Here is a 49,041-nt window from a genome sequence, read left to right as displayed (position 1 = left end):
TGGCGTCCCCAGGCGGATTTGAACCGCCGTTGACGGCGTGAAAGGCCGCTGTCCTGGGCCGGCTAGACGATGGGGACGTGCTGCGTTGGTGTTAATTACCGAAACGGCTCGGTGTCGTCAAGCTTTTTTTCCTCATCCGCGCGCTTTTTCCTTGCCTTGCCCGCCTTTTCAAACTCTTCCCAGGTCTGCGGGTCGCGGCGCTGCCATGCGCCTTCATCAAACATCTGCCGCTCTATGGCGGCGGCCGCCTTCTGCAGGCCCGTGCCCGTCAGCGCGGAAACGGGGATGGCGTCCGGCCTGTCCAAGAGCAGGGGCACCCTGTCGTTCACAGGCACGGCGTCCCATTTGTTCAGCAGCGTGACGCGGGGAATGCGCTGAAGCCCCATTTCGGCAAGGATGCGTTCCACCGATTCCATCTGCTGGTCCCTCTCGGGGTGCGAGGCGTCCACCACATGGATGAGCAGATCGGCCGCTTCCAGCTCTTCCAGCGTGGCGCGGAAGGCCTCCATGAGTTCCCGGGGAAGAGAACGGATGAAGCCCACGGTATCGGCCAGCACAAGTTCCCTCTCACGGGGAAAGCGCAGGCGGCGGGTGGTGGGGTCCAGCGTGGCGAAAAGCTTGTTTTCCGCCAGTACGTCGGCTTTGGTGAGCGCGTTCAGCAGGGTGGACTTTCCGGCATTGGTATAGCCCACCAGCGCGGCCAGGGGCAGGCCCTGCCTTGCGCGGCGGGCCCTTGTGTGGAACCTCTGACGGCGCAGTTCCTCCAGATCCTTGCGGATGCGGGTGATGCGCTCGCGGATGCGGCGGCGCTCCAGCTCAAGCTTGGTTTCGCCGCGCCCCTTGTTGCCGAAAATACCGCCTGCCAGACGGTCCATGGAGCGGTGCTTGCCCGCAAGCCGGGGCAGAGAATACTGCAGCTGGGCCATTTCCACCTGAAGCTTGCCCGCCTTCGTCACCGCATGTCTGGCAAAAATATCGAGAATGAGCTGCGTCCTGTCCATGACGCGGCGCTCGGTCAGTTCCGAAAGACTGTTGAGCTGCGCCGGGCTGAGTTCCCCGTCGAAAATGACCACGGAAGCCTGCCCCTGCAGGGCAAGCACTTCCAGTTCGGCAAGCTTGCTGCGGCCCAGAATGTGACGGGGATGGATGGCGGCGACGCGCTGTATCATGCTGCCCGTCACCTTCACGCCCGCAGTACGGGCCAGTTCCGCAAGTTCGGCAAGGTGCCGCTCCTGCACGGCGCGCGGTTCCAGCGAAACGGAAACCAGCACGGCCCGCTCGCCCTCTTCCTCCTCGCCCGTGCTCACGGCGTCGTCGAGAACACGGCCGAATTCCTCTTCCAGCGTTTCGGCCTGACGGGTGAAGTCGATGTCCACCCTGTCCCACGAGAGCATGTCGCCCACGGCATAGCCGGAATCCTCCTGGCCCGGCGCAGGCGGCATGAGGTGCGCGTTCTGGAACATGCCGGGCATGCCCCATTCATCCACGGTGAGCACGCTCACGGAATCGAGGCGCAGAAAAAGAAGGTCCATGAGGTCTTCGTGGGAAAGACCGTCCGGACCCAGATGCGTATGCAGAAGGCGCAGGCCGCGCAGACGGCCCGCGCCCGTACGGACATGGGGAAGCTCGGGGATGAGAATGGAGGAGGCATCGCCCACGATGACCATGCTCACCCTGCCCTGCCTGTCCAGCGCAAGGCCTATCTGTCTGGACAACAGGCGGGAGAGCGCCGCCAGTTCCCGCGCCTGTTCAGGGCTGTAGCCGCCCTGAGGCGCATAACGGCGCTGCCCCAGCCTGTTGAGAGCCTTCAGCTCGCTGGGCTTGAGGCCGGCAGTATTGCCTTCCACCCGGGCGGCTATTGTACGCCTCCGGCCATCCAGGTGGCGATCATGTCGTCATAGTTGGAGGTGGTGCGGAAGGTGGCGGCGGCCATGCGGCGGCGGAAAGCGATGCTCACACCGCCCTTCTCGATTTCTTCCATGGCCTCGGCATAGTAGCTGGGATCGGAAAGCACGAGAATGCTGTTGAAGTTCTTGGAAGAAGCACGCAGCAGGCAGGGACCGCCGATGTCGATTTCCTCCACCATGGCGAGAGGATCAAGATGCTTTTCCAGCGCGGACTTGAAGTCGTAGAGGTTCACCACCACCAGATCGAAGGGCTTGATGTTGAATTCCTCAAGCGTCTTCATGTGTTCCGGCACGTCCTTGTTGGCGAGAATGCCGCCGTGTATGCGCGGGTTCAGGGTTTTCACACGGCCGTTCAGAATTTCCGGAAAGCCGGTGACTTCGCTCACGGCCGTCACGGGAAGGCCCTGTTCCTTCAGGAATTTCATGGTGCCGCCGGTGGAAACCAGCTCGACGCCCTTTTTGTGAAGAAAAGCGGCGAATTCCGCAAGCCCGTCCTTATGCGTCACGCTCAGAAGAGCGCGCTTGATGGGAAGAAAGTCCATCGTAACCCCCTTGATGATATGATTTCATACTGCCAAAGGAGCCGTCAAATGGCAAGCGTCCCGCAGGGGTAAAAATGGGAAAACATACTGGATTCCCAAGCTTTTTTCCTTTTTCCGCCCGTGGCTTCCGTATCTTGGAAGAGGCTTTCGGGCTTCTTCTCCCAGGCTCTTTCCGCGCTTTTGCCGCAAAGCCTTTCCCGCGGCAAAAAGGTCCGGCCGGGCTTTTTCCTTGACAAGGCCGCCCTGCGGACAGAAAACCACTCCGGGCCCTGCGGCCCTTCACCCTGAGGAGAACTGCCATGACGGAATCTTTCGCCGACCTTTTTCTGAAAGCCATGCACTATGAACACTGGCTCCGCTTCTATTTTCTGGAAGATGTGGAGGAGCCGGAACACAGGCCCATGCAGTCTTCCCCGGAACGGGAACTGACCGTGGAATCCATGGATGCCAGGCTTGCGCTTCCCGCCGAAGCGGCCGCCCGCTCCCGTGCGGAGGAACCCGAATTTGCCGGGATCCTCGACGCGCTGCAGGGAAACATCATTTCCATGGAACGCTCAAGGGATGTGATCTTCCACTGGCTGGGAGAGAAAACGGGCGTCATCCCGGGCAGCGCGGAATTTGAAGCGCGCATGAGCGCCCTTGCCGGAGACGCCGCCTTCCGCCGCCGTCTGGACTTCTTCCACGGCTGGGTGCAGGCCCTTGCCAACAACGAAATCGACCTCAGGGGCAACGCCCTGCCCCCGGGTGCGAAGGGCGACGAAACCGTTCCCTCCTTTGCGGAATGGGAAAAGGCCTTCCTCTTCTGGTTCGGCATGCAGAAGCCCTTCGACCTCGGCCCCATGGAAAAATAGGAAGCCTTCCGGGAAGCCCTCCCCGGCGCCGCCGAAAAAGCATAACGAAACACCGCCTTCCCCGTGTGGGGAAGACGGTGTTTTTCTGTCTGTGGAGGAGGAGAGTAAAGCTTACATGACGCCCTGTTCGATCATGCTGTCGGCCACCTTGCGGAAGCCCGCAATGTTGCCGCCCATCACATAGTTGCCGGGCTGGCCGAATTCTTCGGCGGTGTCATGGGCAGCCTTGAAGATGCCGGCCATGATGCCCTTGAGCTTGCTGTCCACTTCGTCGAAGGTCCAGGAGGTCATGCCCGCGTTCTGTTCCATTTCCAGCTGGCTGGTGGCCACGCCGCCGGCATTGGCGCACTTGGCGGGGCCGAAGCAGATGCCCGCCTTCTGGAATTCGGCGGTGGCTTCGAGGGTGGAAGGCATGTTCGCGCCTTCGCTCACCAGGATGCAGCCCTTGGAAAGGAGGTTCTTCGCGTCCGCGAGGGTGACTTCGTTCTGGGTGGCGCTGGGGAAGGCGAGGTCCGCGCCCACGTTCCACACGGGATGTTCACCGGCGGGGTAGTCGGAAGCGGGAATGTAGGTGGCGTCCTTGCACAGTTCCGCATAGCGGGTGAGGGAAGCGCGCTCGCGTTCCTTGACCTGCTGGAGCACTTCCAGATTGATGCCGGAAGGCTGGTAGATGGAACCTCTGGAGTCGGACACGGTCACGGGGGTGGCGCCGAGCTGATAGAGCTTCTTCACGGTGTAGATGGCCACGTTGCCGGAACCGGACACGGCGGCCGTCTTGCCTTCGATTTCCTTGCCGACGGCCTTGAGCATGTTGTCGGCGAAGTACACGTTGCCGAAGCCGGTGGCTTCGGTACGGGCCAGAGAACCGCCCCACTTGAGGCCCTTGCCGGTGAGCACGCCTTCAAAGCGGCTGGTCAGGCGCTTGTACTGGCCGAAGAGGTAGCCGATTTCGCGGCCGCCCACGCCGATGTCACCGGCGGGCACGTCGCTGAAGGCGCCCACATAGCGGACGAGTTCGGTCATGAAGGCCTGGCAGAAGCGCATGACTTCGGCTTCGGACTTGCCCTTGGGATCGAAGTCGGAACCGCCCTTGCCGCCGCCGATGGCGAGACCGGTGAGGCTGTTCTTGAAGATCTGCTCGAAGCCCAGGAACTTCAGAATGCTCTGGTTCACGCTGGGATGGAAGCGAAGCCCGCCCTTGTACGGTCCGATGGCGGAGTTGAACTGAACACGGTAGCCGTTGTTCACCTGAATGCGGCCCTTGTCGTCCGTCCAGGCGACGCGGAACTCGATGAGGCGTTCGGGCACGACGATGCGCTCAAGAATGGCGTTTTCCTCGTACTTGGATTCCTTTTCAAAAAGAGGCTCCATGGAAAGAAGCACTTCTTCCACGGCCTGGAGGAATTCCGGCTGATGAGGATACTTGGCGCGCACGCTTTCCACAACATTGCGTACATAACTGTTGCCCATGACTCGCTGCTCCTTGAAAAATGGAAGGGGACTGTCCCCCGGATACGCATTTCCACTCGCCGTGAGCCTGTAATACATTTTTGTCAAAAACAGGTGTTTCACGGCGTTGACGACTATCGACTATCCCTATTTCCTCCGGGAATCAACTCTTTTTATGACAAAAACGAAATTTTTCATCCTGTTTTATCCGTTGAAATCATTATATTTAACATTTTTGTAAAATTAAAAACATTTTTTCATCATGTTTTTCAGCATGTTACAAAATAACATTTTTGTACTCTTTTTTCCCTTCCCTGCGGCTTTTCCGGGGAAACAGGGAGGCCCGCGGCCCGGAAAGGCGGCGGGCAACGACTTTTTCTCCGCTGCGCTGAAGTGCTTCTGCCGGGAACCTGCGCAGAAAACGCGGCCGATGCGCCGCAAGGCCCGGGAAAAGGGCCTGCCGCACCGTGCTCCGGCAGGCGCCTCTTCTGCAGAAAGGGAGGCCGGAAGTCTCGGAACCTGTCACGGCGCATCCCGCAGGCTTTCTGCCCCGCAGATGGAGGCGGGCACGCATTTCCGGCCTTTTCCCGGTCCCCTCAGCGGAGGAAAGGCCGCCTTTTTCAGCCCCCGGGCAGGCGGAACCTTCCCTCCCGCCTGCAAAAGCGCAGAAAAAACGGCTCTGCCCCGGCGTGCGGCCTCCGCCTCAGAAAATGGGGCATAAAAAAAGCGCCCTTCTCCCTGACAAGGGAAAAGGGCGCGAAAAAAGGCGGAACAGGGCTCAGCGCGCGTTCTTCACGGCATAGAGCAGAAGATTTTCCAGAAGTTCACCGAAGGCGATGCCTTCGGCTGCGGCTTCCTTGGGCACGAGGCTCGCCCCGGTCATGCCGGGCAGGGTGTTCACTTCCAGTACGAACAGCTCGCCGTCCTCCCGCAGGCGGAAATCGGTGCGGCTGTAGCCGGAAAGGCCGAGGCAGCGATGGGCGGCAAGGGCCATTTCCTGCACTCTGGCCGTGACTGCCGGATCAAGAGGCGCGGGGCAGAGTTCCGCCGCGCCGTCGGGCGCGTACTTGTCGTGGAAGTCAAAGAACTCGCGGCGGGGAACAATGAGCACCGGGGGAAGGGCCTTTTCCTCTCCCGGGCGGCCCACCACGCCGCAGGTGACTTCCTGCCCGGGGATGAAGGTTTCGATGAGCACTTCATGCCGACGGGAAAAGAGGGAATCCAGCGCCTTTTCCAGCTCCTCTTCGCTGCCGACGCGGAAGAGGTCGATGCTGGAGCCGCCGGTATTGGACTTGACGAACAGCGGATACGGCAGGGAGCATTTCCAGCCTTCGGCGGGACGGAAGGGCAGAAATTCATAGTCGGGCGTGGGAATGCCCGCGCGGCGCATGAGCGCCTTGCCTGCGGCCTTGTTCAGCGCAAGGAAGGAGCCGGCGGGGCCGCTGCCCTGATAGGGGCAGTGCGCCGCATCGAGCAGGGCCTGCACCAGGCCGTCCTCTCCGGGCTGGCCGTGCAGGTTCAGAAAGGCCGCGTCGTGCCTGCCCGCTTCGCGGAGCAGGGCCTCAAAGCCGTCCGAAAGATCAAAGAGCGTCACCTCATGACCGCGCGCACGAAGCGCTTCGGCAATGGAGGCCGCCCCCTTAAGAGAAATCTCACGTTCCGTGGACCAGCCGCCGGCAACGAGAAGAATGCGCATCTTGTCCATTAAAGAGTTCCTACCCTGTCGAATATGGCCTGCTCCACGGCCTGTACATGAGCGTAATTGCGGGCGATGGTCTCCTCCTTGTCCGCGCTTATGCCGTAGCGGACCAGAAGATCATCGAATCTTTCCCTGATGGAAACCACCTCGGCGTGACGCACGCGCTTGTCGGCATAGGCCACGATGACGGGCAGGCGCATGGGATCGCGCACATCGTCCATGTCACCGCCGCTCCAGGGCCATTCCACATGGAAGAGCACCGCCTGCGCAAGCAGGGGATTGCCCGTTTCCTCCCGTACCCAGGCCGCGCCGAGCTGGGCGTGACTGCCGCCGTGCCGGATGGTGTAGTTCTTGGCGATATCGTGCAGCAGCGCCGCCGCCCGGGCAAGCGGCACCGAAAGCGGACGCCCCGCAGGAATGACGCCCCGTGCAACCGCGCGGGACGTTATTTCCACTGCCACACCGGCCACGGCGCGGCAGTGATCGCGGATATGCGGCGGCATTTCGTACTTGTCCCACAAAAGGGCGCACTGATGCTCATCGGGCACGTTCCAGGAAGGGTCGGCCGGAAATTCAAGTGAAGGCAACATGATGCAACCTCAGGAAAAAAAGGGTCAGACACGGCCGGTATGACCGAAGCCCCCGTCGCCGCGTTCCGTATCGGAAAGTTCCTCTGCCGCAAGAGGTTCCAGCCTGCACACGGGCTGAAAGACGAGCTGCGCCACGCGCTCCCCGCGCCGGATGGAAATTGCCGCGCCGGAAGTATTGAGCAGCCAGACGACGATTTCCCCCCGGTAGTCGGCATCCACCACGCCCACGCCCTGGGCCACGGCAAGGCCCCTGACGGCCCCCAGCCCGCTGCGGGAATAGATGAAGCCCGCCACCGAGGGCACGCCGGGTTCCACGCAGATGCCCGAAGGCACGGCCGCGCGGCCGCCCGCCTCCACCACAAGCTCTTCCTCCTCGAAACAGGCACGCAGGTCCATGCCTGCGGAACCGGGCGTGGCATAGGAAAGACCGCCGCCGTAAAGGGCTGCGGCGTCGCGGAGATAACGGACGAAAACTGTGGACATGCAAAACCTCTCCGGGAAAAATCAACGGCGGTTCCGGCCCCGCGGAGGGGGTCGTGCGCCGGAGGGAAGAGAGAATATCCCGAACGCGTTCCGGGGGCAAGCGCTCCCTCCCCGTCCCCTGCTGCGGGAAGAGGAAAAAACTCCCCCTTTTTTCCTCCTTTTTTTTCAGGAAAAAAAACGTTCGCAAAGCCGCGTTTTTCACGGCCTCCATGTTGTTCTGCAGCGCGCGAAAAAAACTCTCATATAGGCTTTACCCCGTCATATTCTTGACAGAATGCCGTAGTGACACTATCGTCCTTACTTCGTCGTACCCCTTTCATGACGGAACAGCTCCGGTAAAACGTCTTTGGTTGAACCTATATCCACAATCGGGAATTCCCTGAAAAACAAGGTCGTACAATGGCTCGTGTCACTTTTGTCGTTGATGGCGAATTCATGCGCAAACGCATCATTTCGCTCAAGGCTTTTTATTTCGACGGACAGGGCATACGCCGCCACTGTCTCTCCCACCTTGCCCCCGGTGAAACCGTGGGACGTATTCTTTTCTACGACGCTCTGCCCTTCACGGGCAAAGGCGAACATCCGCTGAGCGGCCCCATGGACTTCTCGCAGACGCCGCTCATTGCACGCAAGCAGCAGTTTCTGCAGTCGCTGCGCGTCACGCCCGAAATCACGCTGCGCCTCGGCCGTTCCGCCTGGCAGGCCGGCCAGTGGCAGCTCGACGCCAACCGCCTCGGCGAACTCATGGCCGGGGAAATCAGCGTGAACGACATTGAAGCCGGGGACATCTACCCCGACATCCGCCAGAAGGGCGTGGACATGCTCCTCGGGCTGGACATCGCCGCCATCGCCTACAAGAAGCAGACCGACCGCCTGGTCATCGTGGCCAACGACGCCGACTATGTGCCGGCCGTGAAGCTGGCCCGCGAGGAAGGCATCAAGGTCGTGCTCGATCCTCTGTGGACGCGCGCGGCGGAAGATCTGCGCGAACATGTGGACTATGTGTGCAACAAGCTGCCCCGGCCGCAGCATTCCAATTACCCGCACGGCATCCACATCTTCGACGACCCCAAGGAATACAACCCCTGTCCCGCTCAGGAAGAGCGTGCGGAAGAAGAATAAGCTGTCAGGCCTGCCCGTCCGGGCAGGCCTTTTTTGTTCCGGCTTCTGAAGAAGGAGGCGCACATGTGCGGTATTTTCGGCATCGTCGGTCATGAGGACGCGGCGAGGCTCACCTATTTCGGCCTGTATGCCCTTCAGCACCGCGGGCAGGAAAGCGCGGGCATAGTCTCGTGGAACGGAAAGGAAGGTGCCTGTCACCTGCATGCGGGCATGGGGCTTGTCCCCGACGTCTTCCATGAGGAGGATCTGCGTCACCTCTGCGGTGAAACCGCCATAGGGCATGTACGCTATTCCACCACGGGCAAGCCGCAGCCGCGCAACGCCCAGCCGCTGCTTGTGCGCGTGAGAAACGGCGTGCAGCTCGCCCTCGCGCACAACGGCAACCTGACCAACGCCGCCGCCCTGCGCCGGGAACTGGAAAACGACGGCTGCATCTTCCAGACCACCATCGACAGCGAAATCTTCGTGCATCTCATCGCACGGGCCCTTTCCTCCCACACGCTGGAAGAGGCCATCACCGTGGCCTGCAACAGGGTGGAGGGCGCCTACAGCCTGCTCATCCTGAGCGAAGGGCGCATCTACGCGCTGCGCGATCCGCACGGCTTCCATCCCCTGAGCATGGCAAGACTGGGCGACTCGTGGGTGTTCGCCTCGGAAAGCTGCGCCTTCGACCTGCTGGAGGCGGATTATGTGCGCGAAGTGGAACCCGGGGAAATGGTCGTGGCCGAACAGGGATACCCCACATGCCGGAGCGTGCGCTTCTGCAGCGAGGAAAAGCCCGTGCGTCAGTGCATCTTCGAGCTTGTGTACTTTGCCAGGCCCGATTCGCGCATTTTCGGAGAAGACGTGTACCAGTGCCGCAAGTGCATGGGGCGCAACCTCATCCGCGAATCCATGGCCGACGCCGAATGCGTGGTGCCCTTCCCGGATTCGGGCATTTACGCCGCCCTCGGAGTGGCGCAGGAAGCGGGCGTGCCCTATGAACATGCGCTCATCCGCAACCACTATGTGGGCCGCACCTTCATCCAGCCTTCCCAGAGCATGCGGCAGTTCACCGTGAGGGTGAAGATCAACCCCGTGCGCTCCATGATCGAGAACAGGAGCCTCTATGTGGTGGATGACTCCATCGTGCGCGGCACCACCATACGCACGCGCGTGGCCAAACTGCGCGAACTCGGGGCGCGGGCCGTGCATTTCCGCGTGAGCAGCCCGCCCGTCAAATACCCCTGCTTCTACGGCATCGACTTCCCCTCCCCCGCGGACCTCATCGCCACCAAATATGCTCCGGAACAGATCGCGGCCATGCTCGGCCTCGATTCCCTGCACTATCTCTCGCAGGAAGGACTGCTCGCCTCCGTATCCCAGCCGGACAGATACTGCACGGCCTGCTTCAGCGGCGAATATCCCACGCCCCTGCCTGAAGTACAGGACAAGATGTCGCTGGAATACCACCGCAAGGGCGACGTGCGCTTCGCCCGCTGAGGAACATGGAGATGGAACGCCCCGCACCTTCCAGCATTCCCGCCACTCCCGGCGTCTATCTGTACAAGGACGCCTCGGGCCGCATCATCTATGTGGGCAAGGCAGGCAACCTGCGCAGGCGGGTACTTTCCTACTTCCGCCCGGCAGATCAGCTCACGGCCAAGACCGCAGCCATGATAAGCCGCGCGGCGGACATTGAGTTTCTCAACACCACCTCGGAAAAGGAGGCGCTGCTGCTTGAGGCAAGCCTCATCAAGAAGCACCGCCCGCACTACAACATCTGCCTGCGCGACGACAAGCAGTACGTCATGTTCCGCCTGTCGGAAAAAGATCCCTTTCCCCGGCTGGAAATCGTGCGGCGCATGAAGAAGCGCGACGGCGCGCGCTACTTCGGCCCCTTTACCGCCGGGCTTGCCGCAAGGGAAACGTGGAAGACCATACACCGCATCTTTCCCCTGCGCCGCTGCTCCGACAGGGCCATGAAGAACCGCGAAACGCCCTGCCTCTACCACCACATCCACCTGTGTTCCGCGCCCTGCACCGGAGAAATCACGCCCGAAGCCTATGCGGACATGACGCGCCGGGTGACGCTTCTGCTTTCCGGCAAATCCCGCGAACTCATCGACCACCTGCGCGCCGCCATGGAAGAGGCTTCCGAAGCGCTGGAGTTTGAAAAGGCCGCCGCCCTGCGCGATCAGATACGCGCCATAGAAAAAACCGTGGAAAAGCAGGGCATCGTGCTGCAGACCGGCACGGATATGGACGTGCTCGGTCTGGTGAGCCTGCCCGACGGGCTGGCGCTCGGCGTCGTTTTCGTGCGCCACGGTCTTGTGCAGGACAGAAGCGCCTTCTTCTGGCCCGGACTCGGTCTGGAGGACGCCTCGGAACTGCTCGTCAGCTTTCTCGGACAGTTCTACCATGCCGAAGGCTCCATTCCCTCGCGCATCATCCTGCCCTACCTGCCCTGGGAGGCGGGCATGAGCGGTCAGGCCTTCACCGTGGATTCCCAAAGCGCGCTGGTGACGCCGCAGTCTTCGTCCAGCATGGCTTCTCCCTTCATGGAAGGCGGGGGCTACACGCCCTGCTTCTGCGGGGAGGACACCCTTGCCGCCTCCCCGCACGAAAAGGAGGCCCCCGGAAAGGATACTGAGGCCAGAGGCCCCTCGCTCATGGAAGAAGCCCTCGCCCTGCTCAAGGCGCAGGAACAATCCTCCCCCGCAGAAGAGGAGGCCGAAGGCCGCGAAACGCTGGAAGAGGCGCTTTCCGAACTTCGCGGAGGTCCGGTGCGCATCGCCGTGCCGAGAAACGAGGAGGAGCGGCGGCTCATGGACATGGCCCGCAGCAATGCCCGCGAATCGGCCAGAAACAGGAAAGAGGCCTCGCTTGCCGAAAAACTGGCCGCGGCCTTCCACGATGAAAGGCCCGTGGTGCGCGTGGAATGTGCCGACGTGTCCCATACCGGCGGCGAATCCACCAAGGTGGGCGCCGTGGTGTATGAAGACGGCCGCCCCCGCCGGGAAGACTACCGGGTATGGAATATTGAAGGCGCGGGAGGCGACGACTACGCAGCCCTCACCCTCTGGGCGAAACGCCGCCTTGAACACGGCGAACCCTGGCCCGACCTTCTGCTCATCGACGGCGGGCGCGGTCAGCTCGCCGCCGTGGACAAGGTGCTTCGTGAGGAACTCGCCACGGACGGCCGCCTTCCCTTCCTGCTTGCAGGCATTGCCAAGGCACGCGATGAAAAGGGCCATGCCGACCGCCGCGCGGGCAATGTGGCCGACCGCATCTTCGTGCCCGGGCGCAGCAATCCCCTGCCCCTGCGCGAAGGCTGCCCGGAACTGCTCTTTCTTCAGGTGGTGCGCGACGCGGCCCACGATTTTTCCATAGGCAGGCACCGTCAGGCCCGGGCCAGACATGCCTTCAGCGGAGAACTCCGGCAGCTGCCCGGCATAGGCCCGCACACGGCGCGCCTGCTCTGGGAACACTTCGATTCCGTGGCGGAAATGAAGGCCGCCGGTGTGGAAAAGCTCATGGAACTGCCCGGCATAGGGAAAAAGAAGGCCGAAGCCCTGCGCGAGGCCCTGCAGAAACTTTAGCCGCTGCCTTTCCGTGCCCCTGCTCCTCACGGAAGCGGGGGCCGCGTCTTTTCACGGCGGCCCCCTTTGTCCGGCCGCAGGGCAGACGCTCCGGAGCGGCCGGCCGGGCCGGAAAAAACGAAGGAAAAATCCCTTCTCCGGTTGACGCGCGGCGCAACTTCTGAAAAGGAACAGATCGGACGCCTTAGACGTCCCCCTTCTCGCCACGGAGCACGCCATGGGTTTTCTCCTCGCTCTTCTCTCTTCCGCCGCCTTCGGTCTGATTCCCCTGTTCAGTCTTCCGCTCATGCAGGACGGCATGAGCGCCGCATGCGTGCTGTTCTACCGCTTTCTTTTCGGTTCGCTCTCCCTCGGCGTCATCATCGTGCTCCGTCATGAACGGCTGGCCGCGCCCCCGCGCGAACTGGGCGCTCTTGCCGTGTTCAGCATCATGTACGCCCTGGCCGCCCTGCTCATGTTCCACGGCTTCCATTATCTGCCGAGCGGCGTGGCCGCCACGCTGCAGTTTCTTTATCCGCTCATGGTCATGCTCATCATGATCGTCTTCTTTCATGAGCGCTTTTCCCTCATCACCGCCGCTTCCGTGGCCTTCGCCATACTGGGGGTGTTTCTGCTGGGCGGAGGGGAAGGCGGACATGTCAGCTCAAAGGGCATAGCGCTGCTGCTTGTTTCGGCGCTGTGCAACGCCGTGTACATCTGCGGCCTGCATGTCGCCCGCATACGCAGCATTTCCGGCCTGAGCATCACCTTCTGGGTGCTGTTCTTCGGCATGGCGGCCTCGTTTCTCAACGCCGTGCTCACCGGCTCCTTCACGGGGCTTCACTCCATGCGGGATGCCGGACTTGCCGTGCTCCTTGCCGTCATCACCGCCGCCTTCTCCAACCTCACGCTGGTTCTGGCCATACGGCGCATAGGCTCCACCCTCTCCTCCATTCTGGGTGTGATGGAACCGCTCACCGCCGTCACCGTGGGCATACTCGTCTTTCACGAACCGGCCGACGCAGGCGTGTTTTCCGGCGTGGCCGTGATCTGCCTCGCGGTGCTTCTCGTGCTGGCCGGGCCGGTCATTCTGGAAAGGCTGCACAAAAAAAGCGCCGAACCCCGGAAAAAATCCGCCTGACAGGGCCTGAAAGGCACGGCCCTTCCGGAAGATTCTTTCTCCGCCGCTCTGCAAAAACGGACGCACGCGCTCCCTAGGGCATTCAAAAGGCCCTCCTCCCCGGCCGCCCGTTGAAAGAAAATAAAAAATATAATGTATATCAATAAATTATAAAAACATCACACAAAAACTTCCTTCCGGCATGTTCCCGGTCCTGAGGATTTTCTGTATTCTGTATTCTTTCCCGGCAGATACCGGCTCAGCCTGCGCTTCCGCGCCCGCCCATCCTCAAGCCTGAAGGAGCCTTTCATGCACAGTTCCCGGCGATACGTCCTTCTTGAAGAACGCATCAATCAGCAGGGTTTCGCCGCTCTGGGCGAACTTGCCGAACTGTGCGGCGTATCCGAACAGACCATACGGCGCGACCTCATGAAACTGAGCCGGGAAGGGCGCATCGTCCGCCTGCGCGGCGGGGGAGGAAACATCAGTCAGGATTCTCCTTTTGAGGTGCGCAGAAACAACAACGTGGAAGGCAAGAAGATCATCGGCTCACTTCTGGCCTCCCTCATTCCCAACCGCGCCACCATGTTCACCGGCGGCGGCACGACGCTGGAATGCGCGGCCCGGTACCTTGCCCACAAGGAAGGGCTCTTCGTGCTCACGGCCAACCTGCATGTGGCTCTCGCCCTGCAGCAGTGCAGGCATTCGACCATACTCGTGCCCCACGGCAGGCTGCAGAAGGGCACCCATGCCCTTCTCGGAGACACCATACGCGAGTGCATCGCCCGCTACAGAATGGATTTCTGCCTCATCAGCACCGCCGCCGTCAGCCCTTCGGGCACGTTCTTTGAATTTGACAGCGACATCGCCGCCACCATCGCCGCCATGCGGCAGAATGCCCGGCATACCATTCTTGCGGCGGATCACAGCAAATTCCTCAGAAACGGCGTCGTCCGGGTGGGAAACCTTTCCGACATCGACACGCTGGTCACCGATGTCCGCCCCCCGGCACAGATGTGCAGCCTGCTCGAACAGGCAAACGTGCGCCTGATCTGCCCGTGACAAGGCAGCGCGCAACCATGAGGGGCGGCTCTTTCCGTGCACTTTCCGCACCGGGACCTCTCTTTTTCAAAAAAAAGTCCGCTCTTCCCTTCCGCTTTTTTCTTCACCGGCCGCCTTTCTGCGGCCTTTTCTTTCGGAAAAGCGCCGTCGTCTTTCCCGGAAGGCATGAAAAACGACTCTCTCTTGCATGGGCGTAACCTGCAGCGGCCGCATGTTTCCGGAACGGGACATTGCGAAATAGTTTGAAACGTGACAATGCGGAAGCGTTTTTCTATATACTGAGCGTGTGGTCCACATGCGTGAAACAACCTTCTCCCTCAAAGGAAATACCATGACCAGAAAGCCCATCATCGTCGCCCTTGTCGCCGCCACCTTCGCCGCCAGCATCCCCGTCGCCGCCATGGCCAGCCCCGACTTCCACGGCAGATATGCCCGCGACTGCCGGCGCATGGCCCCCTGCGCAGCCATGCCGAACCTGACCGAAGCTCAGCGGGCCCAGCTGGACAAACTCCATGAGGAACACCGTGCCGCCGTGGCCCCCCTGCACGACAAGCTTGCCGAAAAGCGCATGACCCTGAACGCCCTTTCCCGCAACCCCAATACCTCTCCCGACGAGCTGCGCGCCCTCACGGCCGACATCACCAGTCTGCGTACCCAGATACGCACCGTGAACAACGATTTTGTCGCCAAGATGCAGAAGGAAGGCCTGCCCTGCCCCGGCTTCCGCTTCCACGACGGCTACGGCCCCCGTCATCATGACGGTTACGGACGCCATCACGGCTACGGCATCTGATACTTCGGGAGGCGTTCCGCTCCTGAGCGCCTCCCTTAAACAAGCCGCTCCTTCCCGAACGCCGCCTCCCCCTGCAAAGGCGTGAGGGAAGAGCGCAACGCATATACTCCTCCTCATGAAAAAGGCCTCCCGGCGGAGGCCTTTTTCTTTGCCCGTACTTCATGCCGGAAGCAGAGACGCCGGGCATGCGGACAGGTTCCTGCGTCAGATAAAAAACACAGCGGAAGGGCCTTGCGGAAACGCTTCTTCACGCAGGCCCGGAAAGAGCGGGATGACGCAGTGACGGATACCACATGTCCGCCCCGGCAAGGCCGGAACGGACAAGGCAGTCCCCTGTACGGGAAAAAACGGATACGGCGGAAAAGGCGGCCATTTCCGCATGGTTTCATCAGCCGCAGGAGGAAACGCCTTCCTTCAGGGCCTTCAGCCCGCCCAGAGCATAGCGGAGCATGGCATCCACCATGTGTTCCGGCCTGTCCATGAAGCCCGGCAGCAGCAGCGACTGTATCTTCTCAGGAAAAAGCACCAGCATCATGCAGGGCATGAGCAGCATGGCCGTCGCCTCTCCGGCCCGCCCGGAGTCGGGCGCAAGGCCCGTGATCTCGCAGACAAGGGAACGGATCACGTTCAGCTTGGGCAGCGCCGTATCCACCAGAGAGGCCGGAAGATCGGAAGAGGAGGAAGCCACCTCCCGCAGAAGTACGGGCAGGCCCCACAGTTCCGGGGCCTTCATGGCCGCGCGCACCACAAGTTCAAGATAGGCGCGGAGCTTTTCCTCCGGCGCGCCGCCCGACGCCATGACGGCGTTCAGCTCCTCCAGACTCACAAGCTGGCGATGGGCCTCCACCAGCACTTCCTCATACAGGCCTTCCTTGCCGCCGAAGTAGTAGTTGACGGCCGCGCCGTTCACCCCGGCCCTTTCGCATATCTCACGGAGGGTGGTCTTGAGGTAGCCTTTCTCAGCAAACACATGCCCGGCGGCCTCCAGCACCGTAGTCCGGGTGGAAAGACCGTCCCTGCGGGGCGCGCTGCGCTTTCTTCTGCTGGTATAGATTTCTTCCATCATGAAGCTGACGGTAGGAGAAAAAGATTCAAATGTCAAATTTAAATATAAAATTGAACTTTGTATTTGACTTTTCCCGGAATCGTTCCTACCTTGGGCACAAGGGAGACCCGGAGCGCATGCTTTTCCCTGTCCGATTCCGCGCCCGCCGGGCAGAAAACGGACATGGTGCAACATCTCCTGCGCGGGATGCGCGGTGCAAAGGCCCGCCTCACCGGCGCGGAAGGGGTGCCGACATGAAGAAAGTCCTCATCATTCTCGCCGTTCTCATTCTCGGTGCGGCAGGCTGGTATTATGAAAACGCCCATCGCGCAGACGAAGCGCAGGGCGATCTTGTTCTGTACGGCAACGTGGACATCCGGCAGGTTTCCCTGGCCTTCGAGCAGGGCGGCCGCATCACCGCGCTTTTTGCCGAGGAAGGCGACAGGGTGAAGGAAGGCGCGCTGCTTGCCGAAGTGGACGTGACCTCCCTTGTCCTTCAGGCGCAGAAACTGCGTGCGGACATTGCGGCGCAGGAGCAGAACGTGCTCAAGATGGAGCGCGGAAACCGGCCCGAGGAAATCGCCCGGGCGGAAGCGGCGCTCCGCACGGCCGAAGCCTCTCTGGAGCAGGCCAGGCGCAACGATGCCCGCATTGCCGCCCTGCGGCGTTCCAATTCCGTGAGCACGCAGGAGCGGGAAAACGCGCAGACGGCCCTGCGCGTGGCCCAGGGCCAGCGCGACGAGGCGCACCATGCCCTTGCCCTGCTGCGCGAAGGCTTCCGCGAGGAAGACATTGCCATGGCCAGAGAGCAGCTGAACGCCGCAAAGGCCTCCCTTGCGCTCATGGAGCACAACATTTCCCTGGGCAGGCTGCTTGCCCCCTCCGATGCGCAGGTCACCTCCCGCCTGCTGGAAAAGGGGGACATGGCCTCTTCCGCCACGCCCGTATTCCTGCTTTCCCTCACCACGCCCAAGTGGGTGCGCGCCTATGTGACGGAACCGCAGCTCGGCCGCGTGCGCTCCGGCATGAAGGCGGACATACGCACCGATTCCTTCCCGGAAACCGTGCCCGGCCATGTGGGCTACATCTCGCCCACGGCGGAATTCACGCCCAAGAGCGTGCAGACGGAGGATCTGCGCACCTCCCTTCTGTATGAGGTGCGCATCATTGCCGATGATGAAAAGGACATCCTGCGCCTCGGCATGCCCGTAACCGTGCTTCTGCACGAGGAAGGCGGTCATGGAAACTGACGCGCCCCGGCCCCCGGGTACCCCGGTTCTCCCCCAGGCCACGGGGGCATGTTCCGGCATCTTTCCTGAGCCGGAAGATGCCGTGGTGCGCGCCCGCGCCCTCTGCCGCGTGTTTCAGAGCAAAAAGCAGACCGTAACCGCCCTCCACGCGCTGGATGTGGACATTCCCGCCGGGCGCATGACGGCCCTCGTGGGGCCGGACGGCGCGGGAAAAACCACGTTTCTGCGCATGGCATGCGGGCTTCTCGCCCCCAGTGCCGGATCGCTCTTCGTTCTCGGCCTCGATGCCTCGCACGCGGCGCAGCAGATACAGAACCGCATAAGCTACATGCCCCAGCGCTTCGGCCTGTATGAGGATCTGAGCGTGATGGAGAACATGACGCTCTATGCCGACCTGCACGGCGTGCCGCAGGCTGTGCGGAAGAAGCGTTTTTCCCGCCTGCTGGACATGACCGACCTTGCCGCCTTCACCGCCCGCCCCGCGGGCAGACTTTCCGGCGGCATGAAGCAGAAGCTCGCCCTTGCCTGCACGCTGGTGCGTTCCCCGGACCTTTTGCTTCTCGACGAGCCTTCCGTGGGCGTGGACCCGCTTTCCCGCAGGGAACTGTGGGCCATCATCACCGGCATGGTGGAGGAAGAACACCTCTCCGTGGTCATAAGCACCGCCTACATGGACGAGGCGGAACGCTGCTCCCATGTCATCGTGCTTCATGAAGGGCGCATTCTGGCCCAGGGCTCGCCGGAAAGCCTGCGCAGTCTCACGGACGGGCTCTGCTACACCGCGCCCCTTTCCGAGGGCATGAAGGCGCGCACGCTTCAGGCCTGGCTTCTCGACCGGCCCGCCGCCGTGATGGACGCCGTGCCCGAAGGCAGCGTCGTGCGCTTCGTGCTCACCCCGGAATGCCGGGAAAAGGGGCCTGCGGCGCTCTGCTCATCCGGCGACTCCCCTCTGAGAAAGGATTCCTGCCGCCCCGTCGCTCCCCGTCTGGAAGACAGCTTCATGCTGCTTCTGCGGCACGAAAGCGCCGGGCAGGAAGAACGGCCCGCCCCTGCCGGAGACAATTCGCGCGAAAATACGCCGGAGCGCAGCGCCCCCTCTCCCGCCCCGGGAGAGGAAGCGGAAACCGTCATCGAAGTGCGCGACCTCGTCCGCAGGTTCGGCACCTTCACCGCCGTGGCCAGCACCTCCTTTTCCGTGCGCAGGGGCGAGGTGTTCGGCCTGCTCGGGCCCAACGGAGCGGGCAAGACCACCACGTTCCGCATGCTCTGCGGACTTCTGCCCGCCACCAGCGGACAGCTCTGCGTGGCCGGGGAAAACCTGCGCACCGCCGCGGCCCAGGCGCGCACCCGCGTGGGCTACGTTTCCCAGAAATTTTCCCTCTACGGCAATCTTTCCGTGCTGGAGAACCTGCACTTCTTCGGCGGCGTGTACGGCATAGGGCCCTTTGCCCTGCGCCGCCGCATCCGCGAGGTGCTGGAGGAGTTCGACCTTGCAGGCCATGAACACGACATGAGCGGAAACCTGCCCGGGGGCTTCAAGCAGCGGCTTTCCATGGCCGTGGGCATGCTGCACAGGCCGGAAATCCTCTTTCTCGACGAACCCACAAGCGGCATAGACCCGCTGGCCCGCCGCATGTTCTGGCGGCGCATCACCTCCCTTTCGGAAGAAGGCACCACCATCATCGTCACCACCCATTTCATGGAGGAGGCCGAATACTGCGACCGCATGCTCATTCAGGACGCGGGCCGCGTGCTCGCCCTGGGCACGCCCGGCGAGGTGCGGCATCAGGGGGGCGACGCCCCCACCATGGAAGAGGCCTTCATCCATATCGTGGAGAGTTCCCGCGCGGCACGGGACCATGACCGCACGAAGGAGGGCACGGCATGAAAGCGTTCCTCCGCCGCCTTGCGGCGCTCACCGTCAAGGAGCTGCGCCAGATATCGCGCGACCCGAGCAGCATCATGATAGGGCTGGTGCTGCCCATCATCCTCATTCTCATCTTCGGCTACGGCCTTTCCCTGGACGTGAACAACGTGCCCATCGCCGTGGTCATGGAGCATTCCACCCCCCTTTCCCGCGAGCTGCTCTCGGGCCTGAACGGCTCCCGCTACTTCTCCCCGCGCTACGTCGCCTCCATGCACGAGGCCGAGGAACTGCTCAACCGGCGCGAGGTGGACGCCATCATCCGCACGGCCGGCGACTTCGACAGCCGCTTCAAAAAGGGCCATGCGGAAATGCAGCTTATTCTGCACGGCGTGGATTCCACCACGGCAACACTCATAGGCCAGTACACGAGCGCCGCCGTTGCCCTGCGCGTTCAGTCCGCCCTTGAACGCGCGGGCATGAAAAACGCAGGATCGGGCACAGGTTCCGCCGTGGTGCAGGGGCGCATCTGGTTCAACGAGGCCGCAAACAGCACCTGGTATCTGGTGCCCGGGCTCATCGTCATCATCATGACTCTGGTGGGGGCCTTCCTCACCGCGCTCATCATGGCCCGGGAATGGGAACGCGGCACGCTGGAATCGCTCTTCGTCTCCCCTGTGGGCAGAGCGGAAATTCTGCTTTCCAAGATCATTCCCTATTTTCTTCTGGGCATGGCCGGGCTTCTGCTCTGCCTCGGGGCGGCGCGCTGGCTTTTCGAGGTGCCCATGCGGGGGAGCCTCCTGCTCTTCTTCCTCAGCTCCTCCCTCTACCTTGTGGTGGCGCTCGGCATGGGGCTGGCCATTTCCTCGGTGACGCGCAGCCAGTTCCTTTCCTGCCAGATCGCCATTGTGGTGAGCTTTCTGCCCGCCGTCATCCTTTCCGGCTTTCTCTTCGATCTCAGGAGCGTGCCCCTCGTGGCCCGCATCGTGGGCAACATCCTGCCCGCCACCCACTACATGGAACTTCTGAAAACGCTCTTTCTCGCCGGCGACAACATGGGCATCATCCTGCGCGACTGCGCGGCCCTCATCGGCTACGCCATCCTGTTCATGGGCGTGGCCATACGTTTCACCCGCAAAAAACTGGACTGAGCCATGGACATCATCCTCATGCTCCGAAGGCTCCGCAGTCTCTGCATCAAGGAGCTTCTCATCATCTTCAAGGACCCGGCCAACCGCCTGGTGCTCATCATTCCCGTCATCCTTCAATCCCTGATCTTCGGCTACGCGGCCACCTACGACCTCAACTTCATCCCCTATGTGCTCTGCGACCAGAGCAGAAGCGCCCTTTCCCGCGACCTTGCCGCCCGGCTGGACGGCACGGACAAATTCGTCCGGCAGGCCACCCTCTCAAGCTCCGCCGAGGCGGAGGCATGGATCTACGACGGCAAGGCCCTGCTCGCCGTGCAGATCGGTTCCGACTTCGCCGACCGCATCCTCTCCGGTCAGAACGCCGACATACAGGTGATTCTCGACGGCAGAAACTCCACCACGGCGGCCATGGCCCAGGGCTACATAGCCCAGATCGTCGAGGCCTGGAACGCAGGCCACGGCAACGCCTCGCCGGTGAACCTCGTCACCCGGGCATGGTTCAACCCCCAGCTTGAAACACGCTGGAACATCATGCCCGCCATGATCGGTTCCCTCAGCATCATACAGATCATGGTGCTGGCCGCCCTTTCCGTGGCCCGGGAACGGGAGCAGGGTACCTTCGACCAGATGCTGGTCACGCCGCTTTCCCCGTGGGAAATCCTCATCGGCAAGGCCATTCCTCCCATCGTGGTGGGGCTTGTCCAGTCCTCGTTCATTCTCATCGTCTGTCTGTTCTGGTTCGGGATACCCTTTGCCGGAAGCATTGCCGACCTCTATATCTCCCTCGGCGTGTTCACCCTGAGCTGCGCCGGCATAGGGCTGTGCATTTCCGCCATCTCCCTGAACATGCAGCAGGCGCTCGTGTACTGCTTCGTCTCGCTGCTGCCCATGGTGCTGCTCTCGGGCCTTGCCACCCCCGTGAGCGCCATGCCGGAGGCTCTGCAGATCGCCACCTGCGCCAATCCCCTGCGCTTCGCCCTGGTCTGCGTGCGGAGGGTGTACCTTGAAGGTTCGCCCCTTGCCGACATCGCGCAGAACTTCATCCCCATGCTGGCCGTGGCCGCCGTCACCCTGCCGCTTGCAGGCTGGCTGTTCAGAAACCGGCTGAGCTGAAAAACGGGCAGGCTCCGACACGAAAAACGCCGCTTCCTGCAGGGAGCGGCGTTTTTGTTTCGTGCCCTTCCTTCTGAAGGACGGACAAAGAGGGAAAAAACAGAACGTTACGCCTACTTCAGGCCCGCCATGTGATTGCAGGGGCCGTGTCCCCTGCCCGGAGCGAAACTGTGCCGGAGTGCGAGGTTCAGAAATTCCTGCGCCTTCGTCACGGCCACGCGGAGCGGCATGCCGAGGGCAAGCTGCGCGGCAATGCCTGCCGAAAGCGTGCAGCCCGTGCCGTGGCTGTTCTGCGTATCCACATGGGGCTGACGAAGGGCCACCGGTTCATGTCCCTTTTCCAGAAGCCAGTCGGTGACGAATACGGGACGGCTCTCACAATGCCCGCCCTTCATGAGCACGGCCTTTGCGCCCATGTCGAGAAGGCGCGTTCCGGCCTCGATGACATCGTCGTCGCTTTCTATCTTCATCCCGGAAAAGCGCTCCGCTTCCGGTCTGTTGGGCGTGAACAGCGCGGCCCGCGGCATGAGTCTCTCCTTCAGGGCCTCTATGCCGTTCTCCTCCATGAGCGTATGGCCGCTCGTGCTCACGCATACCGGGTCCACCACCAGAGGGAAGCTCTGCGTATCCAGGATGTCGGCCACGGCATGGATGATGCCCGCATTGAACATCATGCCCGTCTTGGCCGCGTGCACGGTAAAGCCTTCAAGCACGGTATTGAGCTGAAGCGCCACGAATCCGGGTTCGGGAGCGTGAATGCCTGTAACTCCCAGCCCGTTCTGCGCGGTGAGCGCCGTAATCACGCTCATGCCGAAGGTCCGCATCACGGTCATGGTCTTCAGATCGGCCTGTATGCCGGCGCCGCCCCCGGAATCGGAACCGGCGATGGTGAGAACATTGGGCATCTGCTGCATAAGGCGCTCCTTGTTGCATTTTTTCTTCTGCAATGCCCTCAAAAACCGCGCCACGTCAAGCTTCAGCCGCCATGCTGCGCCTAAAGTTCTTGATGGAACGCTTTTTTTTGGATAAAACAAAACCTAATTCTATTTTTTCCTGAAAGGAGTCCGTGGATGCACCGTTTCAAATTCTCCTCCCTTCTCCTTCTGGCGATGCTGCTCGTGCCCAGCCTCTGCTTCGCTGAAGGACAACATTTCCAGCTGCCCAAGGATCTTTCCATCATGTGGGTCGTGCCCTTTGTGTGCATGCTGCTTTCCATCGCCATCTGCCCGCTGGCCGTGCCCCATTTCTGGGAACACCACTTCGGCAAGGTGGCCGGGTTCTGGGGACTTGCCTTCCTCATCCCCTGCGCCCTCACCTTCGGCTTCGGCAACGCCTTCTTCCTGGCCGCCGAAAGCGTGCTGCTTGAGTATGTGCCCTTCATCCTGCTGCTGCTCGCCCTGTTCACCGTGGCCGGCGGCATCCGCCTCAAAGGCACGCTCGTGGGCACTCCCCTCGTGAATACCGCCATCCTGGCCGTGGGCACCATTCTGGCCAGCTGGATGGGTACCACCGGCGCCGCCATGCTCCTCATCCGTCCGCTGCTGCGCGCCAATGCTCACCGCAAGTACCGCGTGCATCAGGTGGTGTTCTTCATCTTCCTCGTGGCCAACATCGGCGGCTCCCTCACCCCCCTGGGTGATCCGCCCCTGTTCCTCGGCTTCCTCAAGGGCGTGAGCTTCTTCTGGACCACCGTGCATCTGTTCATGAAGACCCTGCTCATCTCCGTCATCCTGCTCAGCATCTACTTCGTGCTCGATACCGTGCTCTTCAAGAAGGAAGGCAGCCCTGTTCCCGCCGATGCCGTGGGTTCCAAGGAAAAGCTCGGCTTTGAAGGCTGCATCAACTTCGTGTTCCTCGCCTGCATCGTGGCCAACACCCTGCTCTCCGGCCAGTGGACCGGTCCCACCTTCCACATCTTCGGCGTTCCCATGGAACTGCAGAACGTGGTGCGCGACATCATGTACATCGTGATCGCCGTGGCTTCCTGGAAGATGACCGACATGGGCTGCCGTACCCGCAACAACTTCACCTGGGCTCCCATTGAAGAAGTGGCCAAGCTGTTCATCGGCATCTTCCTCAGCATGATTCCCGCCATCGCCATCCTCAAGGCCGGTTCCGACGGCGCTCTCGCCTCCGTGGTGAACCTGACCATCGACTCCGAAGGCCATCATGTGACCTCCATGTTCTTCTGGATGACCGGTCTGCTGTCCTCCTTCCTCGACAACGCTCCCACCTACCTCGTGTTCTTCAACACCGCAGGCGGCAACGCCGCCCAGCTCATGGCCGACGGCGAAGTGCTGGCCGCCATCTCCGCCGGTGCGGTGTTCATGGGCGCCAACACCTACATCGGCAACGCGCCGAACTTCATGGTGAAGGCCATCTCCGAAGAACAGGGCGTCAAGATGCCCAGCTTCTTCGGCTACATGGCCTGGTCCGTGGGTATCCTCTGCCCCCTGTTCGCCCTCATCACCTTCATCTTCTTCATGTAAGATTGTGGTGAATGCCTGACAAAGGGGCCGCGCCGGTATCCGGTGCGGCCCCTTTTTTTGGCTCAGAAGCGCCACTTCCGCACACGAAACGCCCGTATTCAGGCCGCGGCAACGCCCTGCCCCGCCTGCCGGGAGCGGCCGGTAACGTGCCCTGCCGTTGCACAGAAAAGCGTGCCTCCCCTTCTGCCGACGCACTCCCGCGGCACTTCCCGGCAGGCGTAAGGCACGCAAAAGCGCAGGCGGCCGCCCGGCAGCTTCCGCCCGAACATCTGCAAATACCCCGGCCCTTCAGGGAAATCCGCCCCTTCTGCAGAGCCCCATCCTGCAAGCGCCTTTGCCGAAAGCACAAAAAAAGCCCCCTCTCCTTGCGGAAAGGGGGCAAAAAACAACCCGGTCGGTCCTCAAGCTTACGCTTCAGGATCGAAATCTTCGGGGAAGTCGGCGTTGGTGTACACGTCCTGCACGTCGTCGAGTTCTTCCAGCGCGTCGGTGAGGCGCACCAGCTTCTTGGCGGTTTCCGCGTCCACGGGCACGAGCATGCGGGGCACCATGGCCAGCTGGGCTTCCATCATTTCCACGCCCTGGCCTTCCAGGGTTTCGCGCACGGTGTTGAAATCGGCCATGGCGGTGCGGACTTCCCAGGTAGCGTCGTTGTCCTGCACGTCGTCGGCGCCGGCTTCGAGCACCATGTTCATCACGGTCTCTTCGTCGGCATACTTTTCCTTGTCCAGCGTGATCACGCCCAGGTGATCGAACTGGAAGGCCACGGAGCCGCTTTCACCCATGGCGCCGCCGTACTTGGTGAACACATGGCGCACTTCGGCCACGGTACGGTTCTTGTTGTCGGTGGCGGTTTCCACAATGATGGCCACGCCGCCCGCGCCGTAGCCTTCGTACATGATTTCCGTGATGTCGCCGCCCGCATCCTGACCGGTACCCTTGCGGATGGCGGCCTCAATCTTATCCTTGGGCAGGTTCACGGCCTTGGCGGCCGCAATGGCGGAACGCAGACGGGCATTGCCGGCAGGGTCCCCGCCGCTCTTGGCGGCGATGATGATTTCCTTGGCGGCCTTGGTGAAGGCCTTGCCGCGCTTGGCGTCCTGAGCACCCTTGCGAAGTCTGATGTTTGCCCATTTATTGTGTCCCGACATGTATGCCTCCGAACAAAAAAGTGTTTACCCTTGAACAGGCCCCTTGAACCCCATGCCTACCTCAAAAATTTCCTTGCTTTCGGCGCGGGAGCTCTTGGGTTTGAATGTTTTTACCGTGGTAAAGCGCGCACGCAGCGCCTTTGCCAGTTCCTGAAAATCCGGCCCCATGAAAATCTTGGCGATAAATCCGCCGCCGGGCTTCAGATAGCGGTCGGCCACCTCCACGGCCTCAAGGCACAGTTCCAGAGAACGCGCCTGATCGGTGAACTTCGTTCCCGTGGTGCGGGGAGCCATGTCGCTGATGACCATGTCAAAAGGCCCCGTCTGCGCAAGCAGCGCCTCGAACTCCGGCGTACGCTCGAACACGTTCTCCTGAAGGAAGGTCACGTTCGGCGGAAAAACTGTGTCCGTGCTCTGCAGGTCGCAGGAAAGCACCAGCCCCTTTTCGCCCACCCGTTCCGCAGCATAGAGCGACCACGAGCCGGGAGCCGCGCCGAGATCCAGCACCTTCATGCCGGGCCTGAAAAGCCGGAAAGCCCTGTCCATTTCCTTGAGTTTGTACACGGAACGGGCAGGGTAATGTTCCTCTTTGGCCTTAAGAAAATAATAATCGCGATATACTTTCATGGCAGTCCGGGACTGTGTATCGTATTTCCTGGCAATAGCCAAGAGAACCGGGGCGGGAAATTTTTGGCGGGAAATCTTTTAGCACAAAACTTTTTGTTTTTCCAGTCCATATTCAGGGCTTTTCCCGGAAGGCACGCCTCATGCCCGCACGGGAGGGCAGGAAAAAAGCCCCCGCCCTGCCGCTTCATCCCTGCGGAACAACTCGAAAAATCCCGCAAGGTTCCCCCGCTCTTCCCCCTCGGGAGAAAGGCCCGCCGGCCCCGGAAGACAGGCCGCCCTTCCCTCTCCTGTGGAAAATTTACTTGACTTCTTATCAAGAATAATTATTATTTATTCGCACGCCGGGTTCCGGCCCGGCGCCCCTTGAAACACCCCTCTACCAGGAGACATACCATGCCTGCCAGATTTGAAGTATATCAGTGCAAACATTGCGGAAATATTGTGGAAGTCCTTCACGGCGGCGCTGCCCCGCTCATCTGCTGCGGCGAACCCATGAAGCTCATGCGCGAAGGTTCCACCGACGGCGCCAGCGAAAAGCACGTTCCCGTCATTGAAAAGACGGAAAACGGCTACAAGGTGAAGGTCGGCTCCGCCGCCCATCCCATGGCTGAAGACCATTACATCGAATGGATCGAACTGCTGGCCGACGGCGTTTCCTACTTCGCCTTCCTGAACCCCGGCGACGCTCCCGAAGCCGAATTCTGCGTGAAGGCCGACAAGGTCACCGCCCGCGAATTCTGCAACAAGCACGGCCTGTGGAAGGCCTCCTTCGAGGGATAATCATGAAGAAGTACGTCTGCAGCCTCTGCCGCTGGGAATACGATCCCGCCGTGGGCGACCCCGATTCCGGCATCGCGCCCGGCACCGCCTTCGAAGATATCCCCGAAGACTGGGTCTGCCCCGTCTGCGGTGCTTCCAAGGCCGATTTCGAAGCCGAGGAAGGCGAAGCGGAAAAGGCGGAAAGCGATATGGCCATGTGGCAGTGCCAGGTGGGCAACTGCGGCTATATCTACCGCCCCGACAAGGGCGACCGCAAGGGCAAGATTCCCGCAGGAACCTCCTTTGAGGATCTTCCCGACGACTGGCACTGCCCCGTTTGCGGCGCGAGCAAGAAAATGTTCAAGAAGCTCGCGTAGCGGGGGCACACGTTCATGATACACTGCAAGTCTTCCTCCTCCACCCGGCTGGAGGAACTTGCCGGAACCGGCGTGAAGTTCGAACGCATCCGCCGCATCACCGGCTACCTTGTGGGCACGACCGACCGCTTCAACAACGGCAAGCGCGCGGAAGAGCACGACAGAGTAAAACACTGCAATATGGAAACCTGGCGCTGAGCCGCAACCAAGGAGAATCTCCCATGAAAAAGTACACCTGCAATGTCTGCGGTTATGAATACGACCCCGCCGTCGGCGATCCCGATTCCGGCATCGCTCCCGGCACCGCCTTTGAAGACATCCCCGAAGACTGGGTCTGCCCCGTCTGCGGCGCTTCCAAGGCCGATTTTGAGGCCGAATAATTTCCGACACATCCGTGTGCGGGCAGCCTTCGAAAGAAGGCTTCCCGCTTTTTTGTTTTAGCCAAACCGAGGAAAAGATGAGACCTGTCGAACTGAAAAAGGACATTTACTGGGTCGGCGCCGTCGACTTCGACATCCGCAACTTCCACCACTACAGCCGCTCTCCCGAGGGCAGCACCTACAATGCCTATCTCGTGTGCGACGAGAAGAAGGTGCTCTTCGATACCGTGAACGCGCACGAGTTCGAAACGCTGGTGAAGCACATTTCCGAAATCACCGATCCGGAAAGCATCGACTACATCGTGTGCAACCACCTGGAACAGGACCATTCCGGCGCGCTTCCCCGCATCGTGAAGCTGTGCAAGCCGGAAAAGATCTTCTGCTCCCCCATGGGCTACAAGTCCATGACCAACATCTATAATACCGAAGGGTGGCCCATCGAAATCGTCAAGGACGGCGACCGCCTGAACATCGGCAAGCGCAACGTCACCTTCCTGGAAACCCGCATGCTGCACTGGCCCGACAGCATGGTGTCCTATCTTGAAGAAGACAAGGTGCTCTTCAGCAACGACGCCTTCGGCCAGAACATCGCAAGCTCCTTCCGTTTCGCGGATGAATGCGACCGTACCGTGCTTTATGATTCCATGAAGCGCTACTACTACAACATCGTGCTGCCCTTCTCTCCCCAGGTGCTCAAGACCCTGAAGCGCGTGGGCGATCTCGGCCTTGCCTTCGACATCATCGCTCCCGATCACGGCCTCATCTTCCGCACCCCCGAAGACGTGAAGTTCGTCATCGACTCCTACAAGGCCTTTGCCGAACAGAAGCCTCAGCTGCGCGCCGTCATCGCCTATGAAAGCATGTGGAATGGCACCACCAGGATGGCCGAAGCCGTGGCCGACGGCCTGGAAGCGGAAAACGTGCCCTATGTGCTCGTGAACCTCCAGAACAGCCACTGCAGCGACGTGATGACCGAACTTGCCGACAGCGGAGCCCTCATCCTCGGTTCCGCCACGCGCAACAACATGCCCATGGTCAACATGATGGCGTGCCTTGCCCATGTGAAGGGCCTGCGTCCCCAGAACCTCGTGGGCGCCACCTTCGGCACCTACGGCTGGTCCGGCGAAGCCCCCAAGATGATGGCCGACGCCCTTGCCGAAATGAAGGTTGAACTCGTAGGCGAACCGCTCAAGTGCTACTTCAATCCTCAGGAAGAAGACCTCGCCAGGTGCCGTGAACTCGGCGCCGCCGTGGCCCGCGCCCTGAAGGAAAAGTGCGGCGCCTGATCGCCTGAAGCCTGACGCGCGCCCGCCGGCTCCCTGCCGGCGGGTACGCGCTTCGGGCGGAACGTTTCGGAAGGCGAACCTTCCCGCCCGGAACCACGAAACAACATAGCTTCGGCCGACGCACAGGCCGCACATCTGGATGCGCCAGAAAGCACCAAGGAGCTCAGCATGGATCTCATCCTCCTTTCCCGCCTCCAGTTTGCCATGACCGTTTTCTTCCACTTCATCTTCGTTCCCCTCACGCTGGGGCTTTCCGTCCTGCTCGCCATCATGGAAACGCTCTATGTGCGCACGGGTGATGATGACTACAAGAGAATGGTCAAATTCCTGGGCAAACTCTTCCTCATCAACTTCGTTCTCGGCGTGGTGACCGGCATCACGCTCGAATTCCAGTTCGGCACCAACTGGTCGCGCTACTCCGCCTACGTGGGCGACATTTTCGGTTCGCTTCTGGCCATTGAAGCCACGGTGGCCTTCTTCCTCGAATCCACCTTCGTGGCCGTGTGGACCTTCGGCTGGGAAAAGGTGAACAAGAAGGTGCACTGCTTCGCCATATGGATGGTGGCCATTGCGGGCAACATCTCCGCGCTGTGGATCATCCTTGCCAACGGCTTCATGCAGCACCCCGTGGGCTATGTCATCCGCAACGGCCGCGCGGAACTCGACGACTTCTTCGCCGTCGTTTCCAACCCCTATGCCTGGGGTGAATATTTCCACACCGTTTCCTCGGCCTGGATGCTCGGCGGCTTCTTCGTGCTCGGCGTCGCCGCGTGGCATCTCGCCCGCAAGAACGAAGTGGCCCTCTTCACCAAGGCCGTGCGCATCGCTGCGCCCTTCACCCTCATCATGGCCCTTCTCGTGGGCGTGGCCGGTCACCAGCAGGGCATGAACGTGGCCCAGTATCAGCCTGCGAAGATGGCTGCCATGGAATCGCACTGGACCACGCAGACCAGAGCTCCCATGTATCTTCTGGCCTGGCCCGATCAGGAAAACAGCCGCAATCTTGTCGAAGCCCTGCCCATTCCCGGCCTCATGAGCTTCATCGCCTTCAACGACGTGAACGCCGAGGTCAAAGGCCTGAGCGATTTCGCCAAGGAAGACATTCCGCCCGTTCTGCCCACCTTCCTTTCCTTCCGCATCATGGTGGCCATGGGCTGCCTGTTCATCTTCGTGGCTGCCTGGGCCTGGTGGCGCCGCAAGGACATCGCTTCCGATACGCGCCTTGCCAAAATCCTGCCCTGGATGATTCCCCTGCCCTACATCACCATCATGTTCGGCTGGACCGTGGCGGAAGTGGGCCGTCAGCCCTGGATCGTCTACAACCTCATGCGTACCTCGGACGCGGTGTCTCCCGTACCCACCAGCTCGGTGCTGCTTTCCGTCATCGCCTTCCTGGTCATCTACACGCTGCTCGGCCTGATAGACATCTGGCTTCTGTACACCAACTCCCGCAAGGGCCCCGAACCCGCCAAGCCCGCTCAGGAGGCGTAACATGGAAACAATCTGGTTCTTCCTCTGGACGCTCCTCTGGGCCGTGTACTTTATTCTCGACGGCTTCGACCTCGGCATGGGCAGCCTCATGCCCTTCCTGGCCTCCAACGACCATGAACGCCGCGTCATCTACAATGCACAGGGTCCCTACTGGGACGGCAACGAAGTGTGGCTCATCACCGCGGGCGGCGTGACCTTCGCGGCATTCCCCAACGCCTACGCCGTCATGTTCAGCGCGCTGTATGCGCCCCTGCTCATCCTGCTGTTCTGTCTCATCTTCCGCGCCGTGGCCTTTGAATTCCGCGGCAAGGGCGATTCCTGCACCTGGATCTTCAGCTGGGACGTGTGCATGACTCTGGGGAGCTTCCTGCCCGCTCTGCTGCTCGGCGTGGCCTTCGCCAACCTCTTCATGGGCATTCCCATCGACGGAAACGGCGTGTACCACGGCAACATCCTCAAGCTCCTGAACCCCTACGGCCTTGCCGGCGGCGTGCTCTTCGTCATCATGTTCTGCTATCACGGCGCGCTCTGGCTGGAACTCAAGTCCGAAGGCAACCTTCAGGTCAAGGCATTCAAGGCCGCCAGAGTGCTCTGGCCCCTGCTGCTTTCCATGGTGCTCGTGTTCCTCGCGCTCACCGGGCACTATACCGAAAGCTTCGACCGTCTGGCTCAGCATCCCGCCGCCTATGTGGCCCTTGCCCTTGCCGTCATCGGTCTTGTGGCCAGCCGCCTCTGCCTGAACTCCAGCACCCTCATCGCCTGGATATGCAGCGCCCTGTTCATCCTGGGCCTCACCTTCTTCGGCGTGTTCGGCATGTACCCCGGCATCATTCTCTCCAGCATTGATCCGGCCTACAGCATCACCATCTACAACGCTTCCTCCAGCCCCCTTACCCTGAAGATCATGCTCACGGTCACGCTCTGCGCCGTGCCCGTGGTACTCCTCTACCAGGCCTGGGTGTACTGGACCTTCGCCCATAAGGTCACCAGGGAAACGCTGAAGGACGAACACTCCTACTAGGCTGAACCTTTAAACCGAAAGCCCGCCTTTTCTCACGAAAAGGCGGGCTTTTTTTATTGTCACGACAGAACGCCCAGCATTCTTTTTCTTCAGCAGGGCCTGCGGCGGAAAGTCTCTCCGGCCGATGCCGGAGACCGCGGCGTCATGCCCTGCGGCACCGGAAACATTCCCGCATCCGCCCTTTACGGAGCATCCGGCACGGGAAACGTTCCTGCCAGCCTGTCTTATGCCCTTCTCCGGCCCGGAAAGGCCGCAAAAGGCAAAAAAGCGAGCGTTCCCGGGAATAGTTGAAACGGCGGTCTGCGGGCCTGCAGAAGCCTCATTCCGTGCCCTGCCTTTCCGGCACTTCCAGCGCGCAGCGTTCCGCCGGAAACCAACCTCCGGCAGCTGGCCGCATGGGCTGCCTTCCACCTGCCGGATTCACGACAAAGCCGGAGCCGGCCGGCACCCGGATCCGGGCTTCTACGAACGGCGGCCCTGAAGCCTGCCGTGCTCAAACCAGTACAGGCAGGCCGCAACAAGGGCCGTGACCGCCAGCCCGCAGAACATGCCTTCATACCCGGCCACGGGCACCAGAAAACCGAAAAGATACGGGCCAAGACCGATGCCGAGATCGAAAAAGAGGAAAAAGGTGGTGGTGGCCTGAGCAAAGCGCGAACGGGTGACCAGCGTCAGCGACACGGCCTGCCCTGCGGACTGGAAGTTGCCGAAGCCCACGCCGAGGAGAAACGCGGCGAAAAGAAAGCTCGCGCTCGTTTCCGCCACGGCAAGCAGCGCCATGGCCAGAGCCATGAGCAGAAGCGCGGGATAGAAGACCACGTTTTCCCCGTAGTGGTCGAGAATATGCCCGCTGAAGGGTCTCGTCCCCAGCGCCGCCGCGGCATACACGAGGAAGAACACGCCGGCAGCCCAGGTAAGGCCCTTTTCCTCCGCAAACGCGGTAAGGAAGGCCTGCACGCAGCCGTATCCCAGGCAGGCCACCAGCGCCACCAGAGAAAAACGCACCACACGGGGATCAATGTAGCTGTACAGATCCGTGAGCGGACGGTGCTTCTTCAGCATGGAAGGCAGAGCCTGAAGCGCGCAGAAGACCGCAAGACACCCTGCGCCGGCGGCAAAGGCCGTCCACACCACGGTGACGTAATCCGCCCCGCTCATGAGCGTGATGCCCAGAAAAGGCCCTGCGGCCAGAGCAAGGGCCGTGCTCATGGTGAAGAGGCTGATGCCGAGTCCGTGGTACTGACGGGGCACCACATAGGCCACGATGGTACCCGTGGCCGTTCCCGTCACACCCACGGCAATCCCCGTGAAAAGACGCTGCAGAAAAAGAAGCGGAAGCGAACCGGCAAGGAAAAAGACGGCAACGCTGCCCGTATAGAGCACCAGCCCGGCCAGAAGGATGGGGCGACAGCCGAACAGGGAAAGCAGGCTCCCCGCGATGAAACGCCCGGCAAGGCAGCCTATGACCATGATGCCGCTGGAAAAGCCCGCCACGCTCAGACTCACGTCGTATGCATTGCGCACATACAGCGTGCCCGTGACGAAAATCATGTAATAGGCCGTCATGATGAGCAGATTGATCACGGCCACCACATTGAAATTGCGGTTGAATATGGCTTTTAAACCGTACCGGTCAAGCCCGCCCTTCTCTTCCGTCATCTCATACCTCCATTATATGCGAAAAGCGCCCGGGCAACGATGTTCCATGCGGCGTTGCGGGCGCAATGAAAAAGTTATGGAGATGTCTGTGCGCTGTCAAGAAAGCCCTCCCGAAAGATCGTCTCACCCACCATCAAGTGCCCTGTCACCATCAAAGGCAAGGCCCGCGCTCCCGTCGCTCCGTCGGCATCCGCCGCGTAAGGCATCAGCTTTCCCCTGCAAGATACCATGAACGCCAGCTCCCAAAGGATCCTCCTTGAGGGAAATGCTGAACAGGATACCCGCAACCTCTTCTCAAATCAGGAACTTCCCATCTGACCACAAGGGGGAATGTCATATCATTGCGCAATTCAGCAGGGAAACTTTGCCTTCAAAGGGAAATACCACTTTCCTTTTTCCTTATGCGGTTCCCTGCAGATAATATACTCTCCCTGAAAAATATCATCTTTAAAAAGAAAAATTCGTCCTCTCCCATGAGTAAAAGAATCATAAAGAGCCTTATTGCCATACTTCAGCATTTGTTCCGGTGTCCCCGTATTCTGCCCCATATAATAGATAATACCATCTTTTTCCTCATTCATATATTGACTTGTTGAGGACATAAAAAGAACGATATTACCATTTTTTGTCTGATTGATACCGCCTTTATAATCACTGGAAAAGGAAAAATACTTTTCCAGCTCCTTTCTCCCATATTTTTTGCCGACTTCCAGACCTTTCCATACAGAAGGCCTCTTTTTGTCAGCAGGCACGGAATCTGAGAACGATTTGCACAGCTTACCGACCTCATTTTCTATGGACGAATAAAGAGCTTCATTTTCATTTTTTGTTAAATATATTGCCATTTCATCATTGTTCACCTGACTGTAGTCGTATAAATTCATACTTCACAGAAGAATATCGTTTTCCGTAAGAAAGCATTTTGCATGAAGATTTTTCCTTTTAAACAGTTGTGTTGCAATCTCTTGGTGCAAAAAATCCTCACGATATATGATTCTTATCTCAACACCGCTTTCTCTTTTCTCCTTGAGAATATGATAAATACGCGTGTTCATTTTTATATAGGGAGAAACTATAATAATAACTTTCTTTGCCTCTTCAAACATTTTTTCAAGATACCAAGACATGGCTGCTGCGGTGACAAGCCGCGGGCCTTCATTCTTTACAGAGGAAAGAAAACGATGAAACAACGCCATGGAATCTCCTCCCACATACATATTTTCAAGAAATACTATCCGCATGGCGAAAGAATGGCAAACTGTTCCTGCATGTTCTGTTTACGGGGAACAGCAGCGTGTTCCCGCTGCGGAAAAGTACATACAAAACGGGGCCGATACCCGGAAAATGGTATCGGCCCCGTTGTATGGGCGGTGCGTGGGGGACATGCCCCTGCCGCTTTTAGTCGTTCATCGCATTGTTGATACCGGTTTCGATATCAGGGGCGATGATGGGGTTTTCTTCAAGGTCGCGCAGGTACTTGTTGGGGCGTTCCTTCTGGTCCGGCACCTCGATGTCCTGGTTGACGTATTCGCGGTAGCCGGTGCCTGCAGGAATGAGGCGGCCCACGATGACGTTTTCCTTCAGGCCGCGCAGGTAGTCGTGCTTGCCCTTGAGGGAAGCCTCGGTGAGCACCTTGGTGGTTTCCTGGAAGGAGGCGGCGGCCACCCACGACAGGGAGCTCAGAGAGGCCTGCGTGATGCCCAGAACCAGAGGTTCGGCCACGGCGGGCTGACGGCCTTCGGCAATGGCCTTGTCGTTTTCTTCCTTGAATTCCACCTTGTCCACCTGTTCGCCCACGAGGAAGGTGGTCTGACCCGGATCGAGGATGGTCACCTTCTTCAGCATCTGGCGCACGATGACTTCGATGTGCTTATCGTCGATACCCACGCCCTGGAAGCGGTACACTTCCTGGATTTCGTCCACGAGGTAACGGGCCAGGTACTTTTCACCGCGGGTATGCAGGATGTCGTGCAGCTCGGGATGCCCTTCGGTCACGGGTTCGCCGGCCTCCACATAGTCGCCTTCGGACGCGGTGATGTGCTTGCCTTTGGGAATGAGGTATTCCTTGGGTTCGCCCACTTCAGGACGCACGATGAGCTTTCTCTTGCCCTTGGATTCGCCCGCGTATTCCACAATGCCGGAGATTTCCGACACCACGGCCATTTCCTTGGGCTTGCGGGCTTCGAAGAGCTCGGCCACGCGGGGAAGACCACCCACGATATCCTTGGTCTTGGAGGTTTCGCGGGGCTTACGGGCGATGATGTCACCGGCCTGTACGGCCTCGCCGTCCTTCACCATGATAAGGGCGCCCACCGGCATGGTGTAGGTGGCCGGGATGGAACCCGTACCCTGCGCCGACGTGCGGGACTTGATGGTGCCGTCTTCCGCCGTGATGTCGATGGCAGGGCGGAAGCTCGTGGTACGGTATTCCATGATGGTGCGGGTGGACTGGCGGGTGGCCTCGTCCATCTTTTCCTGCACCGTCTTGCCTTCGATGATGTCCTTGAAGCGGATGAAGCCGTCCACTTCCGTGATGAAGGGTTCGTTGAAGGGGTCCCATTCGGCAAGCATCTTGCCCTTCACCACTTCCTCGCCGTCGTTGACGTAGAGGCGGGCGCCGTTGGGCAGGATGTACTTTTCCGCTTCGCGGCCCTGATCGTCCACGATGGTGAGCTGACCGCTCTTGCCGATGACCATGGCCACGCCGTCGCGGTTGATGACGGCCTTGACGCGGGTCAGGCTGATGCGGCCGGAGTTCTGCGCCTCAAAGCTGGACTTGGCCACCTGAGCCGAAGCCGTACCACCGATGTGGAAGGTACGCATGGTCAGCTGCGTGCCGGGTTCACCGATGGACTGGGCGGCGATGATGCCCACGGTCTCACCCACGTTGACAAGATGCCCGCGGGCAAGGTCGCGGCCGTAGCACAGGGCGCACACACCGCGTTCCGCCTGGCAGGTGAGCGCGGAACGGATGGTCACGGTGCCCACGCCGGCTTCGTCCAGCGCATTGGCCACCTTCTCGTCCACCAGCGTATTGGCGGGGAACAGCAGTTCCTTGGTGGTGGGATGCATGACGGGGTAGAGCAGCACACGGCCGATGATGCGGTCGCGCAGAGGAAGCTTGATTTCGTTCCCTTCGCGCAGAGCGGTCATCTCGATGCCGTCCACGGTGTTGCAGTCTTCCTGCGACACGATGACGTCCTGCACCACGTCCACGAGACGGCGGGTGAGGTAACCGGAGTTTGCCGTCTTCAGAGCGGTATCGGCCAGACCCTTGCGGGCGCCGTGCGTGGAGGTGAAGTACTGCAGCACGGTAAGGCCTTCACGGAAGCTCGCGGTAATAGGCGTTTCGATGATGGCGCCGGAAGGCTTGGCCATCAGGCCGCGCATGCCGCCGAGCTGTCTCATCTGGTCCGCGTTGCCTCGGGCACCGGAGTTGGACATCATGAAGATGGGGTTGAAGCTCGTGTCGTCGGCTTCGCGGCCCGTCTTCGGGTCAACCACATGATCCACGGAGATTTCCTTCATCATTTCCTTGGAAATGTTGGTGGAAGTCTGGGACCACACGTCGACCACCTTGTTGTACTTTTCCGTACGGGTGATGATACCGTTGCGGTACTGCTGTTCGATGTCGTCCACTTCCGCCTGCGAGGCGGAAATGATGGCCTTCTTGCGGGAAGGAATGGTCATGTCCTTCAGGCCGATGGAAATGCCCGCACGGGTGGAGAACTCGTAACCGATGTTCTTCAGCTGGTCGCAGAGAATGACGGTGTTCTTGATGCCGGCGGCCTTGTAGGCAATGCCCACGAGCTTGCCGATGGCCTTCTTGGTGAGCACCTTGTTCACTTCCTCGAAGGGCAGCACATGAGGCAGACGTTCCCACACCAGCACGCGGCCGCAGGTGGTGTCCACGGTCTTGCCGTCTTCCATGCGCACGCGGATGCGGGCATGCAGGTCGAGCTGCTTGGCGTCATAGGCGGCTTCCACTTCCCAGGGGCCGCAGAAGACCATGCCTTCGCCCTTGCAGAAGGAGCGGTCCACGGTCATGTAGTACAGGCCGAGAACCATATCCTGCGAAGGAATGATGACGGGGCTGCCGTTTGCAGGAGAAAGAATGTTGTTGGTGCTCATGAGCAGCACGCGGCATTCGATCTGCGCTTCCACGGAGAGGGGAATGTGCACGGCCATCTGGTCGCCGTCGAAGTCGGCGTTGTAGGCCGTACAGACGAGGGGATGCAGACGGATGGCCTTGCCTTCCACGAGCAGCGGTTCAAAGGCCTGGATGCCCAGACGGTGCAGCGTAGGCGCGCGGTTCAGCAGCACGGGGTATTCGCGCACCACTTCGGCCAGGATGTCCCACACCACGAGCTCCTCGCGTTCCACCATCTTCTTTGCGCTCTTGATGGTGGAGGCGTAGCCTCTCTTTTCCAGTTCGGAATAGATGAAGGGCTTGAACAGTTCGAGGGCCATCTTCTTGGGCAGGCCGCACTGATGAAGCTTCAGCGAGGGGCCCACGCAGATGACGGAACGGCCGGAATAGTCCACGCGCTTGCCGAGCAGGTTCTGACGGAAGCGGCCCTGCTTGCCCTTGATCATGTCGGAGAGGGACTTCAGCGGACGGCCGTTGGTGCCGGTGATGGCGCGGCCGCGGCGGCCGTTGTCAAACAGGGCATCCACCGCTTCCTGAAGCATGCGCTTTTCGTTGCGGATGATGATGTCCGGCGCGCCGAGCTCCTTCAGACGCTTCAGACGGTTGTTGCGGTTGATGACGCGGCGGTACAGGTCGTTCAGATCGGAGGTGGCGAAGCGGCCGCCGTCCAGCGGAACCAGAGGACGCAGGTCCGGCGGAATGACCGGAATGACTTCCAGGATCATCCATTCGGGCTTGTTGTTGGATTCCAGGAAGGCTTCCACGATCTTCAGGCGCTTGGTGAGCTTCTTCTTCTTGGTCTGGCTCTTGGTTTCCTGCGATTCCTCACGCAGTTTCACCTTGAGGGTGGGAAGGTCGAGCTCTTCCAGAAGGCCGCGGATGGCCTCGGCGCCCATGCCCACCTTGAGGGCTTCGTCGCCGAAACGTTCCATGATCTGAAGATACTGGTCTTCGGAAATGACCTGCATGCGGCTCAGGTTGGTGGAACCCGGATCCAGAACCACATAGGAGTCGAAATAGAGCACCTTCTCAAGGTCGGCCATGGTCATGTCGAGCAGGGTGCCGATCTTGGAGGGAAGCGTTTTCAAAAACCAGATATGGGCCACGGGGGCGGCAAGTTCGATATGGCCCATACGTTCACGGCGCACCTTGGAGGCAATGACTTCCACGCCGCACTTTTCGCAGACGATGCCGCGGTGCTTCATGCGCTTGTACTTGCCGCAGTTGCACTCGTAGTCCTTCACGGGGCCGAAGATCTTGGCGCAGAACAGGCCGTCGCGTTCGGGCTTGAAGGTACGGTAGTTGATGGTCTCAGGCTTCTTCACTTCGCCGTAAGACCATTCCCGTATGTTTTCCGGCGACGCAAGCGTGATCTGAATGGAGTTCAGATTGCGGATATTGGACACGCTGGAAGCGGCCGCCGTGTCGCGGACAGTAAACAGATCGTCCAGACTCATCTATATCTCCCTGGCAAGAGGGTTGGATTCATCTTTGCCTGAGCAAGAGGCAGGTGTGGAAAAGCTCCCCGCACCCGCCGGCATCGTTCCGGCCGGCCCTCCGTTTTCCCGGAGGGCCGGAGGGGAAAGCCCCCTCACGGTGCGGGAAGCTCCCCGCTCTATTCTTCAATGACAGGAGTGTTCACAAAGAAGCGGGGCTTGGCGGGCTTCTTCGTCTCTTCCTGTTCAAGGTTCACATTGAGGCCCAGGGACATGAGTTCCTTGACCAGAACATTGAAGGATTCGGGCAGACCGGCTTCAAGGAAGTTGTCTCCCTTGACGATCTTTTCATACATCTTCACGCGGCCGGCCACGTCGTCGGACTTCACGGTCAGGAATTCCTGCAGCAGGTACGACGCGCCGTAGCCTTCCAGAGCCCACACTTCCATTTCACCGAGACGCTGGCCGCCGAACTGGGCCTTGCCGCCGAGCGGCTGCTGCGTCACCAGGCTGTAGGGGCCGGTGGAACGGGCATGGATCTTTTCGTCGACGAGGTGATGCAGTTTCAGGTAGTACATCACGCCCGTGGTCACGCGGTTGGCGAAGGGCTCGCCGGTGCGGCCGTCGTAAAGCACGGTCTTGCCGTCGTTGGGCAGGCCCGCACGTTCCAGCCAGGACCAGATCTGGTCTTCTTCCGCACCGTCGAACACGGGGGTCTTGGTGATGATGCCCTTGCGCAGGCCGAGCACGGCCTTGCGCAGCGCTTCGTCATCCATGCTGTCCACCAGTTCGTCGATGGTCATGCCGTCGGCACGGGCCGCGGACAGATCGGCGGCGAAGATGTCCTTCACCTGCTTGCGCAGTTCTTCCATGGCGATGCCGTTGTCCACCATTTCCGCAAGCTGCCTGCCGAGTTCCTTGGCGGCCCAGCCCAGATGCGTTTCCATGATCTGACCGATGTTCATTCGGGAAGGCACGCCCAGGGGGTTCAGCACCACGTCCACGGGACGACCGTCCTTGAAGAAGGGCATGTCTTCCTCGGGCAGGATCATGGACACGACACCCTTGTTACCATGGCGGCCGGCCATCTTGTCGCCCACGGAAAGCTTACGCTTGATGGCTATGTGCACCTTGACCATCTTGATGACGCCGGGGGGCAGATCGTCCCCTTCCGTGGCCTTTTCGCGCTTGGAGTCATAGAGCTTCTTCACCACTTCCAGCTGAAGGTCGTAGGCTTCCAGCATGTGGGCGATCTGCTCGTTGATTTCCTTGTTGCGCAGGATGTCGGCCAGGCGCTTGATGGGCAACTCCTGCATCACTTCCCAGGTGAGTTCGCTCCCGGCCTCGGCCAGGACTTCACCCTTGCGCTTGCCGGCAATGGCAACGGCCAGAATCTGACCTTCCATGAGAGGACGCATGCGTTCGCGGGTACGCTCGGTGAGGGCGCGGACATGATCCGCTTCCTTGCGGTCGAGCTTCGCGATCTCATAGGCCTCGATTTCACGGGTGCGGTCGTCCTTCTCGCCGGAGCGGCGGTTGAACACCTTCACGTCGATGACGGTGCCTTCGATTCCCGGGGGAACCTTGAGGGAGGTGTTTTTCACGTCGCGGGCCTTGTCGCCGAATATGGCGCGCAGCAGCTTCTCTTCAGGAGTGAGCTGCGTTTCGCCCTTGGGAGTGATCTTGCCCACGAGAATGTCGTCGGGCTTCACGGAAGCGCCGATGCGGATGACGCCGCTGCCGTCCAGGTTGTGCAGCATGTCGTCGCCCACGTTGGGAATATCGCGGGTGATTTCTTCCGGTCCGAGCTTGGTGTCGCGGGCGGCCACTTCGAATTCCTCGATGTGGATGGACGTGTAGATGTCGTCCTTCACCGCGCGCTCGGAAATGAGCACGGCGTCTTCGTAGTTGTAACCGCACCAGGGCATGAAGGCCACGACCAGGTTCTTGCCGAGAGCCAGTTCGCCGTTTTCAATGCCGGGACCGTCGGCCAGAACGTCGTTCTTCTTCACTCTCTGGCCGGGGTAGCAGGTGGGCTTCTGGCCGAAGCAGGAGTTCTGGTTCGACTTGTGGTACTTCAGAAGGTCGTAGCTGCGCACGCCGCCGCGGTCTTCCATGTACAGATCGTCGTAGGCCACGATGACGCGCTCGGCGTCGGCATAGCGGACCACGCCGTCGCCTTCGGCCAGAAGGCAGGCGCCGGAGTCGCGGGCCACGTCGTATTCCATGCCCGTGCCCACCAGGGGACGTTCGGAACGCAGAAGCGGAACGGCCTGGCGCTGCATGTTGGAACCCATGAGGGCGCGGTTGGCGTCGTCATGTTCCAGGAAGGGAATGAGCGCGGCGGAAATGGACACCATCTGGCTGGGCGAAATGTCCTGCAGGGTGACTTCGTCGCGGCTCGCCATGAGCACGTCGCCGCCGGTGGAACGCACGGTCATGTTCTCTTCAATGAAGCGGCCGGTTTCATCCACGGGAGCGTTGGCCTGGGCGATGATCTGATCCTTTTCGCAGGAGGCGTCGAGATGCACGATTTCATCGGTCTTGCGGCCGTCGCGCACCACGCGGTACGGCGTTTCAATGAAGCCGTATTCGTTCACCTTGGCGTAGGTGGTCAGAGAAACGATAAGACCGATGTTCGGGCCTTCAGGCGTTTCAATGGGGCAGATGCGGCCGTAATGGGAGGTGTGCACGTCGCGCACTTCAAAGCCGGCGCGGTCACGGGTCAGACCGCCGGGGCCCAGAGCGGAAAGACGGCGCTTGTGCGTCACTTCCGACAGGGAGTTGGTCTGGTCCATGAACTGCGACAGCTGGGAGGTGCCGAAGAATTCCTTGAGCACGGCCGCCACGGGCTTGGGATTGATGAGGTCGTGCGGCATGAGGGAAGCGACTTCCTGAATGCTCATGCGTTCCTTGATGGCGCGTTCCATGCGCACAAGGCCGATGCGGTACTGGTTTTCCACCAGTTCGCCCACAAGACGCACGCGGCGGTTGCCCAGATGGTCGATGTCGTCGGGCGCACCGTTGCTGTCCTTCATGGTCACGAGCACCTTGATGGCCGTGATGATGTCCTCATCGGTGAGGGTCAGCACGTCCTTGTCGGTGTTGAGGCCGAGGCGCAGGTTGAGCTTGTAGCGGCCCACGGCGGACAGGTCGTAGTAGTCGGGATTGCGGAACAGGTTGTCGAAGTAGCTGGCCGCAATTTCGGGCGTGGGCGGAGAGCTCGGACGCAGACGACGGTAGATTTCCTCCTGGGCCTTCTCGGTGCTCGTGGTCTTGTCGAGCATGAGGGTGTCGCGGATGGAGGAAGAGGCGTCGGCCCCCTTGGTGTGCAGGATGGAAAGGCTGGTCACGCCCGCTTCCAGAATCTGCTCAAGCAGGGAAGGCGTCACTTCGTCGGCGGCTTCGGCGATGATTTCACCGGTGGAGGCGTTCACCACGTCTTCGCCGAGGAAAAGACCGTTCAGAGAATCGGGAGCAACTTCGATATATTCAATGCCCGCACCGGAGATCTTTCTCCAGTCGCGCTTGTTCAGCTTCTTCCCGGCCTTGACGACGATGTTGCCGTCGGCATCCAGAATGTCGTTGAAGGCGGTGCGGTCCTTGTCGTTGGCGAACAGCTCGGCATCGGCGCGCATGAGCAGGCGGGAACCTTCCAGACGATACTCTTCCTTCTTGTAGAAGGTGTCGAGAATCTGCGTCTTGGACATGCCCATGGCCTTGAAGAGAATGGTCGCGGGCATCTTGCGGCGGCGGTCGATGCGGACGTAGAGGATATCCTTGTGGTCGAAGTCGAAATCGAGCCAGGAACCGCGCATGGGAATGACGCGGCAGGAATAGAGCACCTTGCGGGAAGTGTGCGTCTTGCCGCCGTCGTGTTCAAAGATGATGCCGGGGGAGCGCTGGAGCTGATTGACGATGACGCGTTCCGTGCCGTTCACGATGAACGTGCCCTTTTCGGTCATCAGCGGAAGCGTGCCGAAATAAATATCCTGCTCCTTGCCGTCGCGGTAGGTGCGGGTGTTGGCTGCTTCGTCGACGTCATAAATATCGAGACGTACCTTGATACGCACGGGAGCTTCGTAGGTCAGGCCCTTGGAAATGCACTCGGCCTGGTCGTACTTTGGCTCGCTTATGTCATAACCCAGATATTCCAGGCTGGCGGTGCGATTAAAATCTTCGATGGGGAACACGGAACGGAAGACGCCTTCCAGCCCCACATGGGGATCGCGTTCCGATTCCTTGCGCCCTTCCTGCAGGAAGGCGCTGTACGAGTCCACCTGAAGATTCAAAAGGTGCGGAATGGGAATGGACACTTTGATTTTGCCGAATTGCTTCGTAAGCTGACCCATTACTTTACCTCAAGAATGGCAGTTGTCCGGCCCTGCGCCGGAAATGTGACGTAACGGAAGAAAGCCCTGACACAAACGAACAGACGCGGAAAAACAGACAACAAAATCCCCATCCCTGGCCCGGATGGGGCGTTGCCTGTCCTTTATGACATCTGGCTAGAGAGAACGTTCAATGTGTGATGCCTGCATATCCGTCCGTAGAGATTATCCTAATGAGTCAGTCAGACTAACCCCTTATCAGGCAAATAGCAAGTGTTTTCATGACACCTTTTCCATATTTCAGGATAACCTATTTTTTCAGAAAAAACAATTCCCCCCTTTGGTTGACAAAGAAAATTTTCCCGCTTTTTCAACTTTTTCCCTTCCGGAAGGCTGTAAAAAAAGATTAAGGCCACTGTCAGATCTCTCTGGAACGCGGCCCCCGGCATGTTGCTGCCGTGCCGCTTCCCCCCGGCACATCCCCCGCCGCCTTTTTTCCTGTCCCGGCACCGCATAACAGGCGTTCACCAAAGAAGAAGCTCCGCATGTTCCCCTCCTCCTGTATTGCGGAAGACGGTGCAGGCATCTTCCCGCGCCCATGTGCAGACCTTTCCTGCGGCGTACCTGTCCCCCTGTGCAGCGCTGCATTACCCGGGATGCACCAGAAAAAGGCATACCATGCTTTCCCTGCAGCATCGGCTCAGGTATCACGATGCACCTTTCCCGATCATGCACCGCGTGCTCCGGGGGAAGGATGCAAACGCGCCGCACCGGCCGAAGCCCCGGGCGAAGCGTTCCGATACCATCGGACTGCCGAGGAGCAGAAGGTTCGGCCCGTGCACACCCCCGGATGCCGATTTTCCCGGAAGGCCCTCCCGCACCGGAGGGCACAACCTGCCTCAGTCGCTCCACTCCCGGCCGCACGAAAGCGCCCTGCCCGAAAAAGTCTCCGAACCTGCCACACTTCCGTTAAAAAAGAGGGAGCGTTGCCCGATTGTCCCCCTGCGCCCAGACGCCGGAAGGTTCCGCCCTCAAAAATCGCCCTCTTTTCTGCCGACCCCCACCTTTCCCGACCATGCACCGCGTGCTCCGGGGGAAGGATGCAAACACTCCGCACCGGCCGAAGCCATCGGGCGAAGCGTTCCGATACCATCGGCCTGCCGAGGAGCGGGAGAATCCCCCGTGCACTCCCCGGATGCCGATTTTCCCGGAAGCTCCTCCAGCACCGAAGTTACAACCCGCCTCAGTCGCCCCACTCCCGGCCGCACGGAAGCGCCCTGCCCGAAAAAGTCTCCGAACCTGCCGCACTTCCGTTAAAAAAAGAGGGAGCGTTGCCCGATTATCCCCCGGACGCCGGAGCCTTTCCCCTGCTCAGGCAGGACGGTGTTTCGCTTCCTGTGTTCACGCCCTGCATCTTCTGCCGGGATCGGGTGCCGCAATGCCGGCTTCAGCAAAAACGCCAAAACCTCCGCACCGGCAAAGCACAGGCGGAAGCTTCGTGCCCCGGGAAGGCAGGGCTTTTCAGGCACAAAAAAAGGCCCCTCCGGGGAGGGGCCTCATATTCACCTGGCGGTGAAGGAAACTTACTTGATTTCGACGGTAGCGCCGGCTTCGGTGAGTTCCTTCTTGGCGGCTTCGGCGTCTTCCTTGGACACGCCTTCCTTCAGGGTGGAGGGAGCGCCGTCCACCTTTTCCTTGGCTTCCTTGAGGCCGAGGCCGGTCAGAGCGCGCACGACCTTGATGACGCCGATCTTGTTGGCGCCGACTTCCTTCAGGATAACGTCGAATTCGGTCTTTTCTTCTTCAGCGGGAGCAGCAGCGGCGGGAGCAGCGGCAACGGCCACGGCGGGAGCGGCAGCGGACACGCCGAACTTTTCTTCGAGTTCCTTGATGAATTCAGCCAGTTCGAGCACGGTCATGTTGGAGATGAACTCAACAACCTGTTCCTTGGTGATATCGGCCATGGTAATGACTCCTTAAAATTCTTTGACTTTTGATGGTTTGGGGCGAAATGGCAGTCGAAGGAACGCTTACGCGGCCTTCTTTTCTTCGATAGCCTTGAGGGCGTACAGAAGAGGACGAACCATATTGGCCATGAGAGACACGAAATTGGTGGGCACGGCGTTCATGGTCGCCAGGGCCTGAGCAAGCAGCTGTTCCTTGGAAGGCAGCTTGGCGAGTTCGGAGATCTGAGCGGGGCTCAGAGTCTTGCCGTCAAGGCTGGCCTGACGGATTTCCAGCTTGCTGTTGGTCTTGGCGTAGTCCGTGAGAGCCTTGGCCACACCGACGGGATCCTTGAATCCAAGGGCGATGGCACAGTTATCCTTCAGAGAAGAAGAGATGGAGCTGTGTTCGGTGTCTGCTAACGCGATGCGGGCAAGCGTGTTCTTGACGACGTGATATTCGCCGCCGGCGGCGCGCAGCGCCACACGGAGCCCGGTCAGCTCTTCCACCGACATACCCTTGAAGTCGGTCACAACCGCAAACGAAGCACGGGAAGCGACTTCCCTCACCTGCTCGATGATTACGGCTTTTTCAGACCTGTTCTTCACGTGATGCTCCTCACGATTGGGTGTTTGTCTTGTGGAATGCCGAGCCAAAGAATCTGTCTGAGCAGGATATTAAGGCTTGCGCCTCCTGCCGTCTTCGACCCGAAATTCCTTCCCTAGCCTAAAATATGAAAAAAGGCGGAAAGGCACCCCTCTGCGGGGTGCCCGTCACTAGCCTTCAATAAACTTCTTGCACTGGGCCATGTCGACCTTGAAGCCGGGGCCCATGGTGGTGGAAACCGTCATGGAGAGCATGTACTGACCCTTGGCGGCGGAAGGCTTCAGACGCTGAACGGCGTCGAGCAGAGCCTTGAGGTTGCCCATGATCTTTTCGGGACCGAAGGACACCTTGCCGAGGGGAGCGTGCAGCACGCCGGCCTTGTCCACCTTGAAGTCCACACGACCGGCCTTCAGTTCCTGAACGGCCTTGGCCACGTCGAAGGTGACGGTGCCGGTCTTGGCGTTGGGCATCAGGCCGCGGGGGCCGAGCACACGGCCGACCTGGCCGACCAGAGCCATGACGTCAGGAGCAGCCACGGCGGCGTCGAATTCCAGCCAGCCGCCCTTGATCTGGGCAACGAGGTCTTCAGCACCCACCACGTCGGCGCCGGCGGCACGGGCTTCAGCCTGCTTGTCGCCCTTGCAGAACACGGCCACGCGCACGGTCTTGCCGAGGCCATGGGGAAGGGAAACAGCACCGCGGACCATCTGGTCGGAGTACTTGGGGTCGACACCCAGACGGAGGGCGACGTCGACCGTTTCATCAAATTTGGCGAAGGAAGCGCCAAGGGACTTGGCAACCGCGTCCTCCACGGAAAAACGCTGGGTCAGATCAATGCCTTCCAGCGAATTGCGATATTTTTTTCCATGCGTAGGCATGATGGTATTCCTTTCTTTGCGCTTGTCGTCTCGAATCTCCTGCCGGCATCGGGTGCCGGCAGTACGGCCGAATCCAACGAAATAGGCGCGGCGCGATGAACGCGCCCACATATCACACGTACGGACGCCGTCTTGCCGCCTGGACGAATTACTTGACGTCCAGTCCCATGCTGCGCGCGGTGCCCATGATGTTGCGCACAGCGCCTTCGAGATCCTTGCAGTTCAGGTCGGGCATCTTCAGCTTGGCGATTTCCTCGACCTGAGCCATGGTGACGGAACCAACCTTGGTACGGTTGGGCTCGCCGGAACCCTTTTCCACCTTGGCGGCCTTCAGCAGCAGAACGGGGGCCGGAGGCGTCTTGGTGATGAAGGTGAAGGAGCGGTCGGCATACACCGTGATGATCACGGGGATGATCATGCCCTTCTGATCCTGAGTACGAGCATTGAATTCCTTGCAGAACCCCATGATGTTCACGCCGTGCTGGCCCAGAGCGGGACCGACGGGCGGGGAGGGGTTGGCAGCACCAGCAGGAATCTGCAGTTTGATCTTGGCAACTTCTTTCTTGGCCATTGTCGTTAATCCTTATTTTGCGGTCTCAGGCACAGGCCTGACTGCTGTCGATGAAATATTTCAGAGCGGACGTATCCGGTGAGGGCTCAGCCCTTGGTCACCTGGATGAAATCGAGCTCCACCGGCGTCTGGCGGCCGAAAATGGACACGGACACCTTGAGCTTGCCCTTGTCGTAGTTGACCTCTTCCACAACGCCATTGAAACCGCCGAACGGGCCGTCAATGACCCGGACCTCGTCGCCGCGATCGAAGTTGAACTTGGGACGGGGCTGTTCCTGGCGGGTTTCCATCAACGAAAGAATGCGCTCCGCTTCACCAGGACCCATAGGTGCAGGACGATTTTTCCCGCCCACAAAGCCGGTGACTTTGGGGATATTCTGAACCAGATGCCAGGAAAGATCGGTCATCGTCATGCGGACCATGACATAACCGGGGTAGAACTTTCTGGTCGTGGTGCGCTTCTGGCCGCCCTTGCCGAGTTCGATGACTCGCTCGGTGGGGACAACCACATCATGGATGCAGCCCTTGTCCTGGCCGGTGCGCATCAGTTCCCGGATCATCTGCTCTACTCTCTGTTCAAAACCGGAGTAGGTGTGCAGGATGTACCAGTGACCGGCATCCTGGCTGGAAGCAGGTTCAGAATGGACGGGGAAGTCGGTGATGCTTTCTTGCTCAGCCATTGTATGTACCCTTGCGGATGTGGAGAAAGTGTGAACGAGAATCCCCTCAGGCGAGGATCAGACGAACCACACTGGAAAGGATGAGATCCACCAATCCGAGAAGGATGGCCATGACGGCAACAAAGCCGAGCACCACCATGCTGGTGGTACGGGTTTCTTTCCAGTTGGGCCAGCTGACCTTGCGCAGCTCAACGCGAGACAGGAGAAGATAATCCCTGAATGCAGCAAAGCGCGCCGTCAGGCTACGATTTTCGCCAGCGGTCTGGCCAGACTTGCTGGAGGCGGCGGCGGGAGCCGTTTTGGCCTGCGAATTCGTTTCCGCGGCGTCACTCTGTTTTTTGCTCATGTTAGCCTCAAAACTGAAAAGACAAAAGAAATGGCAGGCCAGGAGGGATTCGAACCCCCAACATGCGGTTTTGGAGACCGCCGCTCTGCCGTTGGAGCTACTGGCCTGCGCTATGAAGCACTACTTCGCTTCGCGATGAGTCGTGTGTTTCTTGTCCCAGGGGCAATACTTCTTGACTTCAAGGCGACCGGTAGTGTTCTTCTTGTTCTTAACCGTGGCGTAGTTGCGGCGCTTGCATTCGGTGCAAGCGAGCAGGATGTTCACGCGCATGGTATTACTCCAAGATTTCGGTCACCACGCCGGAGCCGACGGTGTGGCCGCCTTCGCGGATAGCGAAGCGTTCACCGGGAGCCATGGCGATGGGGTTGATGAGTTCAACGGTGAAGGTGGCGTTGTCGCCGGGCATAACCATTTCCACGCCTTCAGCCAGCTTGATCACGCCGGTGATGTCGGTGGTGCGGAAATAGAACTGAGGACGGTAGCCGGAGAAGAAGGGAGTGTGGCGGCCGCCTTCGTCCTTGCTCAGAACGTACACTTCAGACTTGAACTTGGTGTGAGGAGTGATGGACTTGGGAGCAGCGAGCACCTGGCCGCGTTCCACGTCTTCACGCTTGATGCCGCGGAGCAGAGCACCGATGTTGTCACCGGCCTGGCCCTGATCGAGCAGCTTGCGGAACATTTCAACGCCGGTCACAGTGGTGGTCTGAGTGGGACGGATGCCCACGATTTCCACGGTGTCGCCGACCTTCACCACGCCGCGTTCCACACGACCGGTCACCACGGTGCCACGGCCGGAGATGGAGAACACGTCTTCGATGGGCATGAGGAAGGGCTTGTCGGTTTCGCGAACGGGATCAGGAATGTAGCTGTCGCAGGCGTCGAGCAGTTCGAGGATGCACTTGGCATCTTCAGCCTGCCAGTCGTCGCAGTTCAGAGCGTTCAGAGCGGAACCGCGGATCACGGGCACATCGTCGCCCGGGAAGCCGTTGGCGGTCAGAAGTTCGCGCATTTCCATTTCGACGAGGTCGAGCAGTTCGGGGTCGTCGACCTGGTCACACTTGTTCATGAACACGATGATGTAGGGCACGCCCACCTGACGAGCGAGCAGGATGTGCTCACGGGTCTGAGGCATGGGACCGTCGGTGGCGGCCACCACGATGATGGCGCCGTCCATCTGAGCAGCACCGGTGATCATGTTCTTGATGTAGTCGGCGTGGCCGGGGCAGTCAACGTGAGCGTAGTGACGCTTGTCGGTCTC

42 protein-coding genes, 2 tRNA genes and 1 pseudogene are annotated in these 49,041 nt (G+C 60.3%); 20 read left to right on the top strand and 25 right to left on the bottom strand.

Annotated elements, in window-relative coordinates; translation table 11 throughout:
• The 3 genes from Q0K07_RS06295 to Q0K07_RS06285 all read right to left on the bottom strand — a co-directional run bounded on the left by Q0K07_RS06295 (position 1) and on the right by Q0K07_RS06285 (position 2,449).
• Positions 1–77 (bottom strand) — tRNA-Glu (locus Q0K07_RS06295).
• A gap of 18 nt (positions 78–95) precedes the next feature.
• The gene (hflX, locus tag Q0K07_RS06290; protein WP_294557800.1) at positions 96–1,715 is read right to left on the bottom strand and encodes a GTPase HflX; all 1,620 of its coding nucleotides are present in this window, start codon (positions 1,713–1,715) and stop codon (positions 96–98) included.
• Between the two features lie 140 nt (positions 1,716–1,855).
• Positions 1,856–2,449 (bottom strand): IMP cyclohydrolase, encoded by a 594-nt coding sequence (locus Q0K07_RS06285; protein WP_294557793.1) that lies wholly within the window; start codon positions 2,447–2,449, stop codon positions 1,856–1,858.
• Between the two features lie 299 nt (positions 2,450–2,748).
• Here Q0K07_RS06285 and Q0K07_RS06280 point away from each other — a divergent pair, with 299 nt between their 5' ends.
• Complete coding sequence (locus tag Q0K07_RS06280) at positions 2,749–3,300, top strand: hypothetical protein (protein ID WP_294557791.1); 552 nt, start codon at positions 2,749–2,751, stop codon at positions 3,298–3,300.
• 111 nt (positions 3,301–3,411) lie between these two features.
• Here Q0K07_RS06280 and gdhA read toward each other — a convergent pair whose 3' ends face one another.
• From gdhA to dut, 4 genes are all read right to left on the bottom strand, one after another.
• The gene (gene gdhA / locus Q0K07_RS06275; protein ID WP_294557789.1) at positions 3,412–4,770 is read right to left on the bottom strand and encodes an NADP-specific glutamate dehydrogenase; all 1,359 of its coding nucleotides are present in this window, start codon (positions 4,768–4,770) and stop codon (positions 3,412–3,414) included.
• 757 nt (positions 4,771–5,527) lie between these two features.
• A complete protein-coding gene (locus Q0K07_RS06270) occupies positions 5,528–6,445 on the bottom strand; it encodes a D-alanine--D-alanine ligase (protein WP_294557798.1) in 918 nt (305 codons plus the stop codon).
• An 8-nt stretch (positions 6,446–6,453) separates the two neighbouring features.
• A complete protein-coding gene (locus Q0K07_RS06265; protein ID WP_294557787.1) occupies positions 6,454–7,038 on the bottom strand; it encodes an HD domain-containing protein in 585 nt (194 codons plus the stop codon).
• Positions 7,039–7,062: 24 nt separating this feature from the next.
• Entirely contained in the window at positions 7,063–7,521 is a 459-nt protein-coding gene (gene dut, locus Q0K07_RS06260) for a dUTP diphosphatase (protein ID WP_294557786.1), read from the bottom strand.
• A gap of 399 nt (positions 7,522–7,920) precedes the next feature.
• Here dut and Q0K07_RS06255 point away from each other — a divergent pair, with 399 nt between their 5' ends.
• The 6 genes from Q0K07_RS06255 to Q0K07_RS06230 all read left to right on the top strand — a co-directional run bounded on the left by Q0K07_RS06255 (position 7,921) and on the right by Q0K07_RS06230 (position 15,178).
• Positions 7,921–8,643, top strand: a complete 723-nt coding sequence (locus tag Q0K07_RS06255) for an NYN domain-containing protein (RefSeq protein WP_294557784.1) — start codon at positions 7,921–7,923, stop codon at positions 8,641–8,643.
• A 63-nt stretch (positions 8,644–8,706) separates the two neighbouring features.
• Positions 8,707–10,125 (top strand): amidophosphoribosyltransferase, encoded by a 1,419-nt coding sequence (purF, locus tag Q0K07_RS06250; RefSeq protein ID WP_294557782.1) that lies wholly within the window; start codon positions 8,707–8,709, stop codon positions 10,123–10,125.
• 11 nt (positions 10,126–10,136) lie between these two features.
• Positions 10,137–12,224 carry an excinuclease ABC subunit UvrC gene (gene uvrC / locus Q0K07_RS06245; RefSeq protein WP_294557780.1) on the top strand — a complete coding sequence of 696 codons (2,088 nt, stop codon included), beginning with the start codon at positions 10,137–10,139 and terminating at the stop codon, positions 12,222–12,224.
• A gap of 217 nt (positions 12,225–12,441) precedes the next feature.
• Positions 12,442–13,344 carry a DMT family transporter gene (locus Q0K07_RS06240; protein ID WP_294557779.1) on the top strand — a complete coding sequence of 301 codons (903 nt, stop codon included), beginning with the start codon at positions 12,442–12,444 and terminating at the stop codon, positions 13,342–13,344.
• A gap of 288 nt (positions 13,345–13,632) precedes the next feature.
• On the top strand, positions 13,633–14,385 hold the full coding sequence (locus Q0K07_RS06235) for a DeoR/GlpR family DNA-binding transcription regulator (protein ID WP_294557778.1): 753 nt from the start codon (positions 13,633–13,635) through the stop codon (positions 14,383–14,385).
• Between the two features lie 331 nt (positions 14,386–14,716).
• Positions 14,717–15,178: a periplasmic heavy metal sensor gene (locus Q0K07_RS06230; protein ID WP_294557777.1), complete on the top strand. Its 462-nt coding sequence runs from the start codon at positions 14,717–14,719 to the stop codon at positions 15,176–15,178.
• 388 nt (positions 15,179–15,566) lie between these two features.
• Here Q0K07_RS06230 and Q0K07_RS06225 read toward each other — a convergent pair whose 3' ends face one another.
• Positions 15,567–16,280: a TetR/AcrR family transcriptional regulator gene (locus Q0K07_RS06225; protein WP_294557776.1), complete on the bottom strand. Its 714-nt coding sequence runs from the start codon at positions 16,278–16,280 to the stop codon at positions 15,567–15,569.
• Positions 16,281–16,477: 197 nt separating this feature from the next.
• Here Q0K07_RS06225 and Q0K07_RS06220 point away from each other — a divergent pair, with 197 nt between their 5' ends.
• The 4 genes from Q0K07_RS06220 to Q0K07_RS06205 are packed head-to-tail and all read left to right on the top strand — an operon-like array spanning position 16,478 to position 21,601.
• Positions 16,478–17,473, top strand: a complete 996-nt coding sequence (locus Q0K07_RS06220; RefSeq protein WP_294557775.1) for an efflux RND transporter periplasmic adaptor subunit — start codon at positions 16,478–16,480, stop codon at positions 17,471–17,473.
• Complete coding sequence (locus Q0K07_RS06215) at positions 17,463–19,361, top strand: ATP-binding cassette domain-containing protein (RefSeq protein WP_294557774.1); 1,899 nt, start codon at positions 17,463–17,465, stop codon at positions 19,359–19,361. The genes Q0K07_RS06220 and Q0K07_RS06215 overlap by 11 nt, the downstream gene beginning before the upstream one ends.
• Positions 19,358–20,488 carry an ABC transporter permease gene (locus Q0K07_RS06210; protein ID WP_294557773.1) on the top strand — a complete coding sequence of 377 codons (1,131 nt, stop codon included), beginning with the start codon at positions 19,358–19,360 and terminating at the stop codon, positions 20,486–20,488. Before Q0K07_RS06215 ends, Q0K07_RS06210 begins: the two co-directional genes overlap by 4 nt.
• Before the next feature lie 3 nt (positions 20,489–20,491).
• Positions 20,492–21,601, top strand: coding sequence for an ABC transporter permease (locus Q0K07_RS06205; RefSeq protein WP_294557772.1), 1,110 nt, complete (start codon positions 20,492–20,494; stop codon positions 21,599–21,601).
• Between the two features lie 113 nt (positions 21,602–21,714).
• Here the strand turns inward: Q0K07_RS06205 and thiD are convergent, their stop codons facing one another.
• On the bottom strand, positions 21,715–22,515 hold the full coding sequence (gene thiD, locus Q0K07_RS06200) for a bifunctional hydroxymethylpyrimidine kinase/phosphomethylpyrimidine kinase (RefSeq protein ID WP_294557771.1): 801 nt from the start codon (positions 22,513–22,515) through the stop codon (positions 21,715–21,717).
• A 195-nt stretch (positions 22,516–22,710) separates the two neighbouring features.
• Between thiD and Q0K07_RS06195 the strand changes: the two genes are divergently transcribed.
• Positions 22,711–24,090: a sodium:proton antiporter gene (locus Q0K07_RS06195; protein ID WP_294557796.1), complete on the top strand. Its 1,380-nt coding sequence runs from the start codon at positions 22,711–22,713 to the stop codon at positions 24,088–24,090.
• A 407-nt stretch (positions 24,091–24,497) separates the two neighbouring features.
• Here the strand turns inward: Q0K07_RS06195 and Q0K07_RS06190 are convergent, their stop codons facing one another.
• Together Q0K07_RS06190 and Q0K07_RS06185 are read right to left on the bottom strand one after the other, a co-directional pair.
• Positions 24,498–25,241, bottom strand: a complete 744-nt coding sequence (locus tag Q0K07_RS06190; protein WP_294557770.1) for a YebC/PmpR family DNA-binding transcriptional regulator — start codon at positions 25,239–25,241, stop codon at positions 24,498–24,500.
• A gap of 24 nt (positions 25,242–25,265) precedes the next feature.
• Positions 25,266–25,868: an RlmE family RNA methyltransferase gene (locus Q0K07_RS06185; protein WP_294557769.1), complete on the bottom strand. Its 603-nt coding sequence runs from the start codon at positions 25,866–25,868 to the stop codon at positions 25,266–25,268.
• 393 nt (positions 25,869–26,261) lie between these two features.
• Here Q0K07_RS06185 and Q0K07_RS06180 point away from each other — a divergent pair, with 393 nt between their 5' ends.
• From Q0K07_RS06180 to cydB, 8 genes and pseudogenes are all read left to right on the top strand, one after another.
• Complete coding sequence (locus Q0K07_RS06180) at positions 26,262–26,648, top strand: desulfoferrodoxin (RefSeq protein WP_294557768.1); 387 nt, start codon at positions 26,262–26,264, stop codon at positions 26,646–26,648.
• Positions 26,649–26,650: 2 nt separating this feature from the next.
• Positions 26,651–26,800, top strand: a pseudogene (gene rd / locus Q0K07_RS06175) (rubredoxin); the annotation flags it as partial.
• A 36-nt stretch (positions 26,801–26,836) separates the two neighbouring features.
• Complete coding sequence (locus tag Q0K07_RS06170; protein WP_294557795.1) at positions 26,837–27,004, top strand: rubredoxin; 168 nt, start codon at positions 26,837–26,839, stop codon at positions 27,002–27,004.
• Between the two features lie 15 nt (positions 27,005–27,019).
• Positions 27,020–27,202 (top strand): anaerobic ribonucleoside-triphosphate reductase, encoded by a 183-nt coding sequence (nrdD, locus tag Q0K07_RS06165; RefSeq protein WP_294557767.1) that lies wholly within the window; start codon positions 27,020–27,022, stop codon positions 27,200–27,202.
• A 23-nt stretch (positions 27,203–27,225) separates the two neighbouring features.
• Entirely contained in the window at positions 27,226–27,384 is a 159-nt protein-coding gene (rd, locus tag Q0K07_RS06160; protein ID WP_077073774.1) for a rubredoxin, read from the top strand.
• A 77-nt stretch (positions 27,385–27,461) separates the two neighbouring features.
• The gene (locus Q0K07_RS06155; protein WP_294557766.1) at positions 27,462–28,670 is read left to right on the top strand and encodes an MBL fold metallo-hydrolase; all 1,209 of its coding nucleotides are present in this window, start codon (positions 27,462–27,464) and stop codon (positions 28,668–28,670) included.
• A 168-nt stretch (positions 28,671–28,838) separates the two neighbouring features.
• Positions 28,839–30,161 carry a cytochrome ubiquinol oxidase subunit I gene (locus Q0K07_RS06150; RefSeq protein WP_294557765.1) on the top strand — a complete coding sequence of 441 codons (1,323 nt, stop codon included), beginning with the start codon at positions 28,839–28,841 and terminating at the stop codon, positions 30,159–30,161.
• A 1-nt stretch (position 30,162) separates the two neighbouring features.
• Positions 30,163–31,182: a cytochrome d ubiquinol oxidase subunit II gene (cydB, locus tag Q0K07_RS06145; protein ID WP_294557764.1), complete on the top strand. Its 1,020-nt coding sequence runs from the start codon at positions 30,163–30,165 to the stop codon at positions 31,180–31,182.
• Positions 31,183–31,644: 462 nt separating this feature from the next.
• Here the strand turns inward: cydB and Q0K07_RS06140 are convergent, their stop codons facing one another.
• From Q0K07_RS06140 to tuf, 14 genes are all read right to left on the bottom strand, one after another.
• On the bottom strand, positions 31,645–32,841 hold the full coding sequence (locus Q0K07_RS06140; RefSeq protein ID WP_294557763.1) for an MFS transporter: 1,197 nt from the start codon (positions 32,839–32,841) through the stop codon (positions 31,645–31,647).
• A 350-nt stretch (positions 32,842–33,191) separates the two neighbouring features.
• On the bottom strand, positions 33,192–33,725 hold the full coding sequence (locus Q0K07_RS06135) for a hypothetical protein (protein WP_294557761.1): 534 nt from the start codon (positions 33,723–33,725) through the stop codon (positions 33,192–33,194).
• A gap of 3 nt (positions 33,726–33,728) precedes the next feature.
• Complete coding sequence (locus tag Q0K07_RS06130; protein WP_294557760.1) at positions 33,729–34,037, bottom strand: hypothetical protein; 309 nt, start codon at positions 34,035–34,037, stop codon at positions 33,729–33,731.
• A gap of 202 nt (positions 34,038–34,239) precedes the next feature.
• Positions 34,240–38,448: a DNA-directed RNA polymerase subunit beta' gene (gene rpoC, locus Q0K07_RS06125; RefSeq protein ID WP_294557759.1), complete on the bottom strand. Its 4,209-nt coding sequence runs from the start codon at positions 38,446–38,448 to the stop codon at positions 34,240–34,242.
• Positions 38,449–38,606: 158 nt separating this feature from the next.
• Positions 38,607–42,779 (bottom strand): DNA-directed RNA polymerase subunit beta, encoded by a 4,173-nt coding sequence (rpoB, locus tag Q0K07_RS06120; protein ID WP_294557758.1) that lies wholly within the window; start codon positions 42,777–42,779, stop codon positions 38,607–38,609.
• A gap of 1,562 nt (positions 42,780–44,341) precedes the next feature.
• Positions 44,342–44,722, bottom strand: coding sequence for a 50S ribosomal protein L7/L12 (rplL, locus tag Q0K07_RS06115; protein WP_077073785.1), 381 nt, complete (start codon positions 44,720–44,722; stop codon positions 44,342–44,344).
• A 66-nt stretch (positions 44,723–44,788) separates the two neighbouring features.
• Positions 44,789–45,310 carry a 50S ribosomal protein L10 gene (gene rplJ, locus Q0K07_RS06110; protein WP_294557757.1) on the bottom strand — a complete coding sequence of 174 codons (522 nt, stop codon included), beginning with the start codon at positions 45,308–45,310 and terminating at the stop codon, positions 44,789–44,791.
• Between the two features lie 168 nt (positions 45,311–45,478).
• Positions 45,479–46,186, bottom strand: a complete 708-nt coding sequence (gene rplA / locus Q0K07_RS06105; RefSeq protein ID WP_294557756.1) for a 50S ribosomal protein L1 — start codon at positions 46,184–46,186, stop codon at positions 45,479–45,481.
• A gap of 148 nt (positions 46,187–46,334) precedes the next feature.
• Positions 46,335–46,757, bottom strand: a complete 423-nt coding sequence (gene rplK, locus Q0K07_RS06100; protein WP_294557755.1) for a 50S ribosomal protein L11 — start codon at positions 46,755–46,757, stop codon at positions 46,335–46,337.
• An 86-nt stretch (positions 46,758–46,843) separates the two neighbouring features.
• The gene (gene nusG, locus Q0K07_RS06095; protein ID WP_294557754.1) at positions 46,844–47,437 is read right to left on the bottom strand and encodes a transcription termination/antitermination protein NusG; all 594 of its coding nucleotides are present in this window, start codon (positions 47,435–47,437) and stop codon (positions 46,844–46,846) included.
• A 46-nt stretch (positions 47,438–47,483) separates the two neighbouring features.
• Positions 47,484–47,783, bottom strand: a complete 300-nt coding sequence (gene secE / locus Q0K07_RS06090; RefSeq protein ID WP_294557753.1) for a preprotein translocase subunit SecE — start codon at positions 47,781–47,783, stop codon at positions 47,484–47,486.
• A gap of 31 nt (positions 47,784–47,814) precedes the next feature.
• Positions 47,815–47,890 (bottom strand) — tRNA-Trp (locus Q0K07_RS06085).
• 13 nt (positions 47,891–47,903) lie between these two features.
• Complete coding sequence (gene rpmG / locus Q0K07_RS06080) at positions 47,904–48,053, bottom strand: 50S ribosomal protein L33 (protein WP_077073790.1); 150 nt, start codon at positions 48,051–48,053, stop codon at positions 47,904–47,906.
• Between the two features lie 4 nt (positions 48,054–48,057).
• Positions 48,058–49,041 (bottom strand): elongation factor Tu (gene tuf, locus Q0K07_RS06075; protein ID WP_294557752.1); only part of this gene is annotated, 984 nt, incomplete at its 5' end.

Origin of the sequence: uncultured Mailhella sp. (assembly GCF_944324615.1) — a bacterium.
In the GTDB taxonomy this organism is placed as follows: Bacteria; Desulfobacterota; Desulfovibrionia; order Desulfovibrionales; family Desulfovibrionaceae; genus Mailhella.
Note: the sequence above shows the minus strand (reverse complement) of the source record. Positions and strands in the feature narration are given on the sequence as shown.

What these genes read in the sequence shown, in the direction of transcription:
- Q0K07_RS06135 (WP_294557761.1), bottom strand. Translation starts at nt 33,725, where the DNA reads ATGAATTTATACGACTACAGTCAGGTGAACAATGATGAAATGGCAATA.
- nusG (WP_294557754.1), bottom strand. Translation starts at nt 47,437, where the DNA reads ATGGCTGAGCAAGAAAGCATCACCGACTTCCCCGTCCATTCTGAACCT.
- Q0K07_RS06130 (WP_294557760.1), bottom strand. Translation starts at nt 34,037, where the DNA reads ATGGCGTTGTTTCATCGTTTTCTTTCCTCTGTAAAGAATGAAGGCCCG.
- Q0K07_RS06180 (WP_294557768.1), top strand. Translation starts at nt 26,262, where the DNA reads ATGCCTGCCAGATTTGAAGTATATCAGTGCAAACATTGCGGAAATATT.
- Q0K07_RS06195 (WP_294557796.1), top strand. Translation starts at nt 22,711, where the DNA reads ATGCTGCTCGTGCCCAGCCTCTGCTTCGCTGAAGGACAACATTTCCAG.
- Q0K07_RS06155 (WP_294557766.1), top strand. Translation starts at nt 27,462, where the DNA reads ATGAGACCTGTCGAACTGAAAAAGGACATTTACTGGGTCGGCGCCGTC.
- rd (WP_077073774.1), top strand. Translation starts at nt 27,226, where the DNA reads ATGAAAAAGTACACCTGCAATGTCTGCGGTTATGAATACGACCCCGCC.
- secE (WP_294557753.1), bottom strand. Translation starts at nt 47,783, where the DNA reads ATGAGCAAAAAACAGAGTGACGCCGCGGAAACGAATTCGCAGGCCAAA.
- Q0K07_RS06140 (WP_294557763.1), bottom strand. Translation starts at nt 32,841, where the DNA reads ATGACGGAAGAGAAGGGCGGGCTTGACCGGTACGGTTTAAAAGCCATA.
- rplK (WP_294557755.1), bottom strand. Translation starts at nt 46,757, where the DNA reads ATGGCCAAGAAAGAAGTTGCCAAGATCAAACTGCAGATTCCTGCTGGT.
- Q0K07_RS06220 (WP_294557775.1), top strand. Translation starts at nt 16,478, where the DNA reads ATGAAGAAAGTCCTCATCATTCTCGCCGTTCTCATTCTCGGTGCGGCA.
- rplL (WP_077073785.1), bottom strand. Translation starts at nt 44,722, where the DNA reads ATGGCCGATATCACCAAGGAACAGGTTGTTGAGTTCATCTCCAACATG.
- Q0K07_RS06270 (WP_294557798.1), bottom strand. Translation starts at nt 6,445, where the DNA reads ATGCGCATTCTTCTCGTTGCCGGCGGCTGGTCCACGGAACGTGAGATT.
- rpoB (WP_294557758.1), bottom strand. Translation starts at nt 42,779, where the DNA reads ATGGGTCAGCTTACGAAGCAATTCGGCAAAATCAAAGTGTCCATTCCC.
- rplA (WP_294557756.1), bottom strand. Translation starts at nt 46,186, where the DNA reads ATGCCTACGCATGGAAAAAAATATCGCAATTCGCTGGAAGGCATTGAT.
- rpoC (WP_294557759.1), bottom strand. Translation starts at nt 38,448, where the DNA reads ATGAGTCTGGACGATCTGTTTACTGTCCGCGACACGGCGGCCGCTTCC.
- dut (WP_294557786.1), bottom strand. Translation starts at nt 7,521, where the DNA reads ATGTCCACAGTTTTCGTCCGTTATCTCCGCGACGCCGCAGCCCTTTAC.
- cydB (WP_294557764.1), top strand. Translation starts at nt 30,163, where the DNA reads ATGGAAACAATCTGGTTCTTCCTCTGGACGCTCCTCTGGGCCGTGTAC.
- Q0K07_RS06240 (WP_294557779.1), top strand. Translation starts at nt 12,442, where the DNA reads ATGGGTTTTCTCCTCGCTCTTCTCTCTTCCGCCGCCTTCGGTCTGATT.
- Q0K07_RS06280 (WP_294557791.1), top strand. Translation starts at nt 2,749, where the DNA reads ATGACGGAATCTTTCGCCGACCTTTTTCTGAAAGCCATGCACTATGAA.
- Q0K07_RS06205 (WP_294557772.1), top strand. Translation starts at nt 20,492, where the DNA reads ATGGACATCATCCTCATGCTCCGAAGGCTCCGCAGTCTCTGCATCAAG.
- thiD (WP_294557771.1), bottom strand. Translation starts at nt 22,515, where the DNA reads ATGCAGCAGATGCCCAATGTTCTCACCATCGCCGGTTCCGATTCCGGG.
- Q0K07_RS06235 (WP_294557778.1), top strand. Translation starts at nt 13,633, where the DNA reads ATGCACAGTTCCCGGCGATACGTCCTTCTTGAAGAACGCATCAATCAG.
- purF (WP_294557782.1), top strand. Translation starts at nt 8,707, where the DNA reads ATGTGCGGTATTTTCGGCATCGTCGGTCATGAGGACGCGGCGAGGCTC.
- rpmG (WP_077073790.1), bottom strand. Translation starts at nt 48,053, where the DNA reads ATGCGCGTGAACATCCTGCTCGCTTGCACCGAATGCAAGCGCCGCAAC.
- Q0K07_RS06150 (WP_294557765.1), top strand. Translation starts at nt 28,839, where the DNA reads ATGGATCTCATCCTCCTTTCCCGCCTCCAGTTTGCCATGACCGTTTTC.
- Q0K07_RS06210 (WP_294557773.1), top strand. Translation starts at nt 19,358, where the DNA reads ATGAAAGCGTTCCTCCGCCGCCTTGCGGCGCTCACCGTCAAGGAGCTG.
- Q0K07_RS06285 (WP_294557793.1), bottom strand. Translation starts at nt 2,449, where the DNA reads ATGGACTTTCTTCCCATCAAGCGCGCTCTTCTGAGCGTGACGCATAAG.
- Q0K07_RS06255 (WP_294557784.1), top strand. Translation starts at nt 7,921, where the DNA reads ATGGCTCGTGTCACTTTTGTCGTTGATGGCGAATTCATGCGCAAACGC.
- Q0K07_RS06170 (WP_294557795.1), top strand. Translation starts at nt 26,837, where the DNA reads ATGGCCATGTGGCAGTGCCAGGTGGGCAACTGCGGCTATATCTACCGC.
- uvrC (WP_294557780.1), top strand. Translation starts at nt 10,137, where the DNA reads ATGGAACGCCCCGCACCTTCCAGCATTCCCGCCACTCCCGGCGTCTAT.
- Q0K07_RS06190 (WP_294557770.1), bottom strand. Translation starts at nt 25,241, where the DNA reads ATGTCGGGACACAATAAATGGGCAAACATCAGACTTCGCAAGGGTGCT.
- nrdD (WP_294557767.1), top strand. Translation starts at nt 27,020, where the DNA reads ATGATACACTGCAAGTCTTCCTCCTCCACCCGGCTGGAGGAACTTGCC.
- Q0K07_RS06215 (WP_294557774.1), top strand. Translation starts at nt 17,463, where the DNA reads ATGGAAACTGACGCGCCCCGGCCCCCGGGTACCCCGGTTCTCCCCCAG.
- gdhA (WP_294557789.1), bottom strand. Translation starts at nt 4,770, where the DNA reads ATGGGCAACAGTTATGTACGCAATGTTGTGGAAAGCGTGCGCGCCAAG.
- Q0K07_RS06265 (WP_294557787.1), bottom strand. Translation starts at nt 7,038, where the DNA reads ATGTTGCCTTCACTTGAATTTCCGGCCGACCCTTCCTGGAACGTGCCC.
- Q0K07_RS06185 (WP_294557769.1), bottom strand. Translation starts at nt 25,868, where the DNA reads ATGAAAGTATATCGCGATTATTATTTTCTTAAGGCCAAAGAGGAACAT.
- Q0K07_RS06230 (WP_294557777.1), top strand. Translation starts at nt 14,717, where the DNA reads ATGACCAGAAAGCCCATCATCGTCGCCCTTGTCGCCGCCACCTTCGCC.